Here is a 56851-nt window from a genome sequence, read left to right on the forward strand (position 1 = left end):
CACCCGATGTGGTTTGACCCGAACAGTAGGGGCAAGCTCGTTAGACATTGATGATCCTCTCTGTAGGAGGGTCACAACTTCACTGGCAAACAGGGGGCAAAACAAATCCCTACGCCTATCCTCAGCAAACATGCTGGTCAGATTTTTGATAAGCGTAGGGATTTGTCACGCGGCACGAATCGCTATCGCATTACTTCCGGCGCATCACCAACAGCGCGACAGCTACGAGGACGATCACACCTAGCACTGCCCCGCCACCGATGGCGAGTTGGCCCAGGCTCAGCCCGGTTTTCTCCACTGGCTCGGCGGACACGGCAGGCTCGTCAGAAGCGCTTGACGGCGCGGCCGCTGAACTCGTGGCGGCACTGGCTGGCTTGTCCAGTGGCTTGGGCCCGGGCACGAGCTTCGGGCGCCATTCCGGCCCATCAGCCGACTTGCCGACGACATCGAACGCAATCTCGAACGGCTGGTCAACACCCTTATCTTTGTCTGAGGAGGAGTTGTACATCGATATGCCTATGAAGTAATCGCCGGCCATGGCTTGCTTTTCGCCTCCTGCGTTGGCAGTCCGGTTGTGGTACTGGATCGCGCGGTCGAGGGTGGCGGTGGATGGTTTGACGTCTTCCTTCTTCCACGCACTAGCGTCAAAGCTTTCGATGTCGGCACGGATGGGTGAGTAGATTGTGGCGCCGTAGTGTTCAGTTTCGTTGCGTTTGGATTCGCTTGGTTTCAGGGTCACCACCGGTCGTTGGCCCCAGTTCACGGGGATGCGGTAGAACTTGTATTCTCCTGGCACGAGGGAGTCTGAGTAGGCGCCTGGGGTGACTGGGGTGGCGTCGTTAAAGCCTGTGCCGCCAGTGATTGGCTGGACATCCTTGAAGGGCAGGTCTGCTGGGTTTGGCTTCGCACCTGTGTCGCCTGCCGGGAACTTTTGGGCCTGGTCCTTAGGGACGATGGGTTCGAAAGAGACCTGGATTTCGACGGAGACTTCCCCGCCACCGGGCTTGGTGGTGTGGATGTCGTAGCCGAGGTACCACTGGTCCATGTCGCAGTCGGTGGCGCCTTCTCCCCTGATGACGGCTGCTTCCGGCTCTGGAGGAGAGTACGCGTCCGAATGGGTTTGTCCGAGATCGATGAACAATTTGTCCCCGTCACAGTCTTTTCCATTGGACGTGTTCCCGATGTCTTCCAACCAGTAGTTGAGGTCGCCGTCGGTGTCGGAAGTACCGGTTTTGTCGCGGTCTGGGATGCCGGTGATCGAGACGTAGGCGTCGTGTCCCTTCGGCACGGCTACCCGGATGTAGCGTAGTTTGCCGTCTTTCTCAGCGTTGGGGAGGACGCGGGTCTGATACAGCCCTTCGCCAAGCCATTTGGCGCCATCGATGGTGTCGGCAAACTCGAAGTCGGTTCCGGCGGTCTGGTAAGTCACTGCGGCGCGTTTAGCTAGAAAATCCAGGCTTTCAGTGAGCTCAGCGGCGTCGCGCGCTTCGCGGTACTGCCCGCCGGAGGCCTGGGCGATACACTGCAATTCCGCGCGGGCGGCCTCATCGATCTGGAAGCCGACGGTGTGGATCGTCAGACCGACGCCTTGTTTGGCCAGATCTTTAGCCACGGTGCACACCTCGGGTGGCGCGCAGGAATCGATACCGTCGGAGACGAGGATGATGGATCGCTCCCCGGTAGCTGGCAATTCTTTTGCTGCCTTGAGCAGCGAGTTCGCCATCGGGGTGTAGCCCTTAGCTTTCAACCCATCGATCCCGGAGTGGAACGCTTTTCGGTTCAGCGCTCCCACTGGCACCAGGGTTTCGATGTCCTGGCAGCCCTTTTCCTTGTTCTCGGGGGCGTTTGATTCCTTCGCGCCGTAGGCCATGAATCCCACGTTGGCGGTCTCCGGCAGGGAGTCCACCAGCGCGTGGGCTGCTTCCTTGGCAGAGTCCATTCTGGTGCGGGAGCCATCGGGGGCTTCCATGGATCCGGATGCATCCATGATGAGCATGGTGGAATTCGTGGGCTCTTGGGCCTGGGCTATCGGCAATGGCAGCAGCATAAGCGCCACTGCCAGCAAAAAGGATCTCAACATCTCTACTCCAATGCGGTCACAGGTAATAACCGCACCTTAATACAGAGTTGTGATAGCCGCCACAGGAAAGAGCTATAGACCGTAGAAGTCCCACAGGGCACGTGCCCAGGGATGATCGGATCCGAGGATAAATTGCACGGCGCGCCATTGGGGGTGCCCAAAGCGTTGCCACCAGGTATCACGTTCGGCATAAGGCACCGGTGCCACATGTTGTGCAGCCCCCAATTCCTTGGTGATAACGGCGTGCATGTCGGATTCGAGCCAGTCGTCGGCCCGCGCGCCGTCGATGCGCACCACACTGTCGCGACTCTCACCTGTGTATGCGGTGTGGTTGCGCGACATGGCGGAGGCGTACCTGAGCTCTCGGTTGGTGGTGAGGTAAACGTTGATCAACCTGTCTACCGCAGCGTCCCCGGTAAAAGATTGGTCCGGGATGTCCACGCCGAGCGCTGTGCCGAGCAGTTCGTGTCCGAACAGTGTGATGGCGGCAGCTTGCTCAGGGCTCAGACCCGGTGTGCCAGCAGCCTGCGCGAACATCTGCTCGGCTTCCTGGAAGCGTCCGAAGGTCACGGCGTCAAGCAACTGGGCACCGTGCGGGCCGAGGGCTCGGTGGAGGGAGCCGTCGATAAGCATGCTGCGCAGGGTCGCGGGGTGTCCGTCGTAGCCGTCGGCGGGGTCGGCATTTGCCCGGGCCGCGGCACCCGCAAGCAAGCCGCCAGGTGTGACGGCGCAGGCTGGGTCATCGCCGGCGCAGATGTGCCGCACCTTGCCGGGCAGGTTGCTGAAGGCGCCGTTGGGGCGTGCACCGGCAAGACCCACCGTCCCTGGCGCGGGGGACGACGCACTGGTTCGCACCAACACCGCCCCATCAGCGGTCATGGTGCCGGAGGTCCCCGTGTCGGTCATGCCGTCCTGGTCCAGTACCCGTGCCCGCCCCGGATCCGCAACGAGGTACGCCGCCAGCAGCCGGTCGGGGCCGATGGGGGCCTGACGGGAGGAAATCAGCTGGGCTACGTCCCCGGTGATGTCGGCCCCTTGGGAGAATCGGACCAGTATCCACTTCGTATTCGGGCACGCCGGGGCCATCTCAGAAAGCCGACCGACCACGCGTTCCACGCCGATCTGCTGCGACTTCCCATATGGCAGAACCACGGTGTCCTTGTTCGGCCCGACGGTCCCCGCCACGCCTGCGCTCGCGGGATAGGGAGTCTGCCACGCACTCACGTTGCCGAAACGCTCAACCACGTGGGCCACGAAGTTAGTCCCCACCCCGAAGCTGACGATGTTCGCAGGGTCGTCGTACACCGAGGCCGCCCCTGTCCCGGCCGTAGCGATGATTTCCACGTCAGCGCAGGTCTGGGGCTCGGCCGCATGCGCAACCGGGGCAGTGACAAAGAACAATACGGCCGCTAACAACCGACGCATGGTGCCACCTTTCAAGGCTATGTATCTGACTGAAATCATAGCCCGTGCGCTGAGTTTGCTCACCCCACCCCCACCTGCATATATTACTAGTAACTGCAAATTATTCAGAAGGTTACTACTATGCGACGATTCCTTACGTTGTGCGCCGCGGCCGTGCTCACCTGCACACTCACCGCGTGCGTCACCAACGAGGAAACCGGGAACCCCGAGGGCTGGCAAGAAATAAAGCCAGCCGCGGTGCCTGAGATCCAGGCGATGGTTCCGGAGAATATTCGACAACGAGGCACGATTTCCATCGGCACCAACCCGCCGTTCGCCCCGATGGAGTTCAAGGACTCACATGGCACCATCATCGGCATCGATGTCGATTTGGCGCGCGCCGCTGCCGCGGTGATGGGGCTTGAGCTTATCGTGCAGGAACAGGATTTCAGCCTGATTCTGCCGTCGATTAGCGCTGGCACCGTCGACTTTGGCGCCTCGGGGTTCACCGACAGCGAAGAGCGGCGGAAGAACTATGACTTTGTCAATTACCTCAGCGCCGGCCTCCAGTGGGCGCAACAAACCGGCAAGCCCGTCGACCCAGACAACGCTTGTGGCTTGACTGTGGCCGTGCAGAAAGGCACTGTGTCCGAATCCGACGACGTCGCAGTCCGCTCCGAAGAGTGTGTGAACCAGGGCAAGGCTCCGATCAAGATGCTCTCCTACGAGACTTCCGACCAGGCCTTTACCGCCCTGGTGCTCGGTCGAGCTGACGCCGTGTCTGCGGACTCTCCGATCACCGCTTACGCTATTGCGCGCGCGGACGGCAAGATCGAGAAAACTGGCAGCATCTTCGACGCCGCCGACTACGGCTGGCCGGTACCCAAAGGCTCCGAGCTGGCCCCGGCCCTCGAAGCAGCACTGCAACACCTCATCGACACCGGTGACTACGCCGAAACCCTCAAACCGTGGGGCGTCACCGAAGGCCTCAAACCCCAAGCGACCATTAACGGCGAATAGAAGGACTCCATGACTCAATCAGAAACCATCCAGGCGAAACCGCTTCGCCACCCGGGCCGCATGGTCGCCGCCACCATCCTGCTGGCGCTCGCCGTGCTGTTCGTCATTAGCGCCGCGCGTAACGACGCCTACGGCTGGGATACCTACTTCCAGTACCTCTTCGATACCCGCATCGCCACCGCCGCCCTGCACACTCTCGCCATCACCGTGTTGGCCATGCTCATCGGCGTGCTTTTGGGCGCATTACTCGCCGTCCTTCGCATGTCCCCGAACCCCGTGTTGCGCGGCGTGTCCTGGGTCTACCTGTGGATTTTCCGCGGCACCCCGGTGTACGTCCAGCTGGTGTTCTGGGGTCTGATCGGCGCGATCTACTCCAGCGTGAACCTCGGTTTCACCGAAATCAGCCTCGAGTCCGCCTTTAGGAACGCGTTCCTCCTCGCGGTGATGGGCCTGGGTCTGAACGAAGGCGCCTACATGGCCGAAATCGTCCGCGCCGGCATCCAAGCGGTGCCAGAAGGGCAAGTGGAAGCCTCCAAAGCGCTGGGTATGAGCTGGTGGCAGACGATGCGTCGCACGGTACTGCCACAGGCCATGCGCATCATCGTCCCGCCAACCGGCAACGAATTCATCTCGCTGCTCAAGACCACGTCCCTGGTCATCGCCATCCCCTACGCCGGTGAACTGTACGGCCGCGCAATGGACATCTCGAACGCCCTCTTCGAGCCGGTCCCTATGCTGCTCGTCGCCGCCACCTGGTACCTCGCCATCACCTCCCTGCTCATGGTCATCCAGACATACGTGGAGAAGTACTACGACCGCGGCGCCCGCCGGCAACTCACCGCCCGCCAACTAGCCGCGCTTGCCGACGCCGAAGGTCGACTCCCAGGCAACATCGAAATCACCGAGGAGAAGTAATGTCGGAACTGATGATTGATGCCCAGCGCATCCAAAAGAAATTCGGCCAACTGCATGTCCTCAAAGGCATCGACCTGCAAGTACCGCGCGGCTCCGTGACCTGCCTCATCGGCCCATCCGGCTCCGGCAAGTCCACCATCCTGCGGTGCGTGAACCACCTGGAAAAGATCACCGCCGGCCGCCTGTACGTCGACGGTGAGCTCATCGGCTACCACGAAAAAGACGGCGTCCTCTACGAGATCTCCGAAAAGGAAGCTGCCAAGCAGCGCCAAGACATCGGCATGGTGTTCCAGCAGTTCAACCTGTTCCCACACCGCACCGTGATCGAGAACATCATTGAGGCTCCTATTTTGGTGAAGGGAGTACCGGAGTCCGAAGCCCGCTCGCTGGCCATGTCTTTGCTGAAACAAGTTGGCCTCGAGCACAAAGCCGACGCCTACCCAGTCCAGCTCTCTGGCGGTCAGCAACAGCGCGTCGCCATCGCACGCGCCGTGGCCATGAAGCCAAAGCTCATGCTCTTCGACGAGCCAACCTCTGCCCTCGACCCAGAACTCGTCGGCGAAGTTCTGCGTGTGATGCGCGAGCTGGCGGATGAGGGCATGACCATGCTCGTCGTCACGCACGAGATGGGCTTTGCCCGCGAGGTCGCGGATCAGATTGTCTTTATGGATGGCGGCGTCGTGGTGGAGTCCGGCACCCCTGCCGAAGTACTGGACAACCCGAAGCACGAGCGCACGCAGGCGTTCTTGTCTTCCCTGCTTTAGAACCCTGCCAAATCTCCATATCCATCCGGATATGGAGATTTTGCGTTTCTTGCGTTCCTCAGTAACCCCACCTACAGTGGTGAACATGTTCACTGAACACGTTCACTCACCAACTCGAGCTCACCAACGCCAGCAGACAGAGGCAAAGATTCTCGATGTCTCACGCGAGCTATTTGTGAGCAACGGATATTCCGAAACCAGCATCAGAGACATTGCCACCCAGGCAGGCGTCAGCGTTGGAACCGTGATGAAAACTGGCTCGAAACAATCCCTTTTGATCAGAGTTGTCGAAGACTGGATCAGCGACATTCACAATGAAATCACGGGTTTGAACCTCACCTCCAGCATTGAAGCCTTTCTGGATTTTTTCACCAGCCACGACGAACTCTCCCGTGCATATTGCGCAGCGCTCATCAGCGAACGCTCCGCTACGCTCAGTCGACTGCAACCGCTGTTTCTTGGCATGACAAAACAAGAAGACATGGTTGCCGGCGACGTTCTATACGACGCCTACCTGGGAATCCTCATCGGCTGGGCTGCAGGGCTGTATTCCGCGTCGGAAGCCAGAAGCCGAATAGCGATCGCAGTGAAGACATTGGAGGCGCGATGAACCTGGTCTACCTTCCGCTCGCGTTCATACTTCTCGCTGATGCTGCGATGTCAGTAAAACCGATGCGTTTCATTGCCGACTGCCTCGATGGCGTTCAATTCCCGCGGCAATGGTGGTGGGCACTGATTTACATCAAGATGTTGACAGTAGCAGGACTGATAGTTGGCCTGTGGCATTACGGCATAGGTATCTCAGCCACCGCAGGAGCTGTGGCCTATTTTCTCGCTGCATCCATCGCCCACTTCAAGGCCAAGTTTCTCAAGCAAAGCTTTTGGGTCAACTGTCTCGGAATGCTGATCTTTTCCGGAGCCACCCTTGCAGTCGCGCTCAGCTTCCGTTAGACCTCGAATCTCCATATCCATCCGGGCGATTTCATTCTGATTGCACCGATGCGGATATGGAGATTTTGCGTTTCTACAACGCGATAACCCCTCGTACCAGTGCGGAGACGCCACCGGCAGCGGCGAGGAACAATGCCATTTTGTGGGCCTTATCTCGAGGAATGATCTTAGAGAACTGGGTGCCCAAGAAAATGCCGATGAACATGCCCAGCAGGCCAACCGGCCACACCCATGGGGATGTTCCGCCGACGTTTCCGGCACCCATGAGGGTCTTCACCAGGAAGGACATGCCTCCGGAGATCACGAAAAGTGGCTGCAAGGTGGCGGCAAAGCGTTTGTGCTCCCAGCGGGCAGCCTGCGCGTAGACGGTAATGACGGGACCGGCCACCGCGGCCAGTGTATTGGTGAAGCCGCCGATAATGCCGGTGACGAGCATTGGAGCGCGACCCTTCGGCTCAGGCATGCGTCCCTTCAAAGCAGACACCATGAACAGGGCCGCCAGGATCAATCCGCCGAAGAGGATGAGCAGCAGTGCGTTGGAGACTTGCTTGATCAGCAGGGCGCCGGCCATTGCACCGATCACCATCGGCGAGCCAATGTAGAGACACCGCTTCCAGTCGATATGTTCGCGGACGGTGTATGCGGTCATCGCTGCGTTCACCATCGCAAGTACGTTGACCACCATCACGCCGTGGACCGGGCCCATGGCGATGGCCAAAATGGGTGCTGCAATCAGCCCCAGCCCCATGCCAGCAACGCGCTGCAGGCCAGAACCGAGGGCGACAATGAAGAGAATCAGAAGGAGAAGGGCCACCCACGACATTTTACAAGCGTAGATGTACGATAGACTCCAAGGCCAGTTTGTGCGATAATCGCACACGTGGAAGCAGTCTCAACTCAGGAACTTGGTCGTCGAATCTCGCAAGCCCGTGAGCGTGCTTCGCTTACCCAAGATCAACTTGCAGATCAGCTATCTGTCGACAGAACGGCCCTAAGCAAGATTGAACGCGGTACACGACGCATTTCTGCATTAGAGCTCCTAGACCTCAGCCGCGCGTTGGGAATTAGCATGGATTCTTTGTTCCGTGATCCCATTCCGGCCATTGTTTCTCACCGATCTTCCCATGGTTTATCCACTGCGGATTCTGCTATCGACAAGATCCTCGATTCCATCGCATCGGATGTTGAGTTTGTGGACTCGGAGACCGGATTCTTACCTGAACCTCCGGAAGCCTTTCACTCCCCCTCCTGCCCCGAAGAAGCGGAAGCAATGGCGGCAAAAGCTCGCGCTCTTCTTGGCGAAAGCACATCCGAACCGCTGACCGGGCTCGGAGAAGCACTAGATCGAATCGGATTGCTGATCTTCTCCAAAGACATTGGCGCCGATTCTGCAGATGCAGGCCTCATCATGCTCAGAAAAGGAGCAGTAGGATTTGTCAACAGCTCGGCCAAGCCGGGCCGGAGGCGACTAGCTGCCGCACATGAATTTGGCCATTTCTTGTTGGCAGATGACTACGTCATCGATCACAAGATTGCAGGTGTTGATGAGACCCGTCTAGAAGGACTGATCGATCGTTTTGCACGTGCGTTGCTGCTTCCACCGAAGATTGAAACCCTGTGGCGCTCACTGAGATCCGAAAAGGGAGACCGGTCTGCTGCTGTCATCATGGCCAGCATGTACCGGGTTGATATGTCGACCTTGGCTCATAGGCTCCGTGACTTGGAACTGATTTCATTCCCTGAGATGAATGACATTCGCGAATACCGAACAACCCAAGCGGACATCGTCGAGTTCGGCTTGCTCAACACCGAGGAGTTCGGCGATACAACCTTGCCACGCTCTTATCAAATGGCAATTCTCGACATGTACCGCAAAGAACTATTGACTGACCGGCGCGCATTGGATTTGCTAAGAGGGACCTTTGCTCCAGATGACCTACCCACAAGGTCTCAGCATGCAAAGGAAGAAATTTGGGGCTATCTCTAATGTCCGATGTTCTGGTCTTCGATACTGGCCCACTCCTCCATTTCGCTAAATGCAGTTGGGTGGGAATACTCAAGTACCTCACACGAGACCGGACAGTAGTAGTTCCTCAGCACGTTCACGTCGAATTGAAACAGAAGTCTCACCAACTACCTCAAGTGAACTCTGTTCTCGATGCCTCGTGGATTTCCGTCGACCGCTGCGAAGACCTCCGCGTCCTCCAACGATTTGCTCACTACGCTAACTACCTCGTCGACGAAGAAGGACATAACGCCGGAGAGTGCGCAGTGCTGGCATTAGGGTATGTGCATGGCCATACGATTGTTGTCGATGATGCAGAAGCACGCCGACTAGCAAAAAGAGACAAGCTCACCATGAAAGGCACCTTGGGCCTCGTGTGCGAAGCTATCAACGAACAGCTCGTCCCCGAGGACATGGCATCTGCCTTAGCGGACGATCTGTTGGAAAGCGAATACAGACTGCCCTTCAAACGAGGAGAGTTTATCCCATGGGCCCGAAACAGTGGTCTGCTTCGCCCCGTTATTTAAGCTTCTCCCGCAGCGCTTCCTGCACCTGCAGCGGCAGCAGCCCTTCCAGCGATCCGCCATACTTAGCCACCTCTTTGCACAAGGTCGAAGAGATGTACCCGAGCTCCGGGTCGGTCATGAGGAAGTTGGTTTCCACTCCGGAGAGGCGCTTGTTCATTTGCGCCATCGGTAGCTCGTACTCGTAGTCGAGTGAGGAGCGCAGCCCCTTGACTAAGGCCGGGATGTTGTGCGCGGTGGTGTAGTCCACGAGCAGCCCGGACCAGGAATCGACGGTGACGTTCGGCAGGTGGGACACTACGGATTCGATGAGGGTGACTCGTTCGGACGCCGTGAACATGCCTTGCTTGTTCGGGTTGTACGTCACCAGGACCACTACCTCGTCATACAGCGCCGCGCTGCGCTCAAAAATGTTGAGGTGGCCGAGGGTCACCGGGTCAAAAGAACCAGGGCAGGCTACTCGCATACTAACTCCTTGTGGAAGACGGCCATATCCATGCGGGCAATGCCGTAGGTCCGCTTCTTGAGCTTCTGGGTCGTCGGCACGAACCACTTCGGCCACGCCGTTTCCGGCGAGTCTACATGGCGTTCCACCACCACCGCGGCCCCATCGGCCAGGCATGGCGTCAGCGCGTGCAGCATGTCAAGCACTGCGTCGTCGGCAAGCTCGTAGGGCGGGTCGATAAGCACCATGTCGAAGTAGTCGCGGGGCGCGCCGGCCAGGTAGACGGACACTTTCGCCTCTACAATGTCCACGCGCGGGTGTTTCACGACGCCCGCGTTGTACCGCATCACCTCGCACGCCTGCGGGGAGTTGTCCACCAGCACCACGTGCTCCGCGCCACGGGACGCCGCTTCCAACCCGAGGGCGCCGGAGCCGGCAAACAGGTCAAGGACGTTAGAATCCTCGAAACCGAAGCGCACCTGGAGCGAGGAAAACAGCCCTTCGCGGGCTCGGTCGGACGTCGGGCGGGTGCCCTCTGGCGGGACCTTGATCTTACGGCCACGGGCTTCGCCGGAAATGATGCGGTTCACAGCTCTCCGACCTCCAGCAGCACGTCTCCACCGGTGACGTCAGCAAAATCCTCGAAAGCAAACGGGCCCACTACCCCTGGCCCCGGCGCGACGACGGGCGCCTCGAGTTTGACGGTTTCGACCATGGCGAGGGTGTCTCCTGTGGCGACGGTGGCGCCAGGTTCGACGACATAGCGCACTATTCCTGCGAAGGGGGCACAGATTTTCATGCGTCTAGTCTAACTCTTGTCCAAAAAGTCTTGACCCTCGATCCCGGTCACGAGTTTTTCGGCTAATGTCCGATTCCTGGCCACCATGGCGGTGGCGTCCGTGGTGGCCCGTTCGATGATGGGGCGGTCGTGAATGAGGCTGAGGAGTTTCATGCTTCTGCGGGTGCCGGATTGGGCGGTGCCGAGGACGTCGCCTTCTTGGCGGGTGCGCAGGTCGAGTTCGGCGAGTTCGAAGCCGTCGGTGGTGGCGGCGACAGCTGTGAGGCGTTCGTAGGAAGCGGATTCGGGTGGCATGTCGGTGTGCAGCAGGCACAGCGATTTGTGGGATCCTCGTCCGACGCGGCCGCGGAGTTGGTGGAGCTGCGACACACCGAAGTTGTGGGCCTGCCGGATGTACATGACGGTGGCGTTGGGGACGTTGATGCCGACTTCGATGACGGTGGTGGCAACGAGGATGTCGATCCCTCCGGCGGCGAAGTCTGCCATGACGTGGTCTTTTTCTTCGCCGCTCATGCGCCCGTGAAGCATGGCCACGGATAGCTCCGGATACACTCCCCGGACCACTTCCAGGGTTTCCAGTACCCCGCCTTCGCCTTCGATGCGCGGGCACACCACGAACGCTTGCCGTCCTGCCGCGACTTCTTCCCGGATCCGCTCCCAGGCGCGCGCCACCCAGTCGGGTTTGAATTCGGGGACCACGGAAGTTTGGATTTCTTGCCTGCCCTGCGGGAGTTCTTTGAGGGTGGAGGTGGCGAGGTCCGCGAAGAAGGTCATTGCCACGGTGCGTGGGATGGGCGTGGCGGTCATGACGAGCAAGTGCGGGGTGATATCGCCCCTCCCCTTACCGCGCAGGCGGTCGCGTTGCTCCACGCCGAAGCGGTGCTGCTCATCGACGACCACGAGCCCCAAATCGAAGAATTCGACGGTGTCCTGGAAAAGTGCGTGCGTGCCAACGATGATGTCGGCTTGCCCGGAGACAATGTCGAGCAGCGCTTGTTTTTTCTGTTTGACGGGCATAGATCCGGTGAGGGCGACCACGGAGGTGGGCAGTCCGGCGTCGGTAAGCGTGGCGGTGAGGCTGCGGGCATGTTGCACGGCGAGTACTTCGGTGGGGGCAAGCAGCGCGCATTGGCGGCCTGCATCGATGGCTTGGAGCATGGCGATGAGGGCGACGATGGTTTTTCCGGAGCCGACTTCGCCTTGAAGGAGGCGCTGCATCGGGGTTTCCTGGGCGAGGTCGCCGGTAATGTCTGAGACCACCTGAGATTGCCCGGCGGTGAGGGGGAACGGCAGCCGTGCCATGAAGTCGGCCCGAACTCCAGTGTCGGTTGCTGCGCACGCGGGTGCGTTTTGGGCCTCGGTGTCGGCGCGGCGTAGCGCTAGGACCAAGGCGAGCCCGAGAGCTTCGCTGTATTTCAGCCTGTCGATGAAAGGTTGTGGCCCGCGTTCGTCTGGGAAGTGCGCACCGCGCAGGGCGTCATCGAAGCTGACGAGGAAATCCGGAAACTCATCGAGGGGCTCTGGGATGGGTGGTGTCTGGGCGAGGAGGTGTCGCACGGCGCCCATCATGCCCCACGCGGTGTAGCCCTTTTTCGCGGGGTAGATCGGGATGTACTCGAGGGTGGCCAGGAGTGCTTCGAGTTCTTCGGTGGAGGCGAAGGCGGAGAGGTCTTTGAGTTTACCGGTAGCTTTGCGGGGTTTCTCCCCTGGCTGTGGCAGCACCACAAAATCGGGGTGGGAGATTTCGATGTTGCCGCGGAAGTATTTCACTTTGCCAGACACCATGACGTTCACGCCCTGGCGGAGCTGTTTTTCGGCGAGCCAGGAGTTAAAGAAAGTGGCTTCAACTTCACCGAGGCCGTAGTAAATGCGCACCTTGGTGAGCTTCTTTCCACTGCGGGTGCGGATGGTTCCGCCCGAGACCACCGTGCCGATTAGCGTGACTTGGTCGCCTTCCTCAGCATTGTCAATGGAAACGGCGCTGCCGTGGTGCGAGTAGGCGCGCGGGAAGTGCGTGAGGAGTTCATAGGCGGTGGTGTAGCCGAACGCTTTGGTAATTTTGGCTGCCTCTTTCGCGGGCAGCAGGTCTGCCAGGGCGCGTTCGTCAGACCAGCCGAGCATTATTCCACGCCAATCTCGGCAAGCTTGTCGATGCCGTCCGCCGGATACACCATGATTTCCACGTCGCTGCGGGTGCCGAGCGACGCACGCAGCTTCTCGAGGTCCAATTCCCGCGCCGCCTCGTTCGTCACCAGGAGCGTGACCAGCTCTCCCCCGCCCTGCAGCAGCCGCAATACTGTTTTCTCCGTGGCATCTTGGACATCGTCGGCCACCAGCACGGTGTCCGCGCCAGAGGTGACCAGGACGTCTCCGCGTGAACAGGCTCCGGCTTGGGTGAGGCGTGCCTTGTCGGCGCGGGTAAGCACGGCCGTGCGCATGGAACCGGCAGCTTCCGCCATGGCGTAGGTGTCCACGGCTAACGGTTGGCCAGGATCGTGCACCGCCAGCGCCGCGATCCCGGAAACGAGCCGGGCGGTAGGCAGGATGTGCATGGCGGCATCGATGGCGTGGCTGGCCAGTTCCGCGTTCACCAGCTCGCCGTATTCCAGCATGCCGTTCGGCAGCAGGATCACCTCGTCCACCGCGGCAGAGCGGACCTTGGCCACGATGTCAGACACGATGTCTCCGGTGCCCCGGGTGATCACCGTCGCTCCCGATTCGGAGTACAGCTGGGCGATCGGCCCCGCCGGAGCGATCGCGAGCACCAGCCGGTTGACCTTCGGCGCTTGCTCCACTCCGGGCAGCACCTCAATGCGCAGATCAGTGATGGTGCCGCGCTGGTAGGACTGCTCAATGACACTACCGGCCACCGCGCTGTGAATGTGCACCTGGCCGCTCGTTTCGGAGTCGCGGGCGATGAGCAGACTGTTGCCCAACGGCGTGAGCGTTGCCGTGAGCTCATCCAGGTCAGCGTCCGAAATATAGAACATCACTTCCAGCTCGGCCGGGATGCTGTGGTGACCGTGGGCAATGGTGTGGGTGCTTGAGTTCCAATCGGTACCCCCGATTTCGTCGGCCAGGGCGTCGAGAAGCAGCACAAAGCCTTTCCCGCCGGCATCGACGACGCCCGCCTCCCGCAACGCCTCCAGCTGCGACGGCGTTTTCTTCAGCGCCACCCGGGCCGCACTGACCGCGGTGCCCACGATCGCTTCGAGGGAGCTATCGGCAGCATCGTTGACCGCGGCGACAGTGGCGCGCAGCACGGTCACCACCGTGCCATCCACCGGGTCCACAATCGCCCGCAGCACCATATCCAGTGCCACGTTCAGCGCCTCCCGGACCGCCTCACCATCCAGCTCGCCACTGGCAGCAGCCGTGGCGATGCCCCGAAGCACCTGGCTGATTACCACACCTGAATTTCCCCGGGCGCCCCGCACCGCACCGGCAGCGAGCGCCGCAGCTACCTGTGCAACATCCGCCTGCGCTTGCTCCGGGAGCCGCTGCGCCTCAGCCAGCGCGGACTCCATCGTGTGCGTCATATTCGAGCCGGTATCGGCGTCGGGAACTGGGAACACATTGAGCGCATTGATCTCTTCACAGCGCTGTGACAGCAATGCCACAGCTCGGCTTGCCCAATTAATCAAGCCATGCCCATCAAGTCGTGCTACCCCAGACATAGTTGTTTAGTTTACAACTCCCACTGCACCGGCTCAGCGCCTAGTGCAACTAGTTGTTCATTAACGCGCGAAAACGGCCGGGAGCCAAAGAAACCCCTGCGCGCTGATAGTGGCGACGGGTGCGCAGACGCGATGATGGGGGTATCCCCAAGAAACCGCGTCGCGGACTGGGCATCGCGCCCCCATAGCACCGCCACCAGCGGGGTACCCCGGGCCACGAGCGCCTCAATCACATGCTGGGTGATCGGTTCCCACCCCAAACCACGATGCGACCCCGGTTGCCCCGGCGCGACAGTGAGCACTCGGTTAAGCAGCATCACTCCCTGCTCAGCCCAGGCGGAAAGATCCCCGTGCTGTGGAACTGGGATGCCGAGGTCTGCGTTGAGCTCCGCGTAAATATTGTTCAGGCTACGTGGCAGTGGGCGCACGTCGCGGGCCACGGAGAAGGACAGCCCCATCGCGTGGCCGGGGGTCGGGTACGGATCCTGGCCCAGGATGAGCACCTTCACGTCCTCAAACGGGGTGCGGAAAGCACGGAAGACGTCGGCTTCCGGGGGCAGAAAATTCTGGCCCACTTTCTGGCGCATCGCCACGCAGTCGGCCTTGATGTCCGCGAATACTGGTTCCCACGATGGATGCATTAGAAGCTCACCCACCCGGAGGTTACGGCTGGAGTTTCGCCGCCGAGGAGGACGCCGTGGGAGCTGGCCTTGAGTACCCGGCCGATGGGCCGGAAACCGCTGGGCACCGCGCGGGCAGTGGTGGCGAGCAGGGTGTGGTCTTCCCCACCGCCGAGGATCCAGGTCCATGGGTCAACGCCGAGGAGCTCACCGGCCTGTGTTTGCAGTTCATCTGGTGCAATAGCAACAGGGTCAAGGTCGATGGTGACGCGGGATCGGCCGGCGATGGTTCCTAGATCCGCGACCAGCCCGTCTGAGTTGTCCGTCATGCAGGTTGCGCCGGTGGCGCGGGCGATCACGCCACGTCCAGGGAGCAAGCTGGGGCTGACGAATGCGTGCACGAGGGGCATGAGTTCCTCGGGTACTGCCTCGCGTCCGTATTCGCTGAGCAATGCCAGCCCGGCGGCCGAGTATCCGATGCGGCCTGCTGCCACCAACTGTTGCCCGGGCCGGGCCCGATCCAGGGTCAGTGGTGCTGCGGAGCCACCGAGGGACCCGATCGCTGTGACGGACAGGGTGAGAATGTCACCACTGGTGATGTCGCCGCCCACCAGTTCTGCGTTGTAAAACGCCACCTGGGTTTCCACACCGCGGGCGATGCCTTCTACGGTGTCGATCGGAGTGCTTTCCGGGGCAGAGAGCCCGAGTACCGCTGCGACAGGGCGGGCGCCCATCGCTTCAATGTCTGCGAAGTTCTGCAAGATCGCCCGCTTGCCGATTTCTTCCGGCGTGGACCAGTCCTGCCGGAAGTGTCTCCCTTCCACCAGCATGTCGGTGGTAACCACGGTGCGGGAGTTGGGCGCCGGTTGCCCCAGGACCGCGGCGTCATCGCCATTGCGGGACGACGGCGCAACCGCCACGATTCGGGCGATGGTTTCGCGCTCCCCAATATCGCCGATGGTCTGCTGGGGGTGTTTCATGTGGCTCCTTCACTTCACTGGCTAAGCTGGGTATTTATGACCGAGCCTGCAGCTTCCCAACTTAATAGAACACCTCTTTATATCGCACTTGGATTGGCCGTCGTGTTGGCCGTCGGTGTCCTGGTCGGGGCAAAGCTAGTGTATTCCACCGCAGCGAACCAGCCGGTGAGTATGACCGCGTTGGATTCCCCCGACGCCGATTCTGCTGAGTGTCAGGCGTTGTTGGACAATCTTCCGAAGAAGGTGCTGGGGCATGGTCGCGCTGAGTTGGCGGAGCCTGCCCCGGCGGGCGCTGCGGCCTGGGCGTCCAACTCCCTGGACCGGGTCACTTTGCGCTGTGGTGTGACGCTGCCGCTGCAATACACCGAGCTGTCGACGCTGACAGAGGATGCCGGCACCAAGTGGCTGCAGATTATCGACGCCACCCCAGGATCGACAATGCAGACCTGGTACTCGGTGGACACCTTCCCAGTGGTGGCGGTGACCATGGATTCCACTGCCGCCAAGCGGGCGGACACCCCAGTGGCGGACCTGTCGGATGCGATGGCGCAGCTAAAGAAGACTGATTCCGCACCGAACCCGATCCCATTGACGCAGCTCGCGGCCCCGCACGCCACCGACCCGCAGTGCCGGGCCCTGCTGCCGGCGCTCCCCCAGGATCTGGCGGACGGCTACACCCGGGCGGCCCTGCCAGAGGACTACCCGGGCCTGCTCGCCTGGGTCAAACCAGGGCACGAACCAATTGTGGTGCGGTGCGGTGTAGCGGACCCGGCAGGTTACCAGGCTGGCGCGCAGCTGAACCAGGTGGATGAGATCCCATGGTTTGAGGACACGCTGCTTGCCAATGGCACCACTGCGGGAACATATTTTGCCCTCGGCCGGGATGTGAACGTGGCGATGTCCATGCCGAGCAGCGCCGGAAACGCCGCGATCACCTCTGTGAGCAAGGCAATCGCGGCGAACACCACGGCGCGTTAGCGCACCCGCACCAAGGCCCGCTGGATCAAGGTATCCAGTAGGTCCGGGTAGGCGATGCCGGAGGCCGCAAACATCTGCGGATACATGGAAATTGGGGTAAAGCCCGGCATGGTGTTGATTTCGTTGAGCACCGGCCCCTTGTCGGTGATGAAGAAGTCAACGCGCGCCAGCCCGTCGCAGTTCATCGCTTTGAATGTTTCAATCGCAAGTGATTGCACCAACTCCAGCTGCGCCTGCGGCAAGGCAGCCGGGATGTCGGCGGTGACCACGTCGTCAAGGTATTTGGTGTCGAAGCCGTAGAAACCTTCGTCGGAATCCGCGGTACCGCGCAGCTGCGCCGGGTACGAGGCCACCAGAGTGCCGTCTGGGTGCTGGAGCACGCCGCATTCCACTTCAGAACCCACGACCTCCGCCTCCACGATGACCTTGCCGTCGTGTTCGAAGGCAAGCGCCACGGCAGCAGGCAGATCCTCCCACTGGGTGACCCGGGAAATACCAATGGAGGAGCCTCCGCGAGCAGGTTTCACGAACACAGGCAGGCCGAGGAGCTGCTGTTCGGCGTCGGTAAGCTCGGTGCGCCCCCGCAGGATCACTTCCCGCCCCACCGGCAGACCTTCGGCCGCCATCAGTTTCTTGGTGTATTCCTTGTCCATGCCGCAGGCGGAGCTGAGTACGCCCGGGCCGACGAACGGGATGCCGGAGAGCTCGAACATGCCTTGGATCGTGCCGTCTTCACCATAGCGGCCGTGCAGAACGGGGAAGATGACGTCTGCGGTGGCGTAGAGTGAGCCGTCGTCGAAGCGGAGCTGCCCCTTCGTACCTGGCTCCACGGAGAGGCTGATGCGCCGGGTGAGTTCAACGCTAGGCAGGGTGCGGTCGTGTTTCACCAGCTTGCTAGGGTCGGTTTCACCGACGGTCCACTGGCCGTCTTGGGTGATGCCGACCGGGATGACCTCGTACTTTTCCTGGTCGATGTGGCTCATGATGGCTCCTGCGGACACACAGGAGACGGAGTGCTCGGAGCTACGGCCTCCGTAAACGACTGCTACTTTAATACGATTGTTGGGCACGGGTACATGGTACCCGGGTTAGTTCACTTCCGATTTCTTTGACCTGCCCATGAGTGCCGAAATCATGTCGTCCACGCCCATACCTTCATGGCAGACAGCGAACACCGCGCGGGTAATCGGCATGTCCACCCCCTGCTGCTGCGCCAGGGCCGCCACCGCTTGGGACGCGATGACGCCCTCCGCGACCTGACCGTTCGTTGCCGCCCGGGCGATCTCCAGGGTCTGCCCCCGCCCCAGGCGTTCACCGAAGGTGCGGTTACGCGACAGGGAGGACGAACAGGTGGCAACTAGGTCACCGAGTCCCGCCAGCCCGGAGAAGGTGCGGGGGTCGGCGCCAAGTGACGCCCCGAGCCGGGTAATCTCCGCCAGCCCGCGGGTAATGAGGGTGGCCAGCGTGTTTTCACCTAGCCCTTTACCCACGGCCATGCCACAAGCCAGGGCGATGACGTTTTTACAGGCGCCCCCGATTTCACAGCCAATCACGTCGTGGTTGGTGTAGGGCCGAAAGTAGGGCGCCGACGCTGCCGCCTGCACTAGCTTCGCCCGGTTTTCGTCCTCGCAGGCGATCACGGTGGCGGCGGGCTGCTCCAGTGCCACCTCTCGCGCCAAGTTCGGTCCGGAAAGCACCGCGACCCGCCCCCGATCCGCGCCAGTGACCTGGGCAATCAGCTCAGACATACGCAGGTTGGTCTCCCGTTCCACACCTTTGGCCAGGGACAGCAAGGTGGCGTCCGTGGGGATCAGGTCCCGCCACTTTTCTAAATTGCTGCGCAGGCTTTGCGACGGCACCGCCAGCACCACAATGTCCGCGCCGTCCAGGGCGACAGCAGCGTCGGCGGTCGCACTTATCGACGGCGGCAGCTGCAACGACGGCAGATAGTCAGCATTTTCCCGGGTGATTTGGATCCGATGCGCCTGCTCTTCGCGCCGCGCCCATAAGTGAACCGTGTTCCCGGCGTCGGCAAACACCTTCGCAATGGTGGTGCCCCACGAACCCGCCCCCATCACTGCGACGTTAACCACGGCTTCACTTCCCTCGTGTTTTAATAGTGACTAATACCGTCCTTCATCTTAGTTAAGGAAGAGATCATGTCGAAGAATCCTGCGAAGAACCGCCACGAAAACGACAAGGATGTGGACAATGATCTCGCTGTGACCGGCCGTTTTCAGCGGATCGCGTCCAACCCGGCCAAGGAGTTCAAGCGCTCCACCCTAGCTGCCGGGGCCGTGTTGTGGCGTGGCGACGTCACGGATCTGGACTCCATCGAGGTCGCCGTGATTCACCGCCCGCATTACGACGACTGGTCACTTGCCAAGGGCAAAGTGGACCCAGGCGAGTCCCTGCCTGTGACGGCGTACCGCGAGATCAAGGAAGAAACCGGGTTTGAGGTGCGGCTCGGCAAGCTGCTCGGCAAGGTCACGTACCCGGTGCTCGATCGCACCAAGGTGGTGTACTACTGGACCGGCGAGGTGCTCGGTGGCGAGTTTATCCCCAACGATGAGGTGGATGAGATCCGCTGGGTGAGCATCGCCGAGGCTAAAGAGTTGCTCTCATACGAGGTCGACCGCACTGTGCTCACCAAGGCGGAGAAGCGGTTCCGACTCCCCGCTACCACCCGGATCTTGTATGTCCGCCACGCCAAAGCCCATGATCGCCAGACCTGGGCTGGCAATGACGATTTGCGTCCGCTGGATAAGAAGGGGCGTCGGCAAGCGGAAATGCTCGCCCCGATGCTGCTGCCGTTCGGGCCCACCGAGGTGTACTCCGCAGTACCTGACCGCTGCCAGTCCACGGCGGCTCCCATCGCGGACGAGCTGGGGGTGCCGGTGGTCGTCGATCCGCTGCTCGGGGATGATGCCTGGATCAGCGAGATGGCCAATGCGCAGCGTCGCTTTGAAGACCTGATTGCCGAGGGCGGCACCAAGGTCGTGGTGGCCCAGGGCACGATCATCCCCGACATGATTGCAGCCCTTTCCGCGAAGGGACGCCTCCCGCTAGAGGAAGTCCCGTGCAAAAAGGGCTCGGTGTGGGTGCTCTCCTTCAACAATGGGGAGCTCACGGGCGCCGACTACTTGGCCAGCGCCCTCCCGGTTAAATAGTTGCCGGTTTGAAGGTAGGGCGCTTCGCCTCAAAGGCGGAGATCTCGTCCTCGCCGCGCAGGGTGAGGCTGATGTCATCTAGGCCTTCCATGAGGCGCCAACGGGTGTAGTCGTCGATGTCGAACGGCACGACAACGTCGCCTGCGGTGATGGTGCGGTTTTCCAGGTTCACTTCGAGCTCTAGGCCTGGCTGTGCCTCCATCACCTTCCACAGCAGCTCCACGTCTTCCTGGGAGCACTGGGCTGCCAGCAAGCCGGCCTTGCCCGAGTTGCCACGGAAGATGTCAGCGAAGCGGGAGGAGATAACCACGCGGAAACCGTAATCCATCAGGGCCCACACGGCGTGCTCGCGGGAGGAGCCTGTGCCGAAGTCGGGACCCGCGACCAGGACGGAACCTGATTTGTAGGCGTCCTGGTTCAGGATGAAGTCGGGGTTTTTGCGCCAGGAGGCAAAGAGACCATCGTCGAAGCCGGAGCGGGTGACACGCTTGAGGAAGACCGCTGGGATGATCTGGTCGGTGTCGACATTGGAGGCCTTCAGTGGAACGCCAACGCCGGTGTGAGTGGTGAACTTTTCCATGATGACTCTCCTTTAGATGTCGGCTGGGCTGGCCAGGTGGCCGGCGACGGCAGTTGCGGCAGCAACGGCTGGGGACACGAGGTGGGTGCGGCCACCGACGCCCTGGCGCCCCTCAAAGTTGCGGTTGGAGGTGGATGCGGAGCGCTCCCCCGGCGCGAGCTGGTCCGGGTTCATGCCAAGGCACATGGAGCAGCCCGGCGCACGGAATTCGGCGCCGAAGTCGGTGAAGATCTTGTCCAAGCCTTCTGCGATAGCTTGTTCGCGGACCCGCGCGGAACCTGGGACGACCAGCATCCGGGTGTCCGGGGAGATGGTGCGACCGCGGACGATGTCGGCGGCGGTGCGTAGATCCTCCAGGCGGCCGTTGGTGCAGGAACCGACGAAAACGGTGTCGATCTTGATCTCCCGCAGTGGCTGTCCAGGGGTCAGCCCCATGTAGTCGATCGCCTTTTCGGCGGCGGCGCGCTCGGAATCCTCGGCGATGTCTTCTGGGTTCGGGACGGCGGACCCCAGTGGCGCGCCCTGGCCAGGGTTGGTGCCCCAGGTGACAAATGGGGTGAGGGCGGAGCCGTCGATCTCGACGACGGTGTCGAACTCGGCATCGTCATCGGTGCGCAGGGAGTTCCAGTACGCCACAGCCTTGTCCCAGTCCTCGCCTTGTGGGGCGTGGGGGCGGTCTTTGAGGAAGTCGTAGGTGACCTGGTCTGGGGCGATCATACCGGCGCGGGCGCCTGCCTCGATGGACATGTTGCAAATGGTCATGCGAGCTTCCATCGACAGCTTCTCGATCGCCTCGCCCCGGTATTCGATGATGTGTCCCTGGCCGCCGCCGGTACCAATCTGGGCGATAATCGCGAGGATCAGGTCTTTGGCGGATACGCCGTCGGCAAGCTCGCCTGAGACGTTGACGGCCATGGTCTTGAACGGCTTGAGCGGCAGGGTTTGCGTGGCCAGCACGTGCTCCACTTCGGAGGTGCCGATGCCCATGGCGATGGAGCCGAAGGCACCGTGGGTGGAGGTGTGGGAGTCACCGCAAACGACGGTCATACCGGGCTGCGTCAGGCCAAGCTGCGGGCCGACGACGTGCACGATGCCCTGTTCGATGTCCCCCATCGGGTGCAGGCGGATGCCGAACTCTTCGGCGTTTTTCCGCAAGGTTTCCACCTGTGTGCGGGAAATCATGTCCTTAATTTCGGAGATCGCGCCGGTTTCCACCCCTGTTGTGGGGACGTTGTGGTCCTCGGTGGCGATGGTCAGATCCGGGCGGCGCACCTTGCGTCCGGCAAGCCGCAGGCCGTCGAAGGCTTGGGGCGAGGTGACTTCGTGGATAAGGTGGAGATCGATGTAGATTAGATCTGGCGAGCCGTTCTCGCCTTTTGTGACGACATGGTCGTTCCACACCTTTTCTGCCAGGGTTAATCCCTTACCCATGAGAGCCTCCTCCTTAGATATTGAATTCCATATATTGAGATGTTAGTATCATAACATGGAACACGATAGCACAGGTGACATCACAAGCGGAATCAAAGTACTGGATCGCTCCGTACTGATCCTGCAGGCCGTCGCCGATGGTCCTCGCTCCCTAGCCCAACTCTGCGAAGACACCGGGCTGCCACGGGCAACCACGCACCGCCTCGCGACGGCCCTCGAGGCCCACGAATTCCTCTCCCGCACCGATGACGGTCGCTGGCGCATCGGCCCCGGCCTCGTCTCCTTGAGCTCCGGGCACGGCGACCTCCTCATCGAAACCGCCACCCCGCTCATGCACCAGATTATGGAACTGACCGGCGAATCCGTGCAGCTCTACCGCATCTCCGGCAATACCCGCCTCTGCGTCGCCACCGTGGAGCCCACCTCGGGGCTCCACAACTCCGTGCCCGTCGGCTCCCGCCTCTCCCTCACCGCAGGCTCGGCCGCCCGGGTATTCGCCGCTTTCGGCAGTGACGAGGTCCGCGCACGCGTGCTTAACGACGCCGCATTCACCGCATCAGATCTCACAGAGGTACGCGAAAACGGGTGGGCTGTGTCCTTCTCCGAACGCGAAGCCGGACTCGCCTCCGTCTCCGTCCCCGTCTTCGGCCCCGGCAACACCATTATCGCCGCCCTGTCCATCTCCGGACTTGATGCCCGCTTCCCCCGCGACGCAGGTGAAAAATGGGGAGCGCTGCTCATCGAAGCAGCCAATCAGCTAGCCTCTTAAGGCATGAGGCAGGTTCCAGATCCCGTCCAGACGCTCGTCGACAAGGCGCAGCGCATCGTCGCCTTCACCGGCGCTGGCATGAGCGCCGAATCTGGGCTGGAAACCTACCGTGACGCCGAAACCGGCCTGTGGGAAAACGTTGACCCCACCGCCATGGCCAGCATCGACGCCTGGGCCCGCAACCCAGACCCCATGTGGCGCTGGTACTTAGAGCGCGCCCGCCGCGCCTCCGAAGCCGAGCCCAACGCCGGCCACCGCGCCCTGGCTTCTTTTCCGGTCATCACACAAAACATCGACAACCTGCACGAACGTGGCGGATCCCAAGAGGTCATCCACCTTCATGGCAGCCTCTTCGACTACCGCTGCACCATCTGCTCCCGCCCCTTTCGCGGTGAGCTCACCCACACCCCACCGGCTTGCCCACTATGCGGGAATCTCATCAGGCCCGGCGTGGTGTGGTTCGGAGAGATGCTCCCGACTAAAGAATGGACCCGCGCCGAAGAACTCATTCAAGAATGCGACCTGCTGATCGTCGTCGGCACCTCCGGGATCGTGCAACCGGCCGCCTCGCTCCCCCTCCTCGCGCGCAATGTGCTGGAAATCTCGCCAGACGAGACCAACCTGACGCCCATTGCTAGCTACTCCTGGAGCACCACAGCAGCGCAAGGGTTGCCACTGCTGTTTTAGTCTTTTGGGGTTTTTGCTTTGGGGTTAGCCCGAGAAACCCGGGGGGCCGAGGACCTGCTTCACCTGATTCACCTGCGAGACCCGGGAAACGCAGGTTAAGGGACAAAAAGTGTGTCTACTTTCCGTGGTAACACCTGCTCAGGGCGTGTAAACAGTTGTTTTATATTGCTTGAGGTCTTATAAACACACAATCCTCGTTCAATACCGCGATTGATACCGCACCTGTGCTAGCAGGTGCGGTTACCTATCTCAGGTGAATAAGAACCGACCCCGATGCCCCATCTGCCAGGGACAATGCAAGAAAAACGGCACCACCAGCACAGGCACCACAAGATGGCGATGCACAACCTGCGGCGCCTCCACCACCAAATCCAGACCGGACCTCACACAGGCAGCAAACTTTAGGGCCTTCCATAGCTACGCTATCGGGCAGCGATCCTTGACAGAAATAGGCGCCGATCAGGGATGCGATCGCCGGACACTTCAGCGGCGCTTCCACACGTTCTGGCTCATCGATATCCCCTGTGCCCCTGATCCCCACCGCGTCTATGACCAGGTGTTCATCGACGCCACCTACACACAAGCAGGCTGCCTACTCATCGCATCCACCCTTGACCATGTGTTGTGCTGGCACTGGGACAAAAGAGAAACCACCGCTGCCTACACCGCTCTACTCAAGCAACTCGCCCCACCGCTGTGCGTAGTCCTTGACGGTGGCCAAGGCGCCTACAGTGCCATTAAAACCTGCTGGCCAAAAACGAAAATCCAACGCTGCCTCGTTCATGCTCAACGCGTGATCCGTAGGTACACCACTAGCCGTCCCCGCACCGACGCCGGCAAAGCAATCTACGCCCTTGCCCTGACACTGACCACGATCACGACCGTAGAGCAAGCCGCCGACTGGACCGCACGCTTGCATGAATACGGGCAGCTCTACCACGACTTCCTCAATGAAAAGACCATCCTGCCCAAGGAGAGAAACCCAAACGGCGACGCGTGGGAATACACCCACATCCGTGTGCGCAAGGCCTACAACTCCCTGATGCACCTGCACCGCAAGAAATGGCTGTTCACCTTTCTACAACCGCCGAAAAGCGCACTACATCCACACCGGTGGAAAGCCACGACCAACAGCCTGGAAGGCGGCATCAACGCACAACTAAAACTCCTCGCGCGCCTGCACCGAGGCAGGGGCGGGGAGAGACAACGAAGAATGATCGAATGGTGGCTTCACTTAAAAAACGCAACTGCCTGACGATCCACTAGACATCGCCAGGCAGCAACGCTTCGGTCAAGACGCACTCGCCAAAGTCACCGCCTTGACCCAACCAAACGAAAGCCAAGCAAACCAAGAAACAGGCCGACCAGCTCTCTTGCGACAACGCTATCCCAACCGAGTACCAACACAACATCGGTATACAAAAAGGCACCCTCGGCTAAACGCAAAAGTGTCCAGCCGACGACACGCCGACCGGACACACTTTTTGTCCCTTAACCCGGAAACGCTTCCCGGGTTTCACACAACAAAAGAGGATTAACCCCTTAAAACCACCAAAAAGAAAGCCCAAGCAAAAAGCAGCCAGCGTAAAACCCAGCTGACTGCTTTTCTTAAAGTGAGTACCCCGTACGGGATTTGAACCCGTGTTACCGGCGTGAGAGGCCGGCGTCCTAGGCCGCTAGACGAACGGGGCTTGTTCGTTGCTGTAACGGACTAGGAAATAGTAAACGCCCACGCCTTGTTAAAACAAATCTGCAGGTTAAACACCTTTTTCGCTAGCTCACAACATGGAAGTGCCCCGCCTTGTCGGGCGGGGTTTCCTTTCGATAACGCATTGGCCTGTCATTGAACGTGGGCCACAACTTAGGTCGGCGTCTGGGTGGAAGTTTCGCTTGCCCCCTCTTAGTGGCGGGGACAACGTCCACTGGATCTCTGTAGGGAATAAGGTGCCGAGTGTGCGCTCAACGAGCCGTTGATGCGGACGATCTGCTCATGCACTTTCCTTCTGGTAGCTCCACCTTCGCGCATTTCTGACGCATTCTCGAAGGATTGGATTATGGCTGTGCACGCTTTACAGAAGGTGCGACGGCAGTGCGTCGGATGTCTTTCGCCTCTACCATTCACTCTCCTATCTATGTTGGGTGCTCTTGCTATACAACGTTGTATACCAGCAGCATATGCCCCTTTTAACGCTATGGGAAGGGTTTGTGAAAAGTTGCATTTCCCAGTGGTTATGACCAGTTTTTCACTCTTTTTCCATTCCGCAGACAGCGGGCAACTCACCCGTTAGAATATTTCAGGCGTGGCTTAACGATGCCATCCCCAGATATCCTGGCGCCCATGAGAGCACCCCTTGGTTTAGTTTTAGTTGGCTTGCTTGCTGGCTGCGCCAGTAACCCAGAGCCTGCGTCGTCCCCTGCCCCTTCACCATCTGCCGTCACCTCGACAGCTACCGCTACGCAAACAGTTTCGGTGACTGTGACACCGTCCGCCCCCTCGGCGCCGGCTACGTCCGCGTCTTCAGCTCCCCCTGTGGCTGCTGCTCGGAACCCGTCCGGGCTTACGCCGGCCCAGGAGCAGCTGCAAGCCGAGTTATCGAAAGGCGCCGTACCGGGAGATACGGTCCACGTCAATGGAGTTGCCTCTAGTTTGTGCACTCAGGGCGACGGTTACGGGCTAAGAATGGTGTCTGTGGGCCCAAATACTTCCTGCGATTTCGGGCTTAATGTGATGGGCGCGCTAGCAAGCGGCCTCAACTCGAGGTACGACAACGTTAAGGATGCGTTGAAACCCACCGTAGAGGTGCGCAGCCCCGTTACCGACCAGATGTATACCATGAAATGTTCGCTCGATGAGAGCAGCATCATCACATGCTCTGGCGGTAACAACGCTGTCGTGTACCTGTACTAGCGCGCAGCCACACCTGGTTTGCTAGGCAGCAGGGCACGATCCCCTAGCAGGGATACGATCGCCGGCACCATGAGTGGCCGGATGATGAACGTATCGATCAAAATTCCGAGCATCATGGCCATGCCGAACTGATACAGTTCGCGGATTGGTTGTGTCATGAGGACAGCGAAAGTCGCAGCAAGAATTAGACCTGCCGAAGAGACAACACCGCCCGTTGTAATGATGGCCCTTCGCATCGCTTCCACCATCGTTTTGTCGTGCAGTTCTTCCCGCAGTCGAGCCATCACAAAAATGGTGTAGTCCACGCCGAGAGCGGTGAGGAACACCAGCACGTACACGGGAACGAAGCTGCCGTATCCTGTGTCGCCTTGAACGTTAAGAGCGATGAATGCAACAAGTCCCAACGTTGCTGCGAAGGACAGGGCCAGGGTCGCAATTAGGTACAACGGCGCAAGCCAGGAACGTAGGAGTACGGCCAAAATGAGTCCGATGATCACGAAAATGAGTGGCACGAGCAGCAAGAAGTCGGCAGTGACCTCGTCCGCACTATCGCGGGCAATTGCTGTTTCACCTGAGCTTTCGACATCATATTGAGGCCCGGCAATCTCTTTTGCAGTATCGGTGGCACGATTCAGCAGATCGAATGCTTCGACCTCGTAGGGGTCTTCTTTGAGAACGATATCTACCCTAGCTACCGAGCCATCCTCAGAGACATCCTGGCGGGGGCTAAACGATGCGCGGCTCACGGCGTCGTCAAGCTGCTGTGGGAGTTTCTCGGCAACGGCGGCGGCCGCATCCCCTGCGTTCTGTCCGGTGATGACGAGGGTGGACGGCGCTATTTCACCTTTACCGAAGTCTTGCGCGATGACCTTTTGACCGGCAGCAGAATCAGTAGCTACGCGAAATCCGGACATGAGGTTGTAGGAAACCGCGTAGTTCATCAAACCGCAGCTCAGGACAATCATCAGGGCAACCGAGCCAGCAAGCACCGCCTTGGGCTTGTGGGAGGTTAGGTCCGCAACTTTGGTCCAAATCTTGGAGTCATGACCAAGTTCCGGCTTGGTTGGCCATAGCGCCGCACGCCCCGCGAGCACCATCAGGGCTGGCAGCAAGGTCAGAGAGGCGATCATTGCTGCGATCACCCCGAGCGCAAGATATGGGCCGAATCCGCGCAGCGCAGGAGATTGAGTCGCGAGCAGTGCCAACATGGCCGCCACGATAGTGCCAACGCTGGAAAGTAGTACGGGCAGGACGCGACGCATTGCCTGCACCATCGCAGCTCCCCCATCGCTGGTATCGCGCAGCTGCTCCCGCCATCGGGCGGTAATAATCAACGCGTAATCCGTACCAACGCCGAAAAGCAAAACTGTCATGATTGATGCGGTTTGGCTTGAAATCTCAATGAGCCCAGCGTCAGCTGCTAGCGCTCCGGTGGTCTGCGCCAAACGCATTGCCATCCCCACCGCAAACAGTGGCAGCAGCGCCATGAGTGGCGCGCGGTACACCGCTAGCAGAATCACAAGAACCAGCAGCACCGTAGCCAGCAGTAGCACCTTGTCGCCGCCAGCAAACACATTGACAGTATCGGTGACGATTCCCACTGGTCCAGTGACGTGCACTGGTGACTCATCGCTGGTGAGATCTGCCCCGTCGAACGCTTCACTTAGCTGCGCGCGGAGCGTTTTAATATCGTCACGATACTCAGTAGTAGTTGGGTCGCCCGTCACAGGCACGATCACCAAGTGAGTGTCGCCGTCGGCGCTGATTGCCTCCTGAGGGTTGGCTGGGACGCAGTTGGGTCCCGGGCGCTGACATGCAGCGCTAATCGACGGCCCGAAGCGGGAAGCCTCATCCCGCACCGAATCGATGGTGGCCAGGGCCTTGGCCACGTTTTCATCCCCGCCCCGGACCGTAAGGATCGCGGGAACCGCATCCGAGTCCGGGAAGTTTTCTTCTATGACCTGTTCAGCCTTAGTGGACGGTGCACTAGGGCCTGCGTCATTGTTACCTGGGGTTAGGACATCATCCAATGTGGGCGCTGTAATCGTCAACGCTCCGATCAGTACTATCCATCCGATCACGGTTAACAGTGCACGTCTACGCGTGCCATACAGCGCCTCAAACATTCGTTTCCTTTGTTCAACGGTGCGACGCGGTGTCGCACTGAGGCTAGTATACCCTTACACCACTAGTCCAAACACAGGTACAGCGAGTGCGTAAACCACAATGGTGGTCAGGAACACCGCGATGATGTTCAACCAGATACCGCCCTTGACCATGTCGCCGATCTTGACGTAGCCGGAACCGAAGGCAATCGCGTTCGGTGGAGTTGCCACTGGAAGCATGAATGCACAGGTAGCAGCGAGCGCTACCGGGATGGTGAGCAGCAGCACGTTGACGTCGCCACCATTTTCGGTCAGGCCGATACCCACAGCTACACCACCCATGATTGGGAGGAAGGCCGCTGCGGTAGCAGTGTTCGACGTGAACTCCGTCAAGATAAGCACCAGCGCCGCAACGCAAGCGATGATCAGAACCGTTGGCAGCACGGCCAGGCCAGAAGCCAGCTCACCGATCCACAGGGAAAGACCCGAGCTGGAGAACATCTTCGACAGCGCCAGGCCACCACCGAACAGCAGCAGCACGTCCCACGGCAAGGTGTTAGCCGTGGTCCAGTCCATCAAGCGTTCACCGGTTTTCGCGTTCGCAGGGATAAGGAACAGCATGATAGCTGCGGTCATACCGATCGCGGAGTCAGACAGCAGCAGGTTCGAGCCGGTCAGCTTCAGGATGAATGGAACGAAAATCCAGGACAACGCTGCAAGAAGGAACACACCCCCCACCATTTTCTCCTGCGCGGTAATGCCGCCCATGCCATCCAGTTCACGCTGGATAACTTCGCGGCCGCCCGGAATGTCATTCATCTCCGGCTTGAATACCGTCACCAGTGCGAGCCATGCGATCGCCATGAAGACCACTGCCAGTGGCACACCGACCAGCATCCATTTGCCGAAGCCAATGTGAATGTCATGGTTTTCTGCCATGTAAGCGACCAGCAGCGCATTTGGAGGAGTACCGATGATCGTGCCCAGGGAACCGATCGACGCGGAGTACGCAATGCCCAGCATCAGTGCGGTAGCGAAGTTCTTTTGTTCCTTGAAACCGCCGACGATGTCCGCGGTGAGCGCCAACACGGACATACCAATCGGCAGCATCACCACGGCGGTTGCGGTGTTAGACACCCACATGGACAAAAAGCCTGTTGCGATCATGAAGCCGGCGATCAGCTGCTTCGGTTTCGTTCCAACCGCCAGCACCACCACCAGTGCGAGCCGACGGTGCAGATTCCATTTCTGCATGCCCAGGGCAAGGATGAATCCAGACATGAACAGGAAGATGGTCGGCGAGGCGTATGGTCCAGAAACCTTACCGAACTCCTCCACCTGCAACACTGGGAAAATCACCAGAGGTACCAGAGCCGTTGCGGCGAGCGGAATAGCTTCCGTCATCCACCACGCCCCCATCAAAACCGCCGCAGCGGCTGTGATGCGCATAGCCTGTAGATCCGCAGTAGCTTCCGGATCAGAATTCAACACAATTTCGGCCGCGTTGCTGGGGAAAATAAAATATACCAGCAATGCCAAAACGACGCCGCCGATCAGGCCGGCTCGTTGTCGAGGCCATTCTCGGGCCGCTTGTTCAGGGCTATCGGTGGTCAGCCCCGCAAGTGACTCCGTGCGCACGTCCGAAGACACCTTCTCACTCCTTCCAATAGGCTGCATCCGTGAAAAACACAGCTCCTTGCTATCCAACTGTTACCTTAATCTAGGCACCCCACCTCTAATGAATTAGGCCACTAAATACACACCTCGCCCTACCCCGCTGCAAATGACGCAAACACCCACGAGCTGTGTAAGACCACGTTTCTTATCCCGTGAGCACCATGGTAAACCACGAGGTCAGGGGGAAAGGCACCACCTTTTTCAGGGGCGAAATGTTAAGCGCCTCAGTTTTTGTAAGGCCATAGTCTCTTCTTTGGCCCGTTACCCCTGCAACCCACAACCGGGGATTAGCAGAAAAATTGGTGTCCGTTCCCTGCCGTTACTACTGGCGTAAAGTTGATGGTATGAAACGGCTAACGATTCTTCTCCTGGCAGCGGCGTTGTCTGCATGTGGCCAAAATGAGCCACCGCCCCCCTCTGCTAGTGCCCCAACATCATCAGAAACCGTGGTTACCACCGTTACTGAGGTGTCCCAGGAGACACAGCTGGCAATGGCCTCCACCCCTCCTCCGGCTTCCTCCACTGAGGAGATCATGGATCAGCTTCGGAAGCATCCGGGTGTCGGCGCAACCATCACTATCAATAATCAAAAGTCCACGGTTTGCATCTACGGTGACGGTTTTGGACTCAAGATGGTGGCAGCGGGCGAGAATACCAGCTGCGAGTTCGCCAAGGCTGTGTCGCATGCCCAAACGGATGGCTTAAATGCCACCGAGCAGAATGTGCGCGACCACCTACAATCACCTGTCGATGTGATGAGCCCAGTGACGAACCAGCGTTACACCATGCACTGTTCGACGGCGCCAAACAAGCTCATTACCTGCTTGGGTGGCAATAACGCCACGGTGTTCATGTTCTAGCCGCGGATGCAAAAATTCCCACTTCACGAAAGTGAAGCGGGAATTAGTTGTACCCCTTATGCGACGCAATATAAGGTTAAGGGACAAAAAGTGTGTCTACTTTCCGTGGTAACACCTGCTCAGGGCGTGTAAACAGTTGTTTTATATTGCTTGAGGTCTTATAAACACACAATCCTCGTTCAATACCGCGATTGATACCGCACCTGTGCTAGCAGGTGCGGTTACCTATCTCAGGTGAATAAGAACCGACCCCGATGCCCCATCTGCCAGGGACAATGCAAGAAAAACGGCACCACCAGCACAGGCACCACAAGATGGCGATGCACAACCTGCGGCGCCTCCACCACCAAATCCAGACCGGACCTCACACAGGCAGCAAACTTTAGGGCCTTCCATAGCTACGCTATCGGGCAGCGATCCTTGACAGAAATAGGCGCCGATCAGGGATGCGATCGCCGGACACTTCAGCGGCGCTTCCACACGTTCTGGCTCATCGATATCCCCTGTGCCCCTGATCCCCACCGCGTCTATGACCAGGTGTTCATCGACGCCACCTACACACAAGCAGGCTGCCTACTCATCGCATCCACCCTTGACCATGTGTTGTGCTGGCACTGGGACAAAAGAGAAACCACCGCTGCCTACACCGCTCTACTCAAGCAACTCGCCCCACCGCTGTGCGTAGTCCTTGACGGTGGCCAAGGCGCCTACAGTGCCATTAAAACCTGCTGGCCAAAAACGAAAATCCAACGCTGCCTCGTTCATGCTCAACGCGTGATCCGTAGGTACACCACTAGCCGTCCCCGCACCGACGCCGGCAAAGCAATCTACGCCCTTGCCCTGACACTGACCACGATCACGACCGTAGAGCAAGCCGCCGACTGGACCGCACGCTTGCATGAATACGGGCAGCTCTACCACGACTTCCTCAATGAAAAGACCATCCTGCCCAAGGAGAGAAACCCAAACGGCGACGCGTGGGAATACACCCACATCCGTGTGCGCAAGGCCTACAACTCCCTGATGCACCTGCACCGCAAGAAATGGCTGTTCACCTTTCTACAACCGCCGAAAAGCGCACTACATCCACACCGGTGGAAAGCCACGACCAACAGCCTGGAAGGCGGCATCAACGCACAACTAAAACTCCTCGCGCGCCTGCACCGAGGCAGGGGCGGGGAGAGACAACGAAGAATGATCGAATGGTGGCTTCACTTAAAAAACGCAACTGCCTGACGATCCACTAGACATCGCCAGGCAGCAACGCTTCGGTCAAGACGCACTCGCCAAAGTCACCGCCTTGACCCAACCAAACGAAAGCCAAGCAAACCAAGAAACAGGCCGACCAGCTCTCTTGCGACAACGCTATCCCAACCGAGTACCAACACAACATCGGTATACAAAAAGGCACCCTCGGCTAAACGCAAAAGTGTCCAGCCGACGACACGCCGACCGGACACACTTTTTGTCCCTTAACCCCTTTTTGTCCCTTAACCCGACTTCTATGAGCGAGTCGCACATAGCTACGAAGAAAACGAGCCAGCCAGTGAAACATCACCAGCTGGCTCGTTTAATTATGAGCACGGTTTGTGTATCCGCGCAGTTGTACCCCGTACGGGATTTGAACCCGTGTTACCGGCGTGAGAGGCCGGCGTCCTAGGCCGCTAGACGAACGGGGCTTAGGTGATAACACCAGCTGGCCTACCAGGACTCGAACCTAGAATGAGGGTACCAGAAACCCTTGTGTTGCCAATTACACCATAGGCCAATGTTTTCCAGCACTTGCTGTGCTGTGCAACGAGGAATACTATAACCACAAGCGTGCGACCTGTACAAATCCGCAGGTCACACGCTTTGTTGTTGTGGTTATTCTGCGTTGTAAGGGGTCTGTTCCAGGCACTTACGGAGGCGGAACAGGGTGGATTCCTTGCCCAGCAGTTCCATGGATTCGAACAGCGGTGGGGATACGGCTGCGCCGGAGATGGCGACGCGGAGCGCGCCGTAGGCCTTGCGTGGCTTGAGTTCCAGGTCCTCGATGAGTGCCTTGGACAGGGCAGCTTCGATCGAAGCCGTATCAAAGGTCTCCAGCTCCGTAAGCACGGAAATGGCCACCTGGAGTGGCTGCACCGCGTCCTCTTTCAGGTTCTTGCGGGCAGACTTCTCGTCCAGCTCCAAGTCGGCGTCCGCAGTGAACAGGAATTTGACCAGGTCCCAGCCCTCGGAGAGGGTCTTGATGCGGGTCTGGGTCAGCGATGCCAGGAAGGCGAATTTCTCCGCGTCATAGGAAGCTGGGAAGGAGGTGTACTCCTCCAGGTAGGCACGGAATCGTGAAGCAAAATCCTCAGGAGACAGCAGGCGGATGTGGTCGGCGTTGATGGCGAGCAGCTTCTTTTCGTCGAAGCGGGCTGGGTTGGAGAGCACTTCCTTGATGTCGAAGTTGTCCACCAGCTGCTGTACCGTGAAGATGTCTTCATCGCCGGCGAGGGACCAACCCAGCAGTGCCAGGTAGTTCAGCATGCCTTCTGGGATGATGCCGGCGTCGCGGTGGTTGAACAGGTTGGACTGTGGGTCACGCTTGGACAGCTTCTTGTTGCCCTCCCCCATCACGAATGGCAGGTGGCCGAACTCCGGAGTAAAGGACGCCACACCGATCCGCTGCAGCGCCTCGTAAAGGGCAAGCTGGCGCGGGGTCGACGGCAGCAGGTCCTCACCGCGCAGGACGTGGGTAATACCCATGAGGGCATCGTCGACAGGGTTGACCAGTGTATACAGCGGTGCACCGTTGGAGCGGGCCACCACATAGTCCGGCTGGGTGGAGCCCTTGAAGGTGATCTCGCCACGGACGAGGTCGGTCCAGGTCCAGTCCTTGTCAGGCATGCGCAGGCGCCAGACTGGCTCGCGGCCCTCGGCCTTGAACGCTTCGATCTGTTCTTCGGTCAGGTCGCGGTCATAGTTGTCGTATCCCAGTTTCGGATCCTGACCAGCTGCCTTGTGGCGTTCCTCCACCTCGGCTGCCGTTGAGTACGCGGGATAAACCTCACCGGCGTCGATAAGCTTGCGCAACACGTCGGCGTAGATGTCCATGCGCTGCGACTGGCGGTATGGTTCGTGCGGGCCGCCCTTGACGACGCCTTCGTCCCAATCCATGCCCAGCCAGGTGAGCGAGTCAATGATGGCCTGGTAGCTTTCCTCGCTATCGCGTGCGGCGTCGGTGTCCTCAATACGGAAGATGAGCTTGCCGCCGGTGTGGCGGGCGTATGCCCAGTTGAACAGGGCGGTGCGCACCATGCCGACGTGCGGGGTACCAGTTGGGGATGGGCAGAAACGAACGCGTGTAGTCATGCTGGATAGTATAGAGCCTATGCGTCCGACCACTGCACCCGACTTCCTGCTTTCCCGCGCACATGGATCTGTACGCACCCAAGGATCGGTGCAAAGCTACACGGGCCCGTGGGAGGCTGTCGCCGCGCTCAAGGCCGGTGAGCATGACATGGTGGTGGGCGCGCTCCCCTTTTTGCGCGGTGCCCCGGCGGCGCTGACGGTGCCAGAAAAGATCATCCGTGAGGATGGCCCCCTGGAGCCACACGCTTACTACCGGGTGGGCCCTGGTTCTGAGCTGTCCGCGCAGGTGGCGGGCTTTGACCCTTCCCCTGGGGAGCATGAGGAGCGCGTCGCGGCGGCGGTGGGGACCCTGTCGCACACCCCGCTGGAGAAGGTGGTGCTCGCGCGCGCCGTGGACATCGACTTTGATTCCCCGGTAGATCCCCGCCTGGTGGCGGCTCGACTCATCGACAACTCCAGTCACTGCGACGGGTTCATCGCCGATCTGGGCCCCGTCGGCCGCGGCTTCCTGGTCGGCAGCTCCCCGGAGGTGCTGATTAAGCTGCAGGGCTCCACCGTCACGGCCTACCCGCTCGCCGGTTCTGCGCCGCGTAACGACGACCCGGTCCGCGATAACCTAGCCGGCGCTGACCTGCAGGCCAGCGCCAAAGACCTCGCGGAACACCGCTTTGTGGTCGAGCATCTGCTTCGGGCGCTGGAGCCAGTGTGTTCTTCCCTTTCTGCGCCATCCGTTCCAGAGTTAACCAAAACCGACGAGATGTGGCATTTGGCTACGCCGATCGTCGGCACGGTTTCTAAAGAGATGAACGCGCTGGAACTGGCCCTTTTGGTTCACCCCACCCCCGCAATCTGCGGCACCCCGGTCGATGCCGCCGAGGCGCTCATTGAGGCGGTGGAAACCCCGCGCGGTTTCTATGCCGGGGCTGTCGGCTGGTGCGACCGATCCGGCGACGGCGAATACATGGTGGCTATTCGCTGCGCGGAAGTGGCTCCCGACGGGCTCACTGCCCGGGCGTGGGCTGGTGGCGGGATCGTCTCCTCGTCAGATCCTGCCGCTGAGCTTGCGGAAACGGATGCGAAGCTACGCACCATCCTGCGCGCACTGGGCCTTTAGGACGAGATCATCCTTGTGATGCTTACCGTGGCCTTCACTCACGTGGCGTGCTTTCTTCTCCACGCTGATCTCCCAGTCTTCGCCAAGTAGCTCGCGCGCATTGTGCGGCATGAGGTAGTCCTCCGGCGCTTGGTGCTCCGGGAACTCGTGATGGAGCAGGACCAACGTCCCGCCCGGGTTCAAGGAGGCCTTGAGCTTCTCGCCCGCATCCTTGGCCAGCGGCACATAGCAGGCAACCACGAGGTCGAAGGTTCCGAGGTCTATCTCCTCAAAAGTTCCCACATGCAAGGAGGCCTCGGGGCATGCCTTCCCCGCGCGCTGGACCGCGGTCGGGGAGGGATCAATTCCGGTCACCTGCCAGCCCTGTTCGTGCAGCCATGCGAGGTCGGCGCCTTCGCCGCAGCCGATATCCAGGGCAGTGCCGGGTTCCCAGCCGGTGACCGTGGCTACCAGGTTTTCGTTGGGATTGCCGGACCAGACCTGTTCTTTGGATGCGTAAAGCTCTTCAAAGTGTTGACTCATGACCTAACAATAGCTGGTGTGTCAGGTCACGAGCCTTGGGGATGGAACGTCGATAAGCCCGGCGCTATTGGGCGCAGCCTATATCGAAGCTTTCCTGCTGCTCGGAATACTTTGGCTTTTGCTCCCCGTACGTGACGTTGAGCTTGTTGTACACATCCAGGTTGTAGCCGCAGTTTCGCTTCTCTCTGACGGTGACAGTAACTGGGTACTGTTTCTGCTCAGCCTCGGCGCAGCTCGGGTCGCAATCATTGACCCATGCGTTGCCTCGTCCCTGGGCTTCTGGGGCGTTCCAGTTGTCCCAAGTGAGGTCGGTGAGCAGGTAATTGCCGTCGGCGCAGGCGAGGCTGACGCTCTCTGGCGCTCCCTGCTCAACAATGTTCACGCAACCCAGCAACCCTGCTGCCTGGACAGTGGTGGTTACCCCAGGGGCGATGAGGTTCTTCACTTCAATGAGCCGCCCGGAGGCTGGGAGCAAAGACATCTCCAGGCCATCTCCCTTGCGCTCAATGGTGACCACTTCATCGTTGGACAGCGCTTCCGTGGCCGGCTTCTTCGCCACCTTGTTGCCGGGCAATTCAGCGAGCATCCGGTAGAAGGCTTGCGTGGCCTCGGCATTGACGCCAGGCAGCATGAGGAATTCCAGGATGCCTCGCGCGGTGTCGTCGCCGTAGTGCTCGGCAACAATCTGCGCCAGTTTCCCGTTATCACCCGCAGCGATGTTCGCTTCCGCCACCATAGTGAGCGGTTCGCCATTGTGCGACTGCAACTGCTGTGCAAAAGTGCTCAGCTCGTTGCTGATAGGTCCCGGACTCGTTGCTACCTCGACCCGCAGCACGTTCGATGCATCGATTTTCATCGAGGTAGTCACCTCACCGCTGTTGTCTGCGTCCACGCGGCGCTGGAATTGTTGCCCGGTGATTCCTACCTCGGCCAAATCTGGGGCGCTCGCTGCGGCTTCGCTGGCCTGGAGGAGTACTTCCTGCGCATCGGCGGGCTGCGGGCTCAGCATTGGAACGGCCACGACGCTAGCCAGGACGAGCGCCGAGGCTGCGACAAGCACCGGCCACAGCCTCTTTACTCTTCGCGACGCCACATTCTCTGAAGCCTCGTCGCCGAGGATTTTCTTAAGGGTCTGTTCTTGGACCTGCTGTTGCTCGCTGGTGAGTTCTTCGTCTGGGACTGGATTGTGTTGACGCAGCAGTTTCAGGGCTCGGTGCTGCGCCAAATCATCGTTGGAAGTCATGATTGGGACCTACTGCTCTTTTCGTTGTTTATGGTGTTGCTCTGTCAATGCCTCGTTTAATGTCTTAGTGAGTCGGGCGCGAGCCCGGTGCAGCCGAACACGTGCCGCACCTGCTGATACCCCCAGCACTGCGCCAAGGTCAGCGCCCTCTAAGTCTTCCCACGCACTTAGTAACAGGATCTCGCGATCCTTTTCGTGCATGGTTTTCAGTGCCGCGGCAATGTCAAGGGCCTGATCTACCGCGTCGTTTTTGTCTGCGTGCTGCACAACATTATGTTCCAACGCCTGCATGGCTTCTTGGTCGTGGCCTCGGCTGCGATAGAACTCCAGCACCACATTGCGGGAGATTCCGTACAGCCAGGCCAAGGGGGTTTTAGCTCGCCACAGGTCGCTGCGCTTTCGCCACGCCCTGGTAAACACTTCAGCAGTGAGATCGGGGGCAGCACCTTCGTCGGTACGGCGACGCATATACGTCAGCACCTTCGGATACGTCTCGCGGTAAATCCTGGTGAAACGCGCAGCGTCTGATAACTCTTCTGAATTCACGTAACCCTAACTGTCTTACTTGAACTCTTCCAGGAGAGCTTCGCTACCGGCTCCGTGTGCATTCATTTCGTCGATTCGGACTGTGCTTTCCGCTCCCGACGAGTCACACGTCACCGTCACATAGTGTGGATCATTTGGATCGGACGGTTGAACATCTGCTGGCAGTTCCAAGGTGCCGAGCAGGTTCGGCGAATCAGCTGCCGGATGCATGTCGCCGGACACACCAAAAGAGCTGGTGAACTTAGCTCCCGTATCCCCTTCCAGGCACGGAGAGATGACCGAGAGCTCAGCGAGAGGTGCAATGACACCATGCACCGCAAGCTCCACGGCTGGGGCAACTTTCTCCTCTTGCATAGTGCTGTCTGCTTCGGCTGGCTTCTGCCCACACGCGGACAATGCACACGCTGCCACCAGAGCAGCGCCTACTCCTGCTACCTTCTTGCTGGACATTGCAAACATGACGACCTTCTTTCTTAAGGACTCGTACTTTCGCTGTCATTAAGGTTGTGAGCCTGCGAAGACTTTTGTTACAGCTTGTTTCCCTTTTCGGTCTCCATGTTGCTTGCAATTTTTTTCAGGCGCGCAATTGCCTGGGTGCTGGAATCGATTGCAGGAGCGTTGACCCCGACATTACGCCCCCGAGGTTGCCCTGAAAATCCCCCCACCAGCCCGAACTTCGGGAGAGTAATGTCGGGGCGAAGATTGAGCAGCCATCACCCCAACCCAATACCGTGACAGCTAAGGCAAATGAGACGGTTGCGGCTCCTGTGGCGCAAAAACGCCCCCCTAACCCCCGCCCCCTAGCCGCACATGTGAGAAGGCGAAACACAAAAGGCCTTCTCAAATAAAACCTATGCCCGCTCGACTGGGTTCCCCAGCTTGCCGATACCCGGTACTTCGATCTCGATGAAGTCACCAGGGAACATTTCCTTGGTGCCAGCCGGAGAACCGGTGGTGACAACATCGCCTGGCAGCAGCGTCATGGAGGCGGTGATCATCTCCAGGATTTCGCCAAAGGTTTTGATCATCTGGTTGGAGTTGGAGTCCTGTGGCGTGGTGGTCTCGTCGTTTTGCGTCAGGTGCGCCTTGATGGAGATGTTGTCGAACTCGAACTTGGACAGGTCGGTTTCGATCCAGGGGCCCATCGGTGCGAAGGTGTCGATGCCCTTGGCGCGTGCCCACTGGCCGTCGGCGAACTGCAGGTCGCGGGAGGAGACATCGTTGAGGATGGTGAAGCCGAGCACGTAGTCCTGCCAGTCTTCTGCCTTGACGTTCTTGCATGGGCGGTTAATCACCATAGCCACTTCGCCCTCGAACTCGACCTTGGTGGCAAAGTCAGGGATCTTGATGGCGTTACCAGGGCCGACGACCGCGGTGGAAGGCTTGATGAAGATGGTGGGAGGCAGGGACTCTGCACTCTTTTTGAACACCTCGGCTACGTGGTCGGCGTAGTTACGGCCGAGTGCCACGATCTTGCCTGGCAACATTGGGGCGAGCAGGCGCACCTCTGAGAGGGGCCACTCTTTACCGGTGTAAGTTGGGGCCTCAAATGGGTGCCCGGCAATCTGCTTGGCGGTGGTTCCTTCGTCGTCAATGACGCAAAAGGTCATTCCTTCTGGGGTGGCAATTCGTCCAATACGCATAGGTGAATCATACACATCTCACGGCTGCAGGTTGCTTAAGCTACCTAAGGAATATTTCTTTATCAGACACAGATACAGTTCCGCGCAGGCCAGGGCATCGGTTAGTGCGTTGTGCGAACGGTAGTTGGGGAGCTCGTACCGGGCTCGGATGCGTGGAAGTCGCAGGTCCTCGCCGCGTGGGTAGGTTCCCATGCGTTCCATATGGCGGCGTTCGAGTGCGAAGGTATCCACGATGTCGGGCTTAAAGGAACGTCCTAGTGCATGGCGGAGGAAGTCTCGTTCGATGCTGGCGTAGTGCGCGAGCATCACTCGCTCCCCCAGCGCCTCCTGAAATACCGGGAGTACCTCAGACAGGGGGACCCCGGCGGCGAGGGCGTCGTCGGTAAGCCCGTGGATACTCACGCTGGAGCTGACGTCAGCGGTGTCGGAGATGACGAAGTAACCGGCCCCGGAGAGGTCGATGACGTCGCCGTTGACGGGCACCCAACCGATGGACAGAATTTTGTCGCGTCCGGGTTTAAGTCCCGTGGTTTCGATGTCCACGGCGAGGAGCTGCAGGTCCGCCACTGCGGGGTTTGGCTTGAACAGTCTCATATGCTGCGCACCGGGAATTTCGTGGTCAACGCGGTCTGAATGGACTTGATCACCTGGAAGGCGTCGCGCAGATGCTCGCGGTCAAGCTTTCCGAGCGAGCTTGGGTCAACATGGTAACTCGCTTTCTGCCCGGAGCGGATTTGATCCGCCTGCCAGCGTAGGGACATGGTGAAGAGGAATTCGTAGGCGTCGATAAGGTCGCTTGCCCCCTGCTGGGAGACCGCCTTCCCCGCGACCGCACGCAGCCGATCGATCGTACCTACCTCAGGCGCGCCGGAAGCCAGCGCAAACAGTCGGCCCATCTGCACCACCGCCGCAATCCCACCCTTTTTCACATCGAGTGTGTGTGCATACTCCCCCGAGCGGTCCAGCACGAAGCCGCGGAAAAATCCCAGGGGTGGTTCCCGGCGCGCGGCGAGGGCGGCCAGGTGCGCGTGCATACGGCCAGCTCCCTGTGCCATCTCGACGGCAGCTGCATGGACTTCTTCCGCCAGTTCCAGCGAACCGTAAATTCCTCGGAAGTCGAAGAAGGTTTGGGCGTGCAGCAGGGCGTCGGGCTCGGGCGCGGTGATCCAGGTGCGGAATTTTGCCACCCATTCGGTCACCGTCATGCGCCATTGCGGGTTCATTGCCATCATGTCCCCTGGGCACAGCGCCTGGCCTGCTTTGTCCAGGCCGGTGCACACGAACTGGCTCAGCTGCTCAAAGTAGGCGCCGTGTTCGGCTTCGTTGTAGGAGTCGGACAGGACGAGGCAGTTGTCCTGGTCGGATGCCAAGCCCATGCCGCGGCGTCCTTGTGAGCCGACCACAACGAAGCAGTAGGGTACGGGGGCGGGGCCGATTTTTTCCTCGCCGAGCTGCAGCAGCCTGCGTGCCAGGGCGTCGGCGGCGACGGTGAGCAGCGCGGTCACTTCCTCAGCGGATGCTCCGCGTTCGATGAAGCGCACCGCCACGTCAGCGGCATTGGAATAGACTTCCCCGAGCTCTTCGGGGGTGTTCCTGCGGGACAGGTCGGCGGTGAGGTAGATCGGGTCATGGCGCAGCAGCCGCATAATGTCGGCGGAGGCGACGATACCGACGAGCACGCCACTATCGACGACCGGTAAGTGGTGAATCCCCCGCTCTGCCATCATCAGCATGGCCTCAAAGGCGAGTGTTTCCGGGGTGGCGGTGATGGGATCCGGAGTCATGATCGCTTCTACTGGGCGCTGAATATCCCCACCGGTTGCCACGAGTTTGCGCAGGTCGCGATCGGTGATGATGCCTTCCAGGTGGGCTCCCGGCGCGATGAGGAGCGAGGATACGTTTTTCTGCTGCATGAGTGCAGCTGCTTCCTGGATGGTGGAGCCGGGGGCGATCTGGGCTGGTTCGGGGATCATGAATTCGCCGAGTTTGGTGCGGAGCACGTCGGCGCTGGAGCTGTCGCGGAGCTGGTTCGCCGCCGCGCGGATACGCGCACTTTGGGTGGCGTAGTGGCTGCGGAACAGGGGGTGCGTTTCGGCGACTTCCAGGAAGGGTTCGCGGGGCAAGCGCAGCAGCAGACTGTCTTCCACGGCGATCATCGTGTAGAGCGAGTCTGAGTCCTCGGGCAAGGTGGAGTATCCGAAGGAACGCCCTGCTTCCCGACGGTCCAGCAGCACCCCATCCGCGTCCAGCACGTCGATCGCGCCGGAGCGGATCACGTACATGTAGTGGTTTTTCTCCCCCGCGTTGAAGATGACGTCGCCCCGGCGTGCGTAGGTCATGTCCATGCGCGCCGGGAGCGAGGCCAGGGTGGCTTCGTCGAGTTCGGAGAAGGGAGCGAAAGAGCTCAGGAAATTCTGGATTTCCTCCAGTTCAACAGTCATGCCATGAGATTAAACGCTGGCGGCGATCCTGTCTCCGATTTCGGAAGTTTTTACTTCGGTGCGGGTAACCACGTCGGCTTCCACTGCCTTCTCGATGCGCTCGGCGTTCTCAACGTCGCCCAGGTGGCGCAGCATGAGTGCGGCAGACAGGATCGCTGCGGATGGGTCGGCGATGCCCTGGCCGGCGATGTCTGGCGCGGAGCCGTGAACCGGTTCGAACATGGATGGGTTGGTGCGGGTGGCGTCGATGTTTCCGGATGCTGCAAGGCCAATGCCGCCGGTGACGGCGCCGGCGAGGTCGGTGAGGATGTCGCCGAAGAGGTTGTCGGTGACGATGACGTCGTAGCGCTGCGGGTCGGTCACCATGTAGATGGTGGCGGCGTCGATGTGGTTGTATTCCACCGTGACTTCTGGGTATTCGGTGGCCACCTCGGCCACGGTGCGTTCCCACAGCCCACCGGCGTTGACCAGCACGTTGGTCTTATGCACGAGGGTCAGGTGCTTGCGGCGGGACATGGCGCGCTCGAACGCGTCGCGCACCACGCGCTCCACGCCGTAGCGGGTGTTTTGGGATACCTCGGACGCGACCTCGTGTGGCGTGCCGACGCGCAGGTTACCGCCGTTACCGCAGTACAGCCCTTCGGTGCCTTCGCGGACGACGACGAAGTCAATCTCACCGGGGTTTGCCAGCGGGCTTGTCGACGTCGGGTACAGCTTTGCCGGGCGCAAATTCACATGGTGGTCCAGCTGAAAACGCAGCTGCAGCAGCAGCCCACGCTCCAGCACTCCCGGGGGAACCTCGCCTGGTGCGCCGATGGCACCCAGCAAGATGGCGTCGTGTTCTTTCAAGGAATCCAGGTCGGCGTCGGTAAGCAGCTCGCCGTTTTTCAGGTAGCGGCGCGCGCCGAGGTCATATTCGGTGACCTCGATGTCATCGCGGACGGCGCGCAGCACCTTCAGGGCTTCGGCGGTGACCTCTGGGCCGATACCGTCGCCACCAATAACAGCAAGTTTCAACATCTGGGATTCCTTTCTCACTTCACGGGATAGAAGTGAGTGTAGCACGAATCAGCCCAACATGGCAGCTACTTCCCTATCCGTCAGAACCGCCTGCTCAAACGACTCCCGCACCGCATCACGATCAAAGCCCACACCAATCAGCACGATCTCCGACCCAGGGGTTTGCTCCACCTGCGCCCACAGCGCAGCCGGACGGATCTCCAGATTCGGCCCCGCCTGCTGCCACGACTGCACCACGGTCACATCATTGTCGATCCAGCAAAAGCCCTTGGAGCGCACCAAACCACGCGAAGACCGCAGCGCCTTGAGCAAACGATCCTTATTAAACGGGCGATCGCTGCGGAACACGAAGGAGGAAATGCCATATTCCTCCGTCTCCGGGGTGTGCGGGGTAGCCATCTCCTCCACAAACCCCTCATAGGTGCGGGCGGTTACCTCGTTGTAGAGCCGGGAATCCAGCACCAGCTCCAAGTCCACCTCACCATGAGAGACGCGGACAATCTTCGCCCGCGGGTTCATAGCCCGCACCGTCTGGATCACCTTTTCGGTCTCAGTTTCCCCAGCAATATCAGACTTGGTAATCAAAATGAGGTCGGCAAACTCCACCTGGTCCACCAGCAAGTCGGACACCGTGCGCATATCGTCCTCGGTGGCGGCGCGGTCGGCGTCGGCAAGCTTTTCGCCCTTGCGGAGCATCGGAAGGAAGGAGGAAGCATCGACCAAGGTCACCATGGAGTCAATCGCCGCGATGTCTCCCAAACGGAAACCATCCTCGAAGGTCCAGTCAAAGGTGGCAGCGACTGGCATCGGCTCGGAAATACCCGTCGACTCGATGACCACCTGGTCATACTTGCCTGTCTTAGCAAGCTCAGTCACCGATTCAATGAGATCCTCGCGCAGCGTACAGCAAATGCAGCCGTTGGACAGCTCCACGAAGCGATCCTCGCCGCGCGTGAGCTGGCCCTCCCCCTCCACGAGCGCCGCATCAATGTTGACCTCGGAGAAATCATTGACGATCACCGCAATCTTCCGCCCCTCGCGGTTCGCGAGGATGTGATTCAGCAACGTCGTCTTACCAGCGCCAAGAAAGCCACTCAAAACAGTAACGGGAATTGTTTTCATGAGTGGTAATGGTAAAGGTTTCTAGCAACTGGGGCAAATGCTGTTATCTGGTTTGGCTGAGGCTCCAGCTGCCAGAGCCGGAGCCTTGTTGGGTTATTTATGCGTTGCCCCCGACATTACCCTCCCGAAGTTCGGGCTCGTGGACGCATTTTTGGAGCAACCTCGGGGGCGTAATGTCGGGGTCAAGCTTCCAGCGGGACGAAACGGCAGCCACAACGCCTGACATGCCCGATTCCGAGATCCCCGGGAAGCAAAACTCGGATCTCGGAAGAAAAACATTCAAATAGCAAATTTGCAGCCTGAAAAGTTACCGAAACCCGGGTTATGCTTCCCGGGTTTTGCCCAAAAGAGGCCCCTAAAACAGGCCCCAAAAAGGGGCCACAAAAGGGCCCCTAAAACAGGCCCCAAAAGGGGCCACAAACCCAGTAAAAGCTGTACAGCCTAGTCCAGGTCAAGCTGGAACTTGCGTGCCCCTCCCAGAGACTCGCCGATTTCCTCGAACAGCTCTTCTGGGACTTCCTGGTTTACCCGCAGCACGAGGATCGCGCCGTTGGATTCCTGGTCCAGGGACATGGCGGCGGCTTCCACGTTGATGTTTTGTCCGCCCAGCAGGGTGCCAACTTTACCCAGTGCGCCTGGGGCGTCTGGGTAGAAGAGGAAGAGGTTGCGTCCGGTTGCACGCATGTCGATGCCACGCCTGTTGATGCGGACGATCTTTTCCTGGCGGTCCAGGCCGGTCAGGGCACCCACTACCGAGACCTTGGCACCATCGGCGGTGAAGGCGCGAACAACCACGGAGGAACGGTGGGTCGCGGACTCGGACGCGGTCTTCACCTTCAGTTCCACGCCACGCTGCTCAGCGAGCTGTGGGGCGTTCACGAAGGTGACCGGCTGGTCGGTCTGGCCAGAGAACAGGCCGCGCAGCGCGGCAAGTCCGAGGACCTCGACGTTCTCGGAGGACAGTTCGCCGCGGGCTTCAACCTCAATGGAAACTGGCTTGCCATCGGCCAGGTGGCCCACGACCGATCCCAGCTTGCGGGTGAGTTCCATCCACAGGGAAACTTCTTCGCCGACTCGGCCACCAGAGACGTTCACGGCGTCAGCCACGAACTCGCCAGCGAGCGCCTTGAGGACGGATGCTGCGACGTCGGTACCAGCGCGGTCCTGCGCTTCGACGGTGGAGGCGCCGAGGTGCGGGGTGACCACAACTTCTGGGCGGCCGTACAGCGGGGAGTCGGTGCATGGTTCGGTCTCGAAGACGTCAAAACCTGCGCCGCGGATGTGGCCGGATTCGATGGCGTCGGCAAGCGCCTGCTCGTCGACGAGGCCGCCGCGGGCGGCGTTGATGATGATCTGCCCCTTCTTTGCCTTGGACAGCAGCTCGGCGTCGAACATGCCGGCGGTTTCCTTGGTCTTTGGCAGGTGGATGGTAACGAAGTCAGCGCGAGACATCAGATCCTCCAGCTCAGTCAGCTCGACACCGAGCTGCGCTGCGCGGGCAGGGTTGGCGTAAGGGTCGTACGCGATGATGGTGGTCTCGAAGGCAGCCAGGCGCTGGGCAAACAGCTGGCCGATGTGACCGAAACCGACAATGCCGATGGTCTTGCCGTAAATCTCCACGCCCTTGAAGGAAGAGCGCTTCCACTCGCCCTCACGCAGCGAAGCGTCTGCCAGTGGGATTTGGCGCGCGGTGGACAGCAGCAAAGAGATAGCGTGCTCACATGCGGAGTGGATGTTGGAGGTTGGTGCGTTGCACACCATCACGCCACGCTCGGTAGCGGACTGGATGTCAACGTTGTCCAAGCCCACGCCCGCACGGCCGACGATTTTCAAGTTAGGTGCAGCGGCGAGCACCTCGGCGTCAACGGTGGTAGCGGAGCGCACCAGCAGGGCGTCTGCCTCTGGTACAGCAGCGAGGAGTTCGGCCCGGTTTGGACCATCTACCCAGCGAACTTCAACAGCATCTCCGAGCGCGTCAACGGTGGACTGCGCAAGCTTGTCGGCGATAAGAACTACAGGACGGTCATTCGAGGCCACGGATACATCTCCTGATGATGGAATTTGCCACGACACGCAGGCACGACCGCGTCGGCGTGAGGTGGGTTGGCACCGGCACACATTGGCGACAACTGGTTGAATAGTTTAGCCATAGATGCCCGAAACCAACCCGTCGCCCCACGAAAACAGGGGTAGCTTTATACACTCCGCTGCATAACTACTGGTAGGTGATGAGCCACGGTTGCGGCTGAATCCCCATCGTCTGCTCTGGGGTGAGCATCGGGGTGTCTTCATCGTGGAAGTTCTTCCACGCCAGCAAAATCCGCGGGTCAAGGCCCTGCCGCACCATATCCCAGGTGGCCAGCTTGTCCCCTAGCGTGCCATGCCCGTCAGCGTGCAGCACCAGGGCGATGTCGTCGTGGAATTCCAGGGTTTCCCGCCCCCGGATCATCTGCTCCTGGAATTGATGCAGCACCACCGCTTTCTGAGGCAGTTGGCGGGCACGGGTAAACTCCGCGAGCCACCCCGTGACTTCATTGATCTCAGCAGCCTCCACGTGCCCCACTTCCTGCGCCGGCAGCTGCCCCGGCTGCAGCTTCCACTCCGGATCTAATGCCAGCCCGACATTCGGGCGCGCCAACAACTCCTCGTAGCGCTTCGCCTGGTCCAGCAGCGACGCCCGCCCCGGCTGCAGATCAATGATCGCGTAGCCACCGATCGCGGTGATCGCATCAATATAAGGAACCAGCTCCTCCGGGGCAGACTCGTTGGAAAAGTCGCCGTCGGGGCCGGGGCTTGCCGACGCCACCGTCGCGATGATCTCCATCGCGGGGATTACTGGCTCTGCGGAAAACTGTTGGTACTGCTCTGCGCGTCGTGAAGCTTCTGCGGCTGCGTCGGCGGGCGACATCTCCCCCAGCACCCCCAGCGCCGGCCCGCTCGGGTGTCCGTACAGGGCGACCATGCGCCGCTCGTTGATTTTTGGAGCGGGCGCGGCTGGTGTGGTGACAGCGGTGGTGGTCGGCTCTGGGGCCGGGGCTTGAGTTGCCGAACTACAGGCCGCCGCGAGCCCGGCGGCGAACAGGACGGGAATCAGTTTCGTAGCAGCGATCGCTTGCATCCTTTCGTCGGTTCGTTACCGACAATAGTGCACAAACGGGTACACCCGCCGGGCCGCAACGGGCGAGGCGGGTGTTTTCTCAGGAATGGATTAGACCAGTGGTTCCTTAACCCAAGACATCAGCTTGCGCAGGTTAGCGCCGGTTTCCTCGATTGGGTGCGCAGCGATCTCAGCGCGCAGGCCCTCGAGTTCCTTGTTGCCGCCCTCAACGTTGGCAACCAGGCGCTTGGTGAAGGTGCCGTCCTGGATCTCCTTCAGGATGTCACGCATAGCCTGCTTGGACTCTTCACCGATGACGCGTGGGCCGGCGAGGTAGCCACCGAACTCAGCGGTGTCGGAGATGGAGTAGTTCATAGCGGTCAGGCCGCCCTCGAACATCAGGTCAACGATCAGCTTCATCTCGTGCAGGCACTCGAAGTAAGCCATCTCTGGCTCGTAGCCTGCCTCGACCAGGATGTCGAAGCCAGCCTTGATGAGTTCCTCAGCGCCACCGCACAGCACGGCCTGCTCACCGAACAGGTCGGTCTCGGTCTCGTCCTTGAAGGTGGTCTCGATGATGCCCGCACGGCCACCGCCGATGGCGGAAGCGTAAGACAGGCACAGTGCCTTGCCCTCGCCCTTAGGATCCTGGTCGATGGCGACGAGGCAAGGAACACCCTTGCCGTCCTCAAACTGGCGGCGAACCAGGTGGCCTGGCCCCTTAGGAGCAACCATGCCGATAGTGACGTTTGCCGGTGGCTTGATCAGGTCGAAGTGGATGTTCAGGCCGTGGCCGAACAGCAGAGCGTCGCCATCGTTGAGGTTTGGCTCGATGTCGTTGGTGAAGATGGCAGCCTGGGAGGTGTCCGGAGCCAGCAGCATGATGACGTCAGCCCATGCCGCAGCCTCAGCATTGGAATTGACCTCAAATCCTGCCTCGCGAGCCTTCGCAGCGGACTTGGAGCCCTCGCGCAGGCCGATGCAGACCTCAACGCCGGAGTCGCGCAGGTTCTGAGCGTGAGCGTGGCCCTGGGAGCCGTAGCCGATGATGGCAACCTTTCGACCCTGGATCAGGGACAGATCGCAGTTGTCGTCGTAAATCATCTCGATAGCCATGTGAATATACCTTTCTAGAAATTTCAGTTTTACAGCTTATTGGGAGCCATGGTCTTGGGACCACGATTCATCGCAATTTCACCCGAGTGCAGTAGCTCGCGGATACCGAACGGCTCCAGGACCTCGAGCAATGCGCCGAGTTTACCGGGGGTACCTGTCGCCTCGATGACGAGAGATTCCGGTGCAACGTCCACGACGCGGGCGCGGAAAATGTTGGCAGCGTCCACCACGTGTGGGCGGGATTCGGTGTCAGCGCTCACCTTCACCAGCATCAATGCGCGGGCAACGGTGTTCTCTTCCTCCAAACGCACCACTTTGAGGACGGGGATGAGCTTGTTGAGCTGCTTCGTGATCTGCTCGACCGCTACATCATCGCCGTAGAACACTACGGTGATGCGGTTAATACCCTCGGTTTCCGTACGAGCCGAGGACATCGAGTACATGCTGAAACCACGGCGGGCGAACATACCCGAAATTCGGGAAATGATGCCGTCCTGATCCTGGACCAAAACGCTCAATGTATGGCGAGTACCAGTTGGCGCAATCATTACTGCTCCCTTTCAATCACTTCGGATACGTCTTGTGGACTATCGTCCTCAAACAGCGGCGCCAGCCCCTTGGCGTACTGGATGTCCGAGTTCGAGTGTCCGGCTGCGACCATCGGCCACACCTGAGCGTCCTCACCGACGATGAAGTCGATGACCACTGGGCGGTCGTTGATTTCGCGTGCCTTCTGGATCGTCGGCAGCACTTCTTCATCGCAGGTGACTCGGAATGCCGCGCAGCCCATCGCTTCGGCGAGCCCAACGAAGTCCGGCAGATAGTTGTCGCGGGCACCCAGGTTGGAGTGTGAGTGACGGCCGTCGTAGAACAGGGTCTGCCACTGGCGCACCATACCCAGATTGCCGTTGTTAATCAGCGCGATCTTGATGGGGAAGCCCTCTACTGCGCAGGTGACCAGCTCTTGGTTGGTCATCTGGAAGCAACCATCACCGTCAATAGCCCACACTTCTTTGTCCGGCATCGCCGCTTTGGCGCCCATGGCCGCTGGGATGGAGTATCCCATGGTGCCCAGGCCACCAGAGTTCAGCCAGGTGCGTGGCTTCTCCAAGTCGAGGAACTGGGCGGACCACATCTGGTGCTGGCCCACGCCGGCACAGTAGATGGCGTCGGGGCCGACTTCCTTGGACAAGGTGCTGATAACGAGCTGCGGCTCGACGATGTCTTCGCCCTGCTCCTCGTACCCACGAGGGAAACGAGTGACGAGATTATTGAGGTACGCCCACCACTGAGTCATCTCAGGCTTCGGCAGCTTGTTGGCCTGGTAGGCAGCCAGCAACGCGTCGAGGACCTCCGCGGCGTCACCGACGATAGGAACGGCGACTTCGCGGATCTTTCCAATCTCCGCCGGGTCAATGTCAGCGTGAATGACCTTGGCGCCCGGCGCGAAGCTATCCAGGCGTCCGGTGACGCGGTCGTCGAAACGCGCGCCGATGGTGATGAGCAGGTCAGCGCCCTGCATCGCGCCGACGGCGGGGACGGTGCCATGCATGCCCGGCATGCCCATGTGTTGTGGGTGAGAGTCTGGAAACGCGCCCAAGGCCATGAGGGTGGTGACCACTGGGATGCCGGTGTATTCGGCGAATGCGCGCAGTTGCTCGGAGGCGTCGGCTTTGATGACGCCGCCACCGATATAAAGGACAGGTCGCTGTGCTGCGGAGATCATCCGGACAGCTTCCTCGATCTGGCGGCCGTGTGGCGTGGTGACCGGACGGTAGCCAGGAAGATCCATCACAGGAGGCCAGGAGAAATCCATCATGCCTTCCTGGACGTTCTTTGGGACGTCCACCAGGATTGGGCCCGGGCGACCTGTCGACGCCAAGTGGAACGCTTCCGCGATGGCTGCCGGGATTTCCTGTGGGTCAGTAACCATGAAGTTGTGCTTGGTTACTGGGATGGTGATGCCACGGATGTCTGCTTCCTGGAATGCGTCAGTGCCCAGCAAGCTTGTTCCCACCTGGCCAGTGATGGCGATGATGGGGACTGAGTCCAACATGGCGTCGGCAAGCGGCGTGACCAGGTTGGTGGCGCCGGGTCCGGAGGTGGCGATGCACACGCCGACCTTGCCTGATGCTTGGGCGTACCCGGTGGCCGCGTGTCCTGCTCCCTGCTCGTGGCGGGTGAGCACGTGACGGACTTTGGTTGAGGAGTACAGCGGGTCATAAAGCGGAAGGACAGCGCCGCCTGGAATGCCAAACACCACGTCGGCACCCAGTTCTTCGAGGGAACGGACAATGGCCTGCGCTCCGGTCATTCGTTCCGGCGCTTGTGTTTTCACCCGCTGCGCCAGCGTCGCTGGCGACGGGGCCGAACCGGATTTCCCTGGCTCAGTCACGACTTGCTCCTTTTATGTATGTGGGTATTTAGTGTTCCTCCCCGACCCTGGTGTCCAGGGGTGGCGGTCCGTGGGGCCGGTGATTCACATGGCTAAATGGGGCTTAAATGTCAAAACCCTCGTCCAACACTGTGGTGGGTGTTGTCGAGGGCGCTTGACTGGGGACGACTTGTAGGCGTCGCTACGGCAAGCGCCGTGAACGTACGATTACAAGTCGAATAATGTGCATGCCTCGATACTACACATTCAGTCAGGTTTGGAAAGTCTTATTTGGGAAAACCGTTCCATTCCCACCCCCGCTATTGTCTCACATTTTGAAACTGTTGTCTCATTTTTGCCCCCACTAAAAAAGCAATACCTCACTGAACTGCGCAAATAGTTTTTGTGCGCGCCACCGCTTAACCCCGAATACCTCCTTTGGACTACACCATGCCTAGAATGACCCCTATGAGTTCTGAGTCCGCAATGGCGCCACAAGCACCCACGGCTACCACGTTCCACGCCGACCGCACCCACTTGATCGGCGCGGCCGTGATGGCCCTCATTTCCCTGCTGGTCATCGGAGCGAAGCCACTGTATCTCTTCTGGATCCTCGCACTCCCAGCCCTCTTCGCTTACTGGGTCATCAAATCCAAGACCGTCGTTGACGAAGCAGGAATCACGGCTCACTACGCCTTTAAAAAGCCACAGACCATGGCGTGGGGCGACTTCGCAGGCATCCGCTTCGCAGGAAGTGGTGCCTACGCACGGAACTCATCCGAACAAGAGTTTTCCCTCCCGGGCGTTACCTTTAACTCTTTGCCAAAGCTGAGCGTTGCCTCGCAGGGGCGCATTGTCGACGCCCTGACCGCGGGCCGCGACGCCGCCCATGACAAGGTGGTTGTGTACCACCGCGATGGTCGCCAGATCCTGAAGCGCAAAGACGAGGTCTAACAACCCGGGCACGGGGACGAACCGACATCGAAAAGAGCAATCACGGCATGATCCCTCTCCGTTCTAAAGTAACTACCGTTGGCCGCAACGCCGCAGGTGCCCGCGCCCTCTGGCGCGCCACCGGCATGGGCGACAATGACTTTGGCAAGCCGATCATCGCTATTGCCAATTCCTACACCCAGTTCGTCCCAGGCCACGTCCACCTGAAAAATGTGGGCGAGATCGTCGCCGAGGCCATTGAGGCTGCCGGTGGCGTGGCGAAAGAATTTCACACCATCGCCGTTGACGACGGCATCGCCATGGGCCACGGCGGCATGCTGTACTCCCTCCCCTCCCGCGAGATCATCGCCGATTCGGTGGAGTACATGGTGAACGCCCACACCGCCGACGCCCTCGTCTGCATCTCCAACTGCGACAAGATCACTCCGGGCATGCTCAATGCTGCGCTGCGGCTGAACATCCCAGTGGTCTTTGTCTCCGGCGGTCCGATGGAGGCCGGCAAGGCCGTGGTGGTGGACGGCGTGGCCCACGCCCCCACTGATCTAATTACGGCGATTTCCGCCTCGGCGAACGAGGGCGTCGATGAGCAAGGCCTCACCGAAGTCGAGCGCTCCGCCTGCCCTACCTGCGGTTCCTGCTCCGGCATGTTCACGGCCAACTCCATGAACTGCCTGACGGAGGCCCTGGGCCTGTCCCTGCCGGGCAACGGTTCTACGTTGGCCACGCACGCCGCACGTCGCGCCCTGTTTGAAGAAGCTGGCCGGACGATTGTGCAACTGGCCCAGCGCTACTACAGCGAAGGCGACGAGTCCGTCCTCCCGCGCAACATCGCCACCAAGCAAGCCTTCGAAAACGCGATGGCCCTGGACATGGCCATGGGCGGCTCCACCAACACCGTGCTCCACATCCTGGCTGCCGCGCAGGAGGGCGAGGTCGACTTTGACCTCGCGGACATCGACGCGTTGTCTAAGAAGGTCGGCTGCCTGTCCAAGGTCTCCCCGAACTCCGACTATCACATGGAGGACGTGCACCGCGCCGGCGGCATCCCAGCCATCCTGGGCGAACTGTACCGCGGCGGGCTATTGAACGAGGATGTCCACGCCGTCCACTCGGACTCCCTGGAGCAGTGGCTGACTGAGTGGGATATTCGCTCCGGCACCGCCTCAGACAAGGCTATTGACTTGTTCCATGCCGCTCCGGGCGGGGTCCGCACCACGGAGGCGTTCTCCACGGACAACCGCTGGGACTCGCTGGATACCGACGCCGTGAATGGTTGCATCCGCGACATCGAGCACGCCTACACCAAGGACGGTGGCCTCGCGGTCCTACGGGGCAACATCGCCCCAGATGGAGCGATCATCAAGGCCGCCGGCATTGAGGAAGAGCTGTGGCACTTCAGCGGCCCTGCCCGCGTGGTGGAGTCCCAGGAAGAAGCGGTCTCCGTGATCCTGAACAAGACGATCCAGCCCGGCGAGGTCCTGGTTGTGCGTTACGAGGGCCCCTCGGGTGGCCCTGGCATGCAGGAAATGCTGCACCCGACCGCGTTCCTCAAGGGCGCCGGCCTGGGCAAGAAGTGCGCGCTGATTACCGACGGCCGGTTCTCCGGTGGCTCCTCCGGCCTGTCCGTGGGCCACATCTCCCCTGAGGCCGCTCACGGTGGTGTCATCGGCCTCATTGAGGACGGGGACATCGTGACCATTGACGTTCACACCCGTGAGCTGTCCGTGGACGTGGCAGAGGATGAGCTGGAACGGCGTCGTGAAGCCATGCTTGCTTCCGAACGGCCGTGGCAGCCTCGAAACCGCGACCGGCAGGTCACCAAGGCGTTGCGCGCCTACGCGAAGCTGGCAACGTCGGCCGACAAGGGAGCTGTCCGCCGGGTGGACTAGACTAAGTCGTTATGACTTTGGCTCGCCCCACCACTATCAACCTGGAACTTTCTCCGAAAATTCTGTGGACGATATCTGTTACCGCCCTCGTCTCCGGTTTATGGCAGATTATCCACTTCTACCTGTTGTGGGATTACCACATCGATATGGAAGTGTATCGCGCCGGAGCGAGGGCGTTTTTGGATAACAGATCGCTCTATGCTGAGCCCTTCGAAGTAGCCGGCATTAGGCTGCCATTCATCTACCCGCCGTTCGGCGCGGCGATTTTGAGTCCCTTCGCACTGGTCAGCGGCAAAGTGGCAGCGGTGTCCGTGATTGTGCTGTCCGCGCTGCTGACCTACCTGTGCATCTTCGTTATTTCCCGGGCGCTGATCCGAAATAACCCGCTGCTATCCTTCACGTTCGCTTGCGTCATGTGGCCGCTTGCGCTGCTGTCGGAGCCGCATACGATGAACGCGAGCTACGGGCAGATCAACGTGCTGGTGTTGGCGCTGTGTGTGCTTGATCTGGTGCCCCGAAAGCGGTTCCTGCCTCAGGGCACGCTGATTGGCGTTGCTGCGGCGATTAAGCTCACGCCGGTGGCGCTGTGCCTGTTCTTCCTGCTCCGCAAGGATTTCAAGGCGATTTTCTGGGCCGGTTTCGCTGGCGTGTTTGTCACAGCTGTCACTGCCCTGTTCCGCTTCACCGCCACCAAAGAGTTCTACACCGACATGATCTTCAAGATGAACTCGACCAACGAGGCGGGCGTGAGCACGGCGTACATGACGAACCAGTCCATCAAGGGCATGCTGGCCCGTTGGGCGCCGTCGGAGGCAGCCGCGCAGCAGCATCAGACGCTCATCGACATCGCCTGGATCATCATCGTCCTCGTGGCGGTCATTGCCGCCTCGAAGCTAATGTTGCTGATGTTTGAACGCAACATGCTTGTCGACGCCGCCATGGTCAACGCAGGCCTCATGCTGATCATTTCCCCGATCTCTTGGTCCCACCACTGGGTGTGGATGCCGCTGTTTGCCATGGTGCTTATTCACCGCTGGCTGGCGACACCAAAAAATCCAGTGCTGCTTGGTATCTGCGCTGGTGCCACCTGGCTGTTTTGTTTGCAGATTAAGCCGCACTGGATTTTTGGTGATTTGCACGAGGAAATGTTTGGTTTCAGCGTGCTGCAGAAAATTATTTTGTCAGGCTACCTGTGGCTGATGCTGTTCATCCTGGTGAGCCTATTCATCGTGATGAAGCGGACGAAAGTTAATTCAGCGGATTAACCCCAGCTCCGAACCACCAGAGTGCTACGGCGCCCGCGATGCCGACGATCGCCCAGATCCAGGAGGAGGCCAACGGGCGCCTAGCCCAGCTGCGTGCCACGTCAAAGGACAGTTTGCCTGGCCCGGTGAACTGTAGACCAAGCGCAATCGCAGCGAGCAACGCCGAAAGGGTAAGGCTAGTTTCCGGGTAGAACACGTTAATGCCATCGGCTTGTGCCAGAGCGTGGACTGCCCCGAAGCCGGTGACGGCGGTAGCAATAGAGGCCGCGACCGGGGTCAGCAGGCCGAGGAGCAGGAAGACACCAGCGATGAGCTGCAGGGTTGGCACTGCAATAGCAAGGATTCCACCGAGGGCGTAGTCGCTGAATTGGCTTTGCAGTCCGGTGATTCCTGGGGCGCCACCTAATTCGAAGAAGGTTCGCAGGCCCATGAGCAGCAGCAGCGCACCGATGACCACGCGGATAATCATCAGACCGAAGTCGATGGTGCCACGGCGGGCATCGACCTCGTTTGTTACCGGGGTAGATTCAGCGGTTTCAGCAGGGGCCACGTAAGGATCGTCCGCTACGGAGTTGTTGCTAAATGGCGATTGGTACAGCGGTTTGTCCGTGGTGGGTGCATCGAAGGAGGCGGTGGGCTCTGGGGCGGAGCTGATCTTGTACAGGTTCTGTGTAGGTTCTGGAGTGGCCATTTTTGGCTCCGCTTCCTGTTCAGGTTTGGTCGCTGCGATATTTTGTGGAGCCGGCCGACCGTAGCGTTCGTAGAGCTTATCCGAGCCGGATTTTTTGTGTTCTGGTTGGTAGGTGGGCACGTCTGCGAGCCCGTCGAGGTCATCAAGGTTGGGTTGTTCGTTGTTAGCCATGGCACAAGCGTAAGTCAGCACTTTCGCTTTCGCAGCGACAAACACGGCACTTTTGATAACGACTTGCTTGCCTTTCCCTTCCACACCCCCTATTGTTGACATATCTACAGAATGGAGAGTGTGATTGACTATGACCGAGGATTGGGCCGGGCCGCCGCAGAATGCGGCGAAGGAGGGCGAGTTCATCCGGGACACCAACTACATCACTGACCGCATCGTCAGTTCCGTTTCAGAAGTCACCGGACAGCCCGACGGTACCTTCCATTGGCCGGTGGAGGCCGGCCGGTATCGGCTCATGGCTGCTCGGGCGTGCCCGTGGGCGCACCGCACGATCATCTCCCGTCGCCTGCTGGGGTTGGAGGATGTTATTTCGTTGAGCTTGGCGGCTCCGACGCACGATGTGCGCTCCTGGAACTATGACCTTGATCCGGGCGGCGTGGATCCGGTGCTGGGCATTCGTCGCCTCCAGGAGGCGTACTTCAATCGGTTCCCCGATTATCCGCGGGGCATTACTGTGCCGGCGATCGTCGACATTGCCACCAAGCAGGTGGTGACCAATGATTACCCTTCCATCACACTGGATTTCGCTACGGAGTGGACGGCGTTCCACCGCGAGGGCGCCCCGGATCTCTACCCGGTTCAGCTGCGCGAAGAGATCGACAAGATCAACGCGCGGGTATTCAGGGAGGTCAACAACGGGGTATACCGCTGCGGGTTCGCCGCGAGCCAGGAGGCGTACGAGGCCGCCCACGAGCAGCTTTTCGACGCCCTGGATTGGCTCGAGGACCACCTCAGCACCCGACGATATTTGGTCGGGGGCCATATCACGGAAGCCGATATCCGCCTCTACCCCACGCTGATCCGTTTCGACGTCTGCTACTACTCGCACTTTAAGTGCAGCCGCAACCGGATCAAGGACATGCCCAACCTGTGGGGCTACCTGCGCGATCTG

At 60.1% G+C, this 56851-nt stretch carries 50 protein-coding genes, 3 tRNA genes and 2 pseudogenes (1 of these 55 cut by a window edge); 20 read left to right on the top strand and 35 right to left on the bottom strand.

Going from position 1 to position 56851, the window contains the following annotated elements:
* Positions 1-190: 190 nt before the first annotated feature.
* Together ACZ6ZO_RS07135 and ACZ6ZO_RS07140 are read right to left on the bottom strand one after the other, a co-directional pair.
* Positions 191-2080 carry a vWA domain-containing protein gene (locus ACZ6ZO_RS07135; RefSeq protein ID WP_465291593.1) on the bottom strand — a complete coding sequence of 630 codons (1890 nt, stop codon included), beginning with the start codon at positions 2078-2080 and terminating at the stop codon, positions 191-193.
* A 72-nt stretch (positions 2081-2152) separates the two neighbouring features.
* The gene (locus ACZ6ZO_RS07140) at positions 2153-3505 is read right to left on the bottom strand and encodes a cutinase family protein (protein ID WP_465291595.1); all 1353 of its coding nucleotides are present in this window, start codon (positions 3503-3505) and stop codon (positions 2153-2155) included.
* Between the two features lie 120 nt (positions 3506-3625).
* Here ACZ6ZO_RS07140 and ACZ6ZO_RS07145 point away from each other — a divergent pair, with 120 nt between their 5' ends.
* From ACZ6ZO_RS07145 to ACZ6ZO_RS07165, 5 genes are all read left to right on the top strand, one after another.
* Positions 3626-4504, top strand: a complete 879-nt coding sequence (locus ACZ6ZO_RS07145; protein ID WP_465291597.1) for an ABC transporter substrate-binding protein — start codon at positions 3626-3628, stop codon at positions 4502-4504.
* A 9-nt stretch (positions 4505-4513) separates the two neighbouring features.
* A complete protein-coding gene (locus ACZ6ZO_RS07150; protein WP_465291599.1) occupies positions 4514-5419 on the top strand; it encodes an amino acid ABC transporter permease in 906 nt (301 codons plus the stop codon).
* The gene (locus ACZ6ZO_RS07155) at positions 5419-6183 is read left to right on the top strand and encodes an amino acid ABC transporter ATP-binding protein (RefSeq protein ID WP_465291601.1); all 765 of its coding nucleotides are present in this window, start codon (positions 5419-5421) and stop codon (positions 6181-6183) included. Before ACZ6ZO_RS07150 ends, ACZ6ZO_RS07155 begins: the two co-directional genes overlap by 1 nt.
* Positions 6184-6268: 85 nt before the next feature.
* A complete protein-coding gene (locus tag ACZ6ZO_RS07160; RefSeq protein ID WP_465291603.1) occupies positions 6269-6793 on the top strand; it encodes a TetR/AcrR family transcriptional regulator in 525 nt (174 codons plus the stop codon).
* Positions 6790-7134: a DoxX family protein gene (locus ACZ6ZO_RS07165; RefSeq protein WP_465291605.1), complete on the top strand. Its 345-nt coding sequence runs from the start codon at positions 6790-6792 to the stop codon at positions 7132-7134. The genes ACZ6ZO_RS07160 and ACZ6ZO_RS07165 overlap by 4 nt, the downstream gene beginning before the upstream one ends.
* Positions 7135-7207: 73 nt before the next feature.
* Here the strand turns inward: ACZ6ZO_RS07165 and ACZ6ZO_RS07170 are convergent, their stop codons facing one another.
* The gene (locus ACZ6ZO_RS07170) at positions 7208-7948 is read right to left on the bottom strand and encodes a TSUP family transporter (protein WP_465291607.1); all 741 of its coding nucleotides are present in this window, start codon (positions 7946-7948) and stop codon (positions 7208-7210) included.
* Positions 7949-8014: 66 nt separating this feature from the next.
* Here ACZ6ZO_RS07170 and ACZ6ZO_RS07175 point away from each other — a divergent pair, with 66 nt between their 5' ends.
* Positions 8015-9121, top strand: coding sequence for a helix-turn-helix domain-containing protein (locus tag ACZ6ZO_RS07175; RefSeq protein ID WP_465291609.1), 1107 nt, complete (start codon positions 8015-8017; stop codon positions 9119-9121).
* Positions 9121-9666, top strand: coding sequence for a PIN domain-containing protein (locus tag ACZ6ZO_RS07180; RefSeq protein WP_465291611.1), 546 nt, complete (start codon positions 9121-9123; stop codon positions 9664-9666). Before ACZ6ZO_RS07175 ends, ACZ6ZO_RS07180 begins: the two co-directional genes overlap by 1 nt.
* Here ACZ6ZO_RS07180 and coaD read toward each other — a convergent pair.
* From coaD to ACZ6ZO_RS07215, 7 genes are read right to left on the bottom strand one after another with little or no spacing between them, the layout of a single operon-like run.
* Positions 9659-10129 carry a pantetheine-phosphate adenylyltransferase gene (gene coaD / locus ACZ6ZO_RS07185; RefSeq protein WP_465291613.1) on the bottom strand — a complete coding sequence of 157 codons (471 nt, stop codon included), beginning with the start codon at positions 10127-10129 and terminating at the stop codon, positions 9659-9661. The genes ACZ6ZO_RS07180 and coaD overlap by 8 nt on opposite strands.
* The gene (locus ACZ6ZO_RS07190; protein ID WP_465291615.1) at positions 10120-10698 is read right to left on the bottom strand and encodes an RsmD family RNA methyltransferase; all 579 of its coding nucleotides are present in this window, start codon (positions 10696-10698) and stop codon (positions 10120-10122) included. Before ACZ6ZO_RS07190 ends, coaD begins: the two co-directional genes overlap by 10 nt.
* Complete coding sequence (locus tag ACZ6ZO_RS07195) at positions 10695-10907, bottom strand: acyl-CoA carboxylase biotin carboxyl carrier protein subunit (protein WP_182385977.1); 213 nt, start codon at positions 10905-10907, stop codon at positions 10695-10697. Before ACZ6ZO_RS07195 ends, ACZ6ZO_RS07190 begins: the two co-directional genes overlap by 4 nt.
* Positions 10908-10916: 9 nt before the next feature.
* Positions 10917-13028: an ATP-dependent DNA helicase RecG gene (locus tag ACZ6ZO_RS07200; protein WP_465291618.1), complete on the bottom strand. Its 2112-nt coding sequence runs from the start codon at positions 13026-13028 to the stop codon at positions 10917-10919.
* Positions 13028-14584 (bottom strand): DAK2 domain-containing protein, encoded by a 1557-nt coding sequence (locus ACZ6ZO_RS07205; protein WP_465291620.1) that lies wholly within the window; start codon positions 14582-14584, stop codon positions 13028-13030. The genes ACZ6ZO_RS07200 and ACZ6ZO_RS07205 overlap by 1 nt, the downstream gene beginning before the upstream one ends.
* An 11-nt stretch (positions 14585-14595) precedes the next feature.
* Complete coding sequence (locus ACZ6ZO_RS07210; protein ID WP_182385974.1) at positions 14596-15225, bottom strand: uracil-DNA glycosylase; 630 nt, start codon at positions 15223-15225, stop codon at positions 14596-14598.
* The gene (locus ACZ6ZO_RS07215) at positions 15225-16184 is read right to left on the bottom strand and encodes a thiamine-phosphate kinase (protein WP_182385973.1); all 960 of its coding nucleotides are present in this window, start codon (positions 16182-16184) and stop codon (positions 15225-15227) included. Before ACZ6ZO_RS07215 ends, ACZ6ZO_RS07210 begins: the two co-directional genes overlap by 1 nt.
* Before the next feature lie 36 nt (positions 16185-16220).
* On the opposite strand from ACZ6ZO_RS07215, the gene ACZ6ZO_RS07220 reads away from it, so the two are divergent.
* Positions 16221-17162, top strand: a complete 942-nt coding sequence (locus ACZ6ZO_RS07220; protein ID WP_465291622.1) for a DUF3515 domain-containing protein — start codon at positions 16221-16223, stop codon at positions 17160-17162.
* Here the strand turns inward: ACZ6ZO_RS07220 and ACZ6ZO_RS07225 are convergent.
* Both ACZ6ZO_RS07225 and ACZ6ZO_RS07230 read right to left on the bottom strand, forming a co-directional pair.
* Positions 17159-18232, bottom strand: a complete 1074-nt coding sequence (locus ACZ6ZO_RS07225) for a D-alanine--D-alanine ligase family protein (RefSeq protein WP_465291624.1) — start codon at positions 18230-18232, stop codon at positions 17159-17161. The two genes, ACZ6ZO_RS07220 and ACZ6ZO_RS07225, sit on opposite strands and share 4 nt — an antisense overlap.
* An 18-nt stretch (positions 18233-18250) precedes the next feature.
* Positions 18251-19255 (bottom strand): NAD(P)H-dependent glycerol-3-phosphate dehydrogenase, encoded by a 1005-nt coding sequence (locus tag ACZ6ZO_RS07230; RefSeq protein ID WP_232843274.1) that lies wholly within the window; start codon positions 19253-19255, stop codon positions 18251-18253.
* A 66-nt stretch (positions 19256-19321) separates the two neighbouring features.
* Between ACZ6ZO_RS07230 and ACZ6ZO_RS07235 the strand changes: the two genes are divergently transcribed.
* Positions 19322-20332, top strand: a complete 1011-nt coding sequence (locus ACZ6ZO_RS07235) for an NUDIX hydrolase (protein ID WP_465291627.1) — start codon at positions 19322-19324, stop codon at positions 20330-20332.
* On the opposite strand, the gene leuD is transcribed toward ACZ6ZO_RS07235, so the two are convergent.
* Both leuD and leuC read right to left on the bottom strand, forming a co-directional pair.
* On the bottom strand, positions 20325-20912 hold the full coding sequence (gene leuD, locus ACZ6ZO_RS07240; protein WP_465291629.1) for a 3-isopropylmalate dehydratase small subunit: 588 nt from the start codon (positions 20910-20912) through the stop codon (positions 20325-20327). The genes ACZ6ZO_RS07235 and leuD overlap by 8 nt on opposite strands.
* 12 nt (positions 20913-20924) lie before the next feature.
* Positions 20925-22343, bottom strand: a complete 1419-nt coding sequence (gene leuC, locus ACZ6ZO_RS07245) for a 3-isopropylmalate dehydratase large subunit (protein WP_465291631.1) — start codon at positions 22341-22343, stop codon at positions 20925-20927.
* Positions 22344-22398: 55 nt separating this feature from the next.
* Between leuC and ACZ6ZO_RS07250 the strand changes: the two genes are divergently transcribed.
* From ACZ6ZO_RS07250 to ACZ6ZO_RS07260, 3 genes and pseudogenes are all read left to right on the top strand, one after another.
* Positions 22399-23112: an IclR family transcriptional regulator gene (locus ACZ6ZO_RS07250; protein WP_182385967.1), complete on the top strand. Its 714-nt coding sequence runs from the start codon at positions 22399-22401 to the stop codon at positions 23110-23112.
* Positions 23113-23115: 3 nt separating this feature from the next.
* The gene (locus tag ACZ6ZO_RS07255; protein ID WP_465291633.1) at positions 23116-23799 is read left to right on the top strand and encodes an NAD-dependent deacylase; all 684 of its coding nucleotides are present in this window, start codon (positions 23116-23118) and stop codon (positions 23797-23799) included.
* A gap of 253 nt (positions 23800-24052) precedes the next feature.
* Positions 24053-25239, top strand: a pseudogene (locus tag ACZ6ZO_RS07260) (IS1249 family transposase).
* 178 nt (positions 25240-25417) lie between these two features.
* On the opposite strand, the gene ACZ6ZO_RS07265 reads toward ACZ6ZO_RS07260, so the two are convergent.
* Positions 25418-25490, bottom strand: a tRNA-Glu gene (locus ACZ6ZO_RS07265).
* 839 nt (positions 25491-26329) lie between these two features.
* Between ACZ6ZO_RS07265 and ACZ6ZO_RS07270 the strand changes: the two genes are divergently transcribed.
* The gene (locus ACZ6ZO_RS07270) at positions 26330-26707 is read left to right on the top strand and encodes a hypothetical protein (RefSeq protein ID WP_465291635.1); all 378 of its coding nucleotides are present in this window, start codon (positions 26330-26332) and stop codon (positions 26705-26707) included.
* Here the strand turns inward: ACZ6ZO_RS07270 and ACZ6ZO_RS07275 are convergent.
* Positions 26704-28788: an MMPL family transporter gene (locus tag ACZ6ZO_RS07275; protein WP_465291637.1), complete on the bottom strand. Its 2085-nt coding sequence runs from the start codon at positions 28786-28788 to the stop codon at positions 26704-26706. The genes ACZ6ZO_RS07270 and ACZ6ZO_RS07275 overlap by 4 nt on opposite strands.
* Before the next feature lie 99 nt (positions 28789-28887).
* Positions 28888-30462, bottom strand: a complete 1575-nt coding sequence (locus tag ACZ6ZO_RS07280) for an SLC13 family permease (RefSeq protein ID WP_465291639.1) — start codon at positions 30460-30462, stop codon at positions 28888-28890.
* A gap of 371 nt (positions 30463-30833) precedes the next feature.
* Here ACZ6ZO_RS07280 and ACZ6ZO_RS07285 point away from each other — a divergent pair, with 371 nt between their 5' ends.
* Entirely contained in the window at positions 30834-31349 is a 516-nt protein-coding gene (locus ACZ6ZO_RS07285; protein ID WP_465291641.1) for a hypothetical protein, read from the top strand.
* Between the two features lie 234 nt (positions 31350-31583).
* Positions 31584-32770, top strand: a pseudogene (locus ACZ6ZO_RS07290) (IS1249 family transposase).
* A 185-nt stretch (positions 32771-32955) separates the two neighbouring features.
* Here the strand turns inward: ACZ6ZO_RS07290 and ACZ6ZO_RS07295 are convergent.
* The 3 genes from ACZ6ZO_RS07295 to gltX all read right to left on the bottom strand — a co-directional run bounded on the left by ACZ6ZO_RS07295 (position 32956) and on the right by gltX (position 34691).
* Positions 32956-33028 (bottom strand) — tRNA-Glu (locus ACZ6ZO_RS07295).
* 17 nt (positions 33029-33045) lie between these two features.
* Positions 33046-33117, bottom strand: a tRNA-Gln gene (locus tag ACZ6ZO_RS07300).
* 98 nt (positions 33118-33215) lie between these two features.
* Positions 33216-34691, bottom strand: a complete 1476-nt coding sequence (gltX, locus tag ACZ6ZO_RS07305) for a glutamate--tRNA ligase (RefSeq protein ID WP_465291643.1) — start codon at positions 34689-34691, stop codon at positions 33216-33218.
* Between gltX and ACZ6ZO_RS07310 the strand changes: the two genes are divergently transcribed.
* Positions 34690-35805, top strand: coding sequence for an isochorismate synthase (locus tag ACZ6ZO_RS07310; RefSeq protein ID WP_465291645.1), 1116 nt, complete (start codon positions 34690-34692; stop codon positions 35803-35805). The two genes, gltX and ACZ6ZO_RS07310, sit on opposite strands and share 2 nt — an antisense overlap.
* On the opposite strand, the gene ACZ6ZO_RS07315 is transcribed toward ACZ6ZO_RS07310, so the two are convergent.
* From ACZ6ZO_RS07315 to ACZ6ZO_RS07380, 14 genes are all read right to left on the bottom strand, one after another.
* A complete protein-coding gene (locus ACZ6ZO_RS07315) occupies positions 35773-36327 on the bottom strand; it encodes a class I SAM-dependent methyltransferase (RefSeq protein WP_465291647.1) in 555 nt (184 codons plus the stop codon). The genes ACZ6ZO_RS07310 and ACZ6ZO_RS07315 overlap by 33 nt on opposite strands.
* A 64-nt stretch (positions 36328-36391) precedes the next feature.
* On the bottom strand, positions 36392-37570 hold the full coding sequence (locus ACZ6ZO_RS07320; RefSeq protein ID WP_465291649.1) for a hypothetical protein: 1179 nt from the start codon (positions 37568-37570) through the stop codon (positions 36392-36394).
* 9 nt (positions 37571-37579) lie between these two features.
* Positions 37580-38116, bottom strand: a complete 537-nt coding sequence (locus tag ACZ6ZO_RS07325) for an RNA polymerase sigma factor (RefSeq protein ID WP_465291651.1) — start codon at positions 38114-38116, stop codon at positions 37580-37582.
* A gap of 15 nt (positions 38117-38131) precedes the next feature.
* Positions 38132-38575, bottom strand: a complete 444-nt coding sequence (locus ACZ6ZO_RS07330; RefSeq protein ID WP_465291653.1) for a hypothetical protein — start codon at positions 38573-38575, stop codon at positions 38132-38134.
* Positions 38576-38967: 392 nt separating this feature from the next.
* Positions 38968-39759, bottom strand: a complete 792-nt coding sequence (locus tag ACZ6ZO_RS07335) for a fumarylacetoacetate hydrolase family protein (protein ID WP_465291655.1) — start codon at positions 39757-39759, stop codon at positions 38968-38970.
* 18 nt (positions 39760-39777) lie between these two features.
* A complete protein-coding gene (locus tag ACZ6ZO_RS07340) occupies positions 39778-40353 on the bottom strand; it encodes an exonuclease domain-containing protein (protein WP_343160026.1) in 576 nt (191 codons plus the stop codon).
* Entirely contained in the window at positions 40350-42200 is a 1851-nt protein-coding gene (locus ACZ6ZO_RS07345; protein ID WP_465291657.1) for a DUF294 nucleotidyltransferase-like domain-containing protein, read from the bottom strand. The genes ACZ6ZO_RS07340 and ACZ6ZO_RS07345 overlap by 4 nt, the downstream gene beginning before the upstream one ends.
* A gap of 9 nt (positions 42201-42209) precedes the next feature.
* Entirely contained in the window at positions 42210-43217 is a 1008-nt protein-coding gene (locus ACZ6ZO_RS07350) for a 3-isopropylmalate dehydrogenase (RefSeq protein WP_343160056.1), read from the bottom strand.
* A 51-nt stretch (positions 43218-43268) separates the two neighbouring features.
* Positions 43269-44342 carry a GTP-binding protein gene (locus ACZ6ZO_RS07355; protein ID WP_465291659.1) on the bottom strand — a complete coding sequence of 358 codons (1074 nt, stop codon included), beginning with the start codon at positions 44340-44342 and terminating at the stop codon, positions 43269-43271.
* Between the two features lie 441 nt (positions 44343-44783).
* Positions 44784-46379 (bottom strand): phosphoglycerate dehydrogenase, encoded by a 1596-nt coding sequence (gene serA, locus ACZ6ZO_RS07360; RefSeq protein ID WP_465291661.1) that lies wholly within the window; start codon positions 46377-46379, stop codon positions 44784-44786.
* Positions 46380-46557: 178 nt separating this feature from the next.
* Complete coding sequence (locus ACZ6ZO_RS07365) at positions 46558-47460, bottom strand: hypothetical protein (protein ID WP_465291663.1); 903 nt, start codon at positions 47458-47460, stop codon at positions 46558-46560.
* 90 nt (positions 47461-47550) lie between these two features.
* A complete protein-coding gene (gene ilvC / locus ACZ6ZO_RS07370) occupies positions 47551-48555 on the bottom strand; it encodes a ketol-acid reductoisomerase (protein WP_465291665.1) in 1005 nt (334 codons plus the stop codon).
* Between the two features lie 29 nt (positions 48556-48584).
* On the bottom strand, positions 48585-49103 hold the full coding sequence (gene ilvN, locus ACZ6ZO_RS07375; protein ID WP_182385950.1) for an acetolactate synthase small subunit: 519 nt from the start codon (positions 49101-49103) through the stop codon (positions 48585-48587).
* The gene (locus ACZ6ZO_RS07380; RefSeq protein WP_182385949.1) at positions 49103-50950 is read right to left on the bottom strand and encodes an acetolactate synthase large subunit; all 1848 of its coding nucleotides are present in this window, start codon (positions 50948-50950) and stop codon (positions 49103-49105) included. The genes ilvN and ACZ6ZO_RS07380 overlap by 1 nt, the downstream gene beginning before the upstream one ends.
* Positions 50951-51397: 447 nt before the next feature.
* On the opposite strand from ACZ6ZO_RS07380, the gene ACZ6ZO_RS07385 reads away from it, so the two are divergent.
* Genes ACZ6ZO_RS07385 through ACZ6ZO_RS07395 form a run of 3 tightly spaced genes read left to right on the top strand, consistent with a single transcriptional unit; the run spans position 51398 to position 55037 of the window.
* Positions 51398-51883, top strand: coding sequence for a PH domain-containing protein (locus tag ACZ6ZO_RS07385; RefSeq protein ID WP_232843272.1), 486 nt, complete (start codon positions 51398-51400; stop codon positions 51881-51883).
* Positions 51884-51930: 47 nt separating this feature from the next.
* Positions 51931-53772: a dihydroxy-acid dehydratase gene (ilvD, locus tag ACZ6ZO_RS07390; protein WP_465291668.1), complete on the top strand. Its 1842-nt coding sequence runs from the start codon at positions 51931-51933 to the stop codon at positions 53770-53772.
* 11 nt (positions 53773-53783) lie between these two features.
* Entirely contained in the window at positions 53784-55037 is a 1254-nt protein-coding gene (locus ACZ6ZO_RS07395; RefSeq protein WP_182385946.1) for a glycosyltransferase family 87 protein, read from the top strand.
* Here ACZ6ZO_RS07395 and ACZ6ZO_RS07400 read toward each other — a convergent pair.
* Complete coding sequence (locus ACZ6ZO_RS07400; protein ID WP_465291670.1) at positions 55021-55899, bottom strand: DoxX family protein; 879 nt, start codon at positions 55897-55899, stop codon at positions 55021-55023. The two genes, ACZ6ZO_RS07395 and ACZ6ZO_RS07400, sit on opposite strands and share 17 nt — an antisense overlap.
* 130 nt (positions 55900-56029) lie before the next feature.
* Between ACZ6ZO_RS07400 and ACZ6ZO_RS07405 the strand changes: the two genes are divergently transcribed.
* Positions 56030-56851: the 5' portion of a glutathione S-transferase family protein gene (locus tag ACZ6ZO_RS07405; protein WP_465291672.1), read on the top strand. 195 nt of this gene lie beyond the right edge of the window; 822 of the gene's 1017 nt are visible here — the first part of the coding sequence; the start codon lies at positions 56030-56032; its stop codon lies off the right edge, out of view.

This window comes from Corynebacterium sp. NPDC104732 (assembly GCF_055583565.1).

What these genes read in the sequence shown, in the direction of transcription:
- ACZ6ZO_RS07145 (WP_465291597.1), top strand. Translation starts at nt 3,626, where the DNA reads ATGCGACGATTCCTTACGTTGTGCGCCGCGGCCGTGCTCACCTGCACA.
- ilvC (WP_465291665.1), bottom strand. Translation starts at nt 48,555, where the DNA reads ATGGCTATCGAGATGATTTACGACGACAACTGCGATCTGTCCCTGATC.
- leuD (WP_465291629.1), bottom strand. Translation starts at nt 20,912, where the DNA reads ATGGAAAAGTTCACCACTCACACCGGCGTTGGCGTTCCACTGAAGGCC.
- ACZ6ZO_RS07395 (WP_182385946.1), top strand. Translation starts at nt 53,784, where the DNA reads ATGACTTTGGCTCGCCCCACCACTATCAACCTGGAACTTTCTCCGAAA.
- ACZ6ZO_RS07210 (WP_182385974.1), bottom strand. Translation starts at nt 15,225, where the DNA reads ATGCATCCATCGTGGGAACCAGTATTCGCGGACATCAAGGCCGACTGC.
- ACZ6ZO_RS07135 (WP_465291593.1), bottom strand. Translation starts at nt 2,080, where the DNA reads ATGTTGAGATCCTTTTTGCTGGCAGTGGCGCTTATGCTGCTGCCATTG.
- ACZ6ZO_RS07150 (WP_465291599.1), top strand. Translation starts at nt 4,514, where the DNA reads ATGACTCAATCAGAAACCATCCAGGCGAAACCGCTTCGCCACCCGGGC.
- ACZ6ZO_RS07235 (WP_465291627.1), top strand. Translation starts at nt 19,322, where the DNA reads ATGTCGAAGAATCCTGCGAAGAACCGCCACGAAAACGACAAGGATGTG.
- ACZ6ZO_RS07165 (WP_465291605.1), top strand. Translation starts at nt 6,790, where the DNA reads ATGAACCTGGTCTACCTTCCGCTCGCGTTCATACTTCTCGCTGATGCT.
- ilvN (WP_182385950.1), bottom strand. Translation starts at nt 49,103, where the DNA reads ATGATTGCGCCAACTGGTACTCGCCATACATTGAGCGTTTTGGTCCAG.
- ACZ6ZO_RS07200 (WP_465291618.1), bottom strand. Translation starts at nt 13,028, where the DNA reads ATGCTCGGCTGGTCTGACGAACGCGCCCTGGCAGACCTGCTGCCCGCG.
- coaD (WP_465291613.1), bottom strand. Translation starts at nt 10,129, where the DNA reads ATGCGAGTAGCCTGCCCTGGTTCTTTTGACCCGGTGACCCTCGGCCAC.
- leuC (WP_465291631.1), bottom strand. Translation starts at nt 22,343, where the DNA reads ATGGGTAAGGGATTAACCCTGGCAGAAAAGGTGTGGAACGACCATGTC.
- ACZ6ZO_RS07310 (WP_465291645.1), top strand. Translation starts at nt 34,690, where the DNA reads ATGCTGGATAGTATAGAGCCTATGCGTCCGACCACTGCACCCGACTTC.
- ACZ6ZO_RS07345 (WP_465291657.1), bottom strand. Translation starts at nt 42,200, where the DNA reads ATGACTGTTGAACTGGAGGAAATCCAGAATTTCCTGAGCTCTTTCGCT.
- ACZ6ZO_RS07340 (WP_343160026.1), bottom strand. Translation starts at nt 40,353, where the DNA reads ATGAGACTGTTCAAGCCAAACCCCGCAGTGGCGGACCTGCAGCTCCTC.
- ACZ6ZO_RS07335 (WP_465291655.1), bottom strand. Translation starts at nt 39,759, where the DNA reads ATGCGTATTGGACGAATTGCCACCCCAGAAGGAATGACCTTTTGCGTC.
- gltX (WP_465291643.1), bottom strand. Translation starts at nt 34,691, where the DNA reads ATGACTACACGCGTTCGTTTCTGCCCATCCCCAACTGGTACCCCGCAC.
- ACZ6ZO_RS07355 (WP_465291659.1), bottom strand. Translation starts at nt 44,342, where the DNA reads ATGAAAACAATTCCCGTTACTGTTTTGAGTGGCTTTCTTGGCGCTGGT.
- ACZ6ZO_RS07180 (WP_465291611.1), top strand. Translation starts at nt 9,121, where the DNA reads ATGTCCGATGTTCTGGTCTTCGATACTGGCCCACTCCTCCATTTCGCT.
- ACZ6ZO_RS07285 (WP_465291641.1), top strand. Translation starts at nt 30,834, where the DNA reads ATGAAACGGCTAACGATTCTTCTCCTGGCAGCGGCGTTGTCTGCATGT.
- ACZ6ZO_RS07205 (WP_465291620.1), bottom strand. Translation starts at nt 14,584, where the DNA reads ATGTCTGGGGTAGCACGACTTGATGGGCATGGCTTGATTAATTGGGCA.
- ACZ6ZO_RS07160 (WP_465291603.1), top strand. Translation starts at nt 6,269, where the DNA reads ATGTTCACTGAACACGTTCACTCACCAACTCGAGCTCACCAACGCCAG.
- ACZ6ZO_RS07365 (WP_465291663.1), bottom strand. Translation starts at nt 47,460, where the DNA reads ATGCAAGCGATCGCTGCTACGAAACTGATTCCCGTCCTGTTCGCCGCC.
- ACZ6ZO_RS07320 (WP_465291649.1), bottom strand. Translation starts at nt 37,570, where the DNA reads ATGACTTCCAACGATGATTTGGCGCAGCACCGAGCCCTGAAACTGCTG.
- ACZ6ZO_RS07315 (WP_465291647.1), bottom strand. Translation starts at nt 36,327, where the DNA reads ATGAGTCAACACTTTGAAGAGCTTTACGCATCCAAAGAACAGGTCTGG.
- ACZ6ZO_RS07255 (WP_465291633.1), top strand. Translation starts at nt 23,116, where the DNA reads ATGAGGCAGGTTCCAGATCCCGTCCAGACGCTCGTCGACAAGGCGCAG.
- ACZ6ZO_RS07385 (WP_232843272.1), top strand. Translation starts at nt 51,398, where the DNA reads ATGAGTTCTGAGTCCGCAATGGCGCCACAAGCACCCACGGCTACCACG.
- ACZ6ZO_RS07220 (WP_465291622.1), top strand. Translation starts at nt 16,221, where the DNA reads ATGACCGAGCCTGCAGCTTCCCAACTTAATAGAACACCTCTTTATATC.
- ACZ6ZO_RS07250 (WP_182385967.1), top strand. Translation starts at nt 22,399, where the DNA reads ATGGAACACGATAGCACAGGTGACATCACAAGCGGAATCAAAGTACTG.
- ACZ6ZO_RS07155 (WP_465291601.1), top strand. Translation starts at nt 5,419, where the DNA reads ATGTCGGAACTGATGATTGATGCCCAGCGCATCCAAAAGAAATTCGGC.
- ACZ6ZO_RS07140 (WP_465291595.1), bottom strand. Translation starts at nt 3,505, where the DNA reads ATGCGTCGGTTGTTAGCGGCCGTATTGTTCTTTGTCACTGCCCCGGTT.
- ACZ6ZO_RS07330 (WP_465291653.1), bottom strand. Translation starts at nt 38,575, where the DNA reads ATGTTTGCAATGTCCAGCAAGAAGGTAGCAGGAGTAGGCGCTGCTCTG.
- ACZ6ZO_RS07400 (WP_465291670.1), bottom strand. Translation starts at nt 55,899, where the DNA reads ATGGCTAACAACGAACAACCCAACCTTGATGACCTCGACGGGCTCGCA.
- ACZ6ZO_RS07195 (WP_182385977.1), bottom strand. Translation starts at nt 10,907, where the DNA reads ATGAAAATCTGTGCCCCCTTCGCAGGAATAGTGCGCTATGTCGTCGAA.
- ACZ6ZO_RS07215 (WP_182385973.1), bottom strand. Translation starts at nt 16,184, where the DNA reads ATGAAACACCCCCAGCAGACCATCGGCGATATTGGGGAGCGCGAAACC.
- ilvD (WP_465291668.1), top strand. Translation starts at nt 51,931, where the DNA reads ATGATCCCTCTCCGTTCTAAAGTAACTACCGTTGGCCGCAACGCCGCA.